General features: G+C 71.8%; 44 protein-coding genes (2 of these 44 running past the window's edge). 26 read left to right on the top strand and 18 right to left on the bottom strand.

Features of this window, described 5'->3' with window-relative positions:
- From V3T34_RS02675 to V3T34_RS02650, 6 genes are all read left to right on the top strand, one after another.
- Nucleotides 1-1842: the 3' portion of a hybrid sensor histidine kinase/response regulator gene (locus V3T34_RS02675; RefSeq protein ID WP_305079007.1), read on the top strand. 459 nt of this gene lie to the left of the window's left edge; only the last 1842 of its 2301 coding nucleotides appear in the window; its start codon lies beyond the left edge, outside the window; the stop codon is at nt 1840-1842.
- A gap of 17 nt (nt 1843-1859) precedes the next feature.
- Complete coding sequence (gene cheB / locus V3T34_RS02670; protein ID WP_305079013.1) at nt 1860-2912, top strand: chemotaxis-specific protein-glutamate methyltransferase CheB; 1053 nt, start codon at nt 1860-1862, stop codon at nt 2910-2912.
- Between the two features lie 107 nt (nt 2913-3019).
- Nucleotides 3020-4762, top strand: coding sequence for a response regulator (locus tag V3T34_RS02665; RefSeq protein ID WP_331369095.1), 1743 nt, complete (start codon nt 3020-3022; stop codon nt 4760-4762).
- Nucleotides 4759-6672, top strand: coding sequence for a response regulator (locus V3T34_RS02660; RefSeq protein WP_060849004.1), 1914 nt, complete (start codon nt 4759-4761; stop codon nt 6670-6672). The genes V3T34_RS02665 and V3T34_RS02660 overlap by 4 nt, the downstream gene beginning before the upstream one ends.
- A gap of 204 nt (nt 6673-6876) precedes the next feature.
- Nucleotides 6877-8103 (top strand): efflux RND transporter periplasmic adaptor subunit, encoded by a 1227-nt coding sequence (locus V3T34_RS02655; RefSeq protein ID WP_060849003.1) that lies wholly within the window; start codon nt 6877-6879, stop codon nt 8101-8103.
- 43 nt (nt 8104-8146) lie between these two features.
- A complete protein-coding gene (locus V3T34_RS02650) occupies nt 8147-11317 on the top strand; it encodes an efflux RND transporter permease subunit (protein ID WP_331369094.1) in 3171 nt (1056 codons plus the stop codon).
- 230 nt (nt 11318-11547) lie between these two features.
- On the opposite strand, the gene ilvC is transcribed toward V3T34_RS02650, so the two are convergent.
- Nucleotides 11548-12567, bottom strand: a complete 1020-nt coding sequence (ilvC, locus tag V3T34_RS02645) for a ketol-acid reductoisomerase (RefSeq protein WP_305079009.1) — start codon at nt 12565-12567, stop codon at nt 11548-11550.
- 214 nt (nt 12568-12781) lie between these two features.
- Here ilvC and V3T34_RS02640 point away from each other — a divergent pair, with 214 nt between their 5' ends.
- On the top strand, nt 12782-13330 hold the full coding sequence (locus V3T34_RS02640; protein WP_305079010.1) for a DUF924 family protein: 549 nt from the start codon (nt 12782-12784) through the stop codon (nt 13328-13330).
- A gap of 19 nt (nt 13331-13349) precedes the next feature.
- Here the strand turns inward: V3T34_RS02640 and V3T34_RS02635 are convergent, their stop codons facing one another.
- Together V3T34_RS02635 and V3T34_RS02630 are read right to left on the bottom strand one after the other, a co-directional pair.
- Entirely contained in the window at nt 13350-13997 is a 648-nt protein-coding gene (locus V3T34_RS02635) for a glutathione S-transferase family protein (RefSeq protein ID WP_305079011.1), read from the bottom strand.
- Nucleotides 13998-14206: 209 nt separating this feature from the next.
- Nucleotides 14207-15034, bottom strand: coding sequence for an FTR1 family iron permease (locus tag V3T34_RS02630; protein ID WP_305079012.1), 828 nt, complete (start codon nt 15032-15034; stop codon nt 14207-14209).
- Nucleotides 15035-15431: 397 nt separating this feature from the next.
- Between V3T34_RS02630 and V3T34_RS02625 the strand changes: the two genes are divergently transcribed.
- The gene (locus V3T34_RS02625; RefSeq protein ID WP_091888167.1) at nt 15432-16220 is read left to right on the top strand and encodes a transporter substrate-binding domain-containing protein; all 789 of its coding nucleotides are present in this window, start codon (nt 15432-15434) and stop codon (nt 16218-16220) included.
- 366 nt (nt 16221-16586) lie between these two features.
- Here the strand turns inward: V3T34_RS02625 and V3T34_RS02620 are convergent, their stop codons facing one another.
- The 7 genes from V3T34_RS02620 to V3T34_RS02590 all read right to left on the bottom strand — a co-directional run bounded on the left by V3T34_RS02620 (nt 16587) and on the right by V3T34_RS02590 (nt 26226).
- Nucleotides 16587-19469, bottom strand: coding sequence for an EAL domain-containing protein (locus V3T34_RS02620; RefSeq protein WP_091888165.1), 2883 nt, complete (start codon nt 19467-19469; stop codon nt 16587-16589).
- A gap of 171 nt (nt 19470-19640) precedes the next feature.
- Nucleotides 19641-20699, bottom strand: coding sequence for a UDP-3-O-acyl-N-acetylglucosamine deacetylase (locus V3T34_RS02615; protein WP_305078974.1), 1059 nt, complete (start codon nt 20697-20699; stop codon nt 19641-19643).
- 4 nt (nt 20700-20703) lie between these two features.
- A complete protein-coding gene (locus V3T34_RS02610) occupies nt 20704-21999 on the bottom strand; it encodes a M16 family metallopeptidase (RefSeq protein WP_091888161.1) in 1296 nt (431 codons plus the stop codon).
- Complete coding sequence (gene thrC / locus V3T34_RS02605) at nt 21996-23408, bottom strand: threonine synthase (protein ID WP_305078973.1); 1413 nt, start codon at nt 23406-23408, stop codon at nt 21996-21998. Before thrC ends, V3T34_RS02610 begins: the two co-directional genes overlap by 4 nt.
- Before the next feature lie 64 nt (nt 23409-23472).
- Nucleotides 23473-23889: a DUF4864 domain-containing protein gene (locus V3T34_RS02600; protein ID WP_091888157.1), complete on the bottom strand. Its 417-nt coding sequence runs from the start codon at nt 23887-23889 to the stop codon at nt 23473-23475.
- A gap of 137 nt (nt 23890-24026) precedes the next feature.
- Nucleotides 24027-25460 carry a pyruvate kinase gene (pyk, locus tag V3T34_RS02595; protein ID WP_305078972.1) on the bottom strand — a complete coding sequence of 478 codons (1434 nt, stop codon included), beginning with the start codon at nt 25458-25460 and terminating at the stop codon, nt 24027-24029.
- A gap of 40 nt (nt 25461-25500) precedes the next feature.
- Nucleotides 25501-26226 carry a hypothetical protein gene (locus V3T34_RS02590; protein ID WP_305078971.1) on the bottom strand — a complete coding sequence of 242 codons (726 nt, stop codon included), beginning with the start codon at nt 26224-26226 and terminating at the stop codon, nt 25501-25503.
- A gap of 175 nt (nt 26227-26401) precedes the next feature.
- Here V3T34_RS02590 and V3T34_RS02585 point away from each other — a divergent pair, with 175 nt between their 5' ends.
- Nucleotides 26402-26773, top strand: coding sequence for a hypothetical protein (locus V3T34_RS02585; RefSeq protein ID WP_060848992.1), 372 nt, complete (start codon nt 26402-26404; stop codon nt 26771-26773).
- A gap of 184 nt (nt 26774-26957) precedes the next feature.
- Nucleotides 26958-27455, top strand: coding sequence for a P-loop nucleotide/nucleoside kinase family protein (locus tag V3T34_RS02580; protein ID WP_091888150.1), 498 nt, complete (start codon nt 26958-26960; stop codon nt 27453-27455).
- Nucleotides 27456-27483: 28 nt separating this feature from the next.
- Here V3T34_RS02580 and V3T34_RS02575 read toward each other — a convergent pair whose 3' ends face one another.
- Genes V3T34_RS02575 through V3T34_RS02560 form a run of 4 tightly spaced genes read right to left on the bottom strand, consistent with a single transcriptional unit; the run spans nt 27484 to nt 30191 of the window.
- Complete coding sequence (locus V3T34_RS02575) at nt 27484-28374, bottom strand: VOC family protein (RefSeq protein ID WP_305078970.1); 891 nt, start codon at nt 28372-28374, stop codon at nt 27484-27486.
- Complete coding sequence (locus tag V3T34_RS02570; protein WP_305078969.1) at nt 28371-29273, bottom strand: SMP-30/gluconolactonase/LRE family protein; 903 nt, start codon at nt 29271-29273, stop codon at nt 28371-28373. Before V3T34_RS02570 ends, V3T34_RS02575 begins: the two co-directional genes overlap by 4 nt.
- 4 nt (nt 29274-29277) lie before the next feature.
- Nucleotides 29278-29724: a cupin domain-containing protein gene (locus V3T34_RS02565; RefSeq protein WP_305078968.1), complete on the bottom strand. Its 447-nt coding sequence runs from the start codon at nt 29722-29724 to the stop codon at nt 29278-29280.
- A complete protein-coding gene (locus V3T34_RS02560; RefSeq protein ID WP_060848987.1) occupies nt 29721-30191 on the bottom strand; it encodes a DoxX family protein in 471 nt (156 codons plus the stop codon). Before V3T34_RS02560 ends, V3T34_RS02565 begins: the two co-directional genes overlap by 4 nt.
- 147 nt (nt 30192-30338) lie before the next feature.
- On the opposite strand from V3T34_RS02560, the gene V3T34_RS02555 reads away from it, so the two are divergent.
- Nucleotides 30339-31910 (top strand): GMC oxidoreductase, encoded by a 1572-nt coding sequence (locus V3T34_RS02555; RefSeq protein ID WP_060848986.1) that lies wholly within the window; start codon nt 30339-30341, stop codon nt 31908-31910.
- A 140-nt stretch (nt 31911-32050) separates the two neighbouring features.
- Nucleotides 32051-33334, top strand: coding sequence for an ArgE/DapE family deacylase (locus tag V3T34_RS02550; RefSeq protein WP_305078967.1), 1284 nt, complete (start codon nt 32051-32053; stop codon nt 33332-33334).
- A 100-nt stretch (nt 33335-33434) separates the two neighbouring features.
- On the opposite strand, the gene V3T34_RS02545 is transcribed toward V3T34_RS02550, so the two are convergent.
- Nucleotides 33435-34403 carry a metal ABC transporter substrate-binding protein gene (locus V3T34_RS02545; protein WP_305078966.1) on the bottom strand — a complete coding sequence of 323 codons (969 nt, stop codon included), beginning with the start codon at nt 34401-34403 and terminating at the stop codon, nt 33435-33437.
- Nucleotides 34404-34730: 327 nt separating this feature from the next.
- Between V3T34_RS02545 and V3T34_RS02540 the strand changes: the two genes are divergently transcribed.
- On the top strand, nt 34731-35123 hold the full coding sequence (locus V3T34_RS02540; protein WP_305078965.1) for a DUF2934 domain-containing protein: 393 nt from the start codon (nt 34731-34733) through the stop codon (nt 35121-35123).
- 75 nt (nt 35124-35198) lie between these two features.
- On the opposite strand, the gene V3T34_RS02535 is transcribed toward V3T34_RS02540, so the two are convergent.
- A complete protein-coding gene (locus tag V3T34_RS02535) occupies nt 35199-36425 on the bottom strand; it encodes an MFS transporter (RefSeq protein WP_305078964.1) in 1227 nt (408 codons plus the stop codon).
- A gap of 317 nt (nt 36426-36742) precedes the next feature.
- On the opposite strand from V3T34_RS02535, the gene gyrA reads away from it, so the two are divergent.
- From gyrA to V3T34_RS02495, 8 genes are all read left to right on the top strand, one after another.
- Complete coding sequence (gyrA, locus tag V3T34_RS02530; protein ID WP_060848983.1) at nt 36743-39502, top strand: DNA gyrase subunit A; 2760 nt, start codon at nt 36743-36745, stop codon at nt 39500-39502.
- Between the two features lie 292 nt (nt 39503-39794).
- Nucleotides 39795-41054: an aromatic ring-hydroxylating oxygenase subunit alpha gene (locus V3T34_RS02525; protein WP_091888138.1), complete on the top strand. Its 1260-nt coding sequence runs from the start codon at nt 39795-39797 to the stop codon at nt 41052-41054.
- A gap of 2 nt (nt 41055-41056) precedes the next feature.
- Nucleotides 41057-42202 (top strand): FAD-binding oxidoreductase, encoded by a 1146-nt coding sequence (locus V3T34_RS02520; RefSeq protein ID WP_305078963.1) that lies wholly within the window; start codon nt 41057-41059, stop codon nt 42200-42202.
- Between the two features lie 94 nt (nt 42203-42296).
- A complete protein-coding gene (locus V3T34_RS02515) occupies nt 42297-44339 on the top strand; it encodes an NADH:flavin oxidoreductase (RefSeq protein ID WP_305078962.1) in 2043 nt (680 codons plus the stop codon).
- A 55-nt stretch (nt 44340-44394) separates the two neighbouring features.
- Nucleotides 44395-46293: a DUF3483 domain-containing protein gene (locus V3T34_RS02510; RefSeq protein ID WP_305078961.1), complete on the top strand. Its 1899-nt coding sequence runs from the start codon at nt 44395-44397 to the stop codon at nt 46291-46293.
- On the top strand, nt 46290-47540 hold the full coding sequence (locus V3T34_RS02505; protein WP_305078960.1) for an electron transfer flavoprotein subunit alpha/FixB family protein: 1251 nt from the start codon (nt 46290-46292) through the stop codon (nt 47538-47540). The genes V3T34_RS02510 and V3T34_RS02505 overlap by 4 nt, the downstream gene beginning before the upstream one ends.
- A complete protein-coding gene (locus tag V3T34_RS02500; protein WP_331369093.1) occupies nt 47537-48358 on the top strand; it encodes an adenine nucleotide alpha hydrolase family protein in 822 nt (273 codons plus the stop codon). The genes V3T34_RS02505 and V3T34_RS02500 overlap by 4 nt, the downstream gene beginning before the upstream one ends.
- A gap of 8 nt (nt 48359-48366) precedes the next feature.
- Nucleotides 48367-48888: a prolyl-tRNA synthetase associated domain-containing protein gene (locus V3T34_RS02495; protein WP_060848976.1), complete on the top strand. Its 522-nt coding sequence runs from the start codon at nt 48367-48369 to the stop codon at nt 48886-48888.
- 216 nt (nt 48889-49104) lie between these two features.
- Here the strand turns inward: V3T34_RS02495 and V3T34_RS02490 are convergent, their stop codons facing one another.
- Complete coding sequence (locus V3T34_RS02490) at nt 49105-50154, bottom strand: GlxA family transcriptional regulator (RefSeq protein WP_305078975.1); 1050 nt, start codon at nt 50152-50154, stop codon at nt 49105-49107.
- Nucleotides 50155-50351: 197 nt separating this feature from the next.
- Between V3T34_RS02490 and V3T34_RS02485 the strand changes: the two genes are divergently transcribed.
- From V3T34_RS02485 to V3T34_RS02465, 5 genes are all read left to right on the top strand, one after another.
- The gene (locus V3T34_RS02485; RefSeq protein ID WP_060848974.1) at nt 50352-51605 is read left to right on the top strand and encodes a sarcosine oxidase subunit beta family protein; all 1254 of its coding nucleotides are present in this window, start codon (nt 50352-50354) and stop codon (nt 51603-51605) included.
- 91 nt (nt 51606-51696) lie between these two features.
- Nucleotides 51697-52038 (top strand): sarcosine oxidase subunit delta, encoded by a 342-nt coding sequence (locus V3T34_RS02480; RefSeq protein ID WP_305078958.1) that lies wholly within the window; start codon nt 51697-51699, stop codon nt 52036-52038.
- Nucleotides 52038-55025 carry a sarcosine oxidase subunit alpha family protein gene (locus V3T34_RS02475; protein ID WP_305078957.1) on the top strand — a complete coding sequence of 996 codons (2988 nt, stop codon included), beginning with the start codon at nt 52038-52040 and terminating at the stop codon, nt 55023-55025. Before V3T34_RS02480 ends, V3T34_RS02475 begins: the two co-directional genes overlap by 1 nt.
- Nucleotides 55018-55608, top strand: coding sequence for a sarcosine oxidase subunit gamma (locus tag V3T34_RS02470; protein WP_305078956.1), 591 nt, complete (start codon nt 55018-55020; stop codon nt 55606-55608). The genes V3T34_RS02475 and V3T34_RS02470 overlap by 8 nt, the downstream gene beginning before the upstream one ends.
- Entirely contained in the window at nt 55605-56957 is a 1353-nt protein-coding gene (locus tag V3T34_RS02465; protein ID WP_305078955.1) for an L-serine ammonia-lyase, read from the top strand. The genes V3T34_RS02470 and V3T34_RS02465 overlap by 4 nt, the downstream gene beginning before the upstream one ends.
- Nucleotides 56958-57498: 541 nt before the next feature.
- On the opposite strand, the gene V3T34_RS02460 is transcribed toward V3T34_RS02465, so the two are convergent.
- Nucleotides 57499-57671, bottom strand: partial view of a caspase family protein gene (locus V3T34_RS02460; RefSeq protein WP_305078954.1) — the final stretch only. It continues 2302 nt past the right edge of the window; only the last 173 of its 2475 coding nucleotides appear in the window; its start codon lies off the right edge, out of view; the stop codon is at nt 57499-57501.

Raw genomic sequence — 57671 nt, 5'->3', positions numbered from 1 at the left:
GCCCAGACGACCATCCAGACATCCCCCCCGCAGGACGGGGCCGTCGCCTACCTGCGCATCGCCAGCGACCAGGTCGAGGCCCTGTCGAAGGCGGTGCACGACCTGAACGCGGCGCTCCAGGGCCAGGAGACCGTCGCGGCCGCGGTGGCGGGGCTCGAATCCGGTGCCCGGACCCTGCGCCGCAGCGTCGACACGGTGCAGGGCCGCACCGGCGAGATGGTGGCGCTCGCCCGCCGCCTGCGCGAGGCCGGCGATCCGGCAGGCGCCGCCCTCGACGGCTTCGTCGATCGGGTGCGCCGCCTCGACGGCGACCTGCGCGGCGTGATCCGCGGCATCTCGGGCCTTGCCCGGGTGCAGAGCCGCAGCACCGGCGTGGTCGACGGCGCGCTCCGGCGCCTGCGCGACGATTCCGACCGCCTGCTCCTCGTCCCGGCCGAGACGGTGTTCGGCGGCTACGGCCGGATGGTGCGGGAGATCGCCCGCGAGGCCGGCCTCGCCGTCGAGGTGCGCCTCCACGGCCTCGACCTCCAAGTCGATCGCGGCCTGCTCCAGGCCCTCAAGGACCCGGTCCTGCACGCGCTGCGCAACACCATCAGCCACGGGGCGGAGCCCGAGCCGGCGCGCCGCGCCGCCGGCAAGCCGGAGGCGCTCGGCGTCACCCTGTCGGTCGCCTCGAAGGGCAGCCAGCTCGTCGTGACGATCCGGGACGACGGCCGGGGGCCCGACCTCGCCCGCATCCTCGAGACCGGCCGGCGCCAGGGGCTGGTCCCGCCGGGGGCCGAGCCCACCCCCGACGAGATCCTCGACCTCGTCTTCGCGCCGGGCTTCTCCACCGCCCCCGCCGTCGACCGGATCGCCGGGCGCGGCATGGGCCTGTCTGTGGTGGCGGAGGCCGCCCGGGCGCTGCGCGGCCGCGCGACCTTGCGGGCGGCCGCGCCCCACGGCGCCGAGGTCGTGATCGCGGTGCCGCTCTCCGCCGCGCGCCAGCCGGTGCTGCTGGTCGAGGCGGCGCTGAGCCCCGGGGCGCCGCCGCAGACCTTCGGCCTGCCGAGCGGCGCCGTCGCGCAGCTCCTGCGGCTTTCCGGCCGCGACCTCGCGTCCGTGGCGGGAGAGCCGGCGGCGAGGATCAACCAGGGGGGGCGGGACGTTGTCGTGCCGCTCGTTCCCCTCGCGTCTCTCCTCGGTTCCGGTGTCGCTCCCCTTCCTCTCCATGACGGCGTGGTCCGCGCCGTGCTGCTGCGCTGCGGCGCCTCGCTCTGCGCCGTCGCGGTCGACCGGCTGCTCGACGTGCGGGTGCTCCTCGTCGGGCCGGCCCCGCCGCTCGGCGGCGATCCCGCGCTGATGTCCGGCACCGTGATGCTCGCCGACGAGACCCCCGCCCTGGTGCTCGACCCCGAGGGCCTGTGCGTCCGCGCCCGGGCCGGCGGCCTGGTGGCGGCGCCGGTCGCGGCGCCGGAGCGCCGCAAGGCGCGGGTCCGCACCGTGCTCGTCGTCGACGATTCGATCACCACCCGCACCCTCGAGAAGAGCATCCTGGAGGCGCATGGCTACCGGGTCTTCGTCTGCGTCGACGGGCAGGACGCCCTCGACCGCCTGCGCCGGGACGGCGGCGACGTCGACCTCGTGGTCGCCGACGTCGAGATGCCGCGCCTCGACGGGTTCGGCCTGCTCCAGGCGGTCAAGGCCGATCCGGGCTTGACGCGGCTGCCGGTGATCCTGATGACCTCCCGCGGCGATCCCGCCGACATCCGCCGGGGCCTCGATCTCGGGGCCGACGCCTACATCACCAAGCAGAAGTTCGACCAGCGCGAGCTTCTCGACACGATCGGTCAGCTGCTGTGAGCACCCCCGTCCGCGTCATGCTGGTGGAGGATTCGCTGGTGGTGCGCCAGCTCCTCGCCCACATCGTCAGCCGCGATCCCCGCCTCGCCCTCGTCGCCGCGGTCGATTCCGGCGAGGAGGCCCTGCGCGAGATCCACCGGGTCCAGCCCGACGTGATCTCGATGGACATCCGCCTGCCGGGCATCGACGGGCTGGAGACCACCCGGCGGATCATGGCCGAGCGCCCGACCCCAATCGTCGTCGTCGCCGACGCGATCGAGGATTCCTCGCTCAAGATCTCGATGAACGCCCTGCGGGCCGGCGCGCTCAGCGTGGTCGAGAAGCCGGTCGGCACCGGCCACCGCGCTTACGAGGCGATCGCCGACCAGATCTGCACCCAGCTGCGCATCATGAGCCAGGTGCCGGTGATCCGGCGCCGGCCGATCGGCGCCGAGCGCCTGGCTCGCTCCGACGCGCCCCGGGAGGAGTTCCGCGGGACGATTCCCGCCACCCAGGCCCCGAGCGTGCTGGCGGTGGCGGCCTCGACCGGCGGGCCGCCGGCCTTCGCCAAGCTGCTCGGCGCCCTCCCGGCGGATTTTGCCTTGCCGGTGCTCCTCGTCCAGCACATGGGCGCGGCCTTCATGGAGGGTTTCGCCGACTGGCTGAACGGCGTCGTGCCGCTCACCGTCGTCATCGGCCGCGAGGGCGTGCGGCCTCAAGGGGGCCACGTCTACGTGGCGCCGGGCGACCGCCACCTCACCCTCGGGCCCGGCGGGCTCCTCGCCCTGGTCGACGAGCCGCCGGTCGGCGGCCAGCGTCCCTCGGCGACCGTGCTGTTCCGCTCGGTCGCGCGGGCCGCCGGGCCGCGGGGCCTCGGCGTGCTCCTCACCGGCATGGGCGAGGACGGTGCCGCCGGCCTCCTCGACATGCACGTCGCGGGGGCCGCCACCATCGCCGAGCACGAGAGCTCGGCGGTCGTCTACGGCATGCCGGCGGCGGCGGTGCGCCTGCGGGCGGCCGGCCACGTGCTGCCCCTCGACCTGATCGCCCCGCGGATCCTGCGGGCGCTGCAGCCGGGTCTCGCGCCGTGACGGCCGCGCAGCCCGGGCCGCAGCCCGACGCGCGAGGGGTCTCTCGGCCGGAGGTTTCCCCACAAGGGGCTCCCGGGCCGGAGCGCCCCCCGGCGCCTGCGACCCGCATCCTCCTGGTCGAGGATTCCGAGACCCAGGCCCTGCAGCTGCGCCTCTTCCTGGAGCGCAACGGCTTCGCGGTGACGCGCCACGCCACCGCCGAGGCCGCCCTCGAGGCGATGAACCACGGCCTGCCCGACCTCGTCGTCGCTGATTACCACCTGCCCGGAATGAACGGCGACGAGCTGACCAGGCAGATGCGCCTCGCCATGCGCACCCGGGCGACGCCCGTGCTGATGCTGACCGAGGCGAGCGGCCGCGACATCGAGCGCCAGGGGCTCGAGAGCGGCGCCGACGCCTACGTGCCGAAATCCGCCGACCGCGACCTCCTGCTGCTGCGCATCCGCGCGCTGCTGCGCGAGCGCGCCGCGGTGCCGGCGGGCGAGCCGGCCCGGGCGGCGAATTTCCGCCGCGCCCGCATCCTGGTCGTCGATGGCAGCGCTACCTTTCGGGCGTACCTCTCCGCCCTCCTGGCGCAGGAGGGGCACGAGGTGGTGGCCGCCGACGGGCCCGACCAGGCGATGGCGGCGTTGCAGGCCCCCGGCGAGGGCTTCGACTGCGTCACGGTCGACCTCCTGGGCACCAGCTTCGACGCCATCGCGCTCTGCCGCCGGATCGACGCCCTGCGGGGCGCCGCGACGGGGGCGGGGGCGCCGGGCTTCTCCCTCGTCGGCATCGGCTCGGCGGCGGCCTCCAGCAAGGACCTCCTGGTCGAGGCGTTCTCGGCCGGGGCCGACGACGTGGTCGCCAAGGATGTCGGCGGAAGGGATCTGGCGGGCCGGGACGGAACCGGCCCGAAGGGCGCGGATGCCGACCTCCTGGCGATCCGGGTGCGCACCCTGGTGCGCCGCAAGCTCCTGGAGGAGGACGACCGGCGGGTCGCCGAGGAGGTGCGCCGCCACGCGCTCGCCGCCGAGCGCGCCAAGGCCGAGGCGGCCGCCGCCGAGGCCAAGGCGGCGCTCGCCGGCGCGCTGGCGCAGGCCAACCACGACCTCGAACAGGCCAACCACCGCCTGAAGGACACCCAGGCCAAGCTCGTCCAGGCGGCGAAGATGGCCTCGCTCGGCGAGTTGGTCGCCGGCATCGCCCACGAGATCAACAACCCGCTCGCCTTCATCCTCGCCCACCAGGGCACGGTCGAGCGGCTGATCGGCGAGGTGGCGGCGACGATGCCGGAGGGCGATCCCTCCCGCCGCCCCCTCGACAAGGCCCGCGACCGGGTCGGTGCGATGCGGCTCGGGCTCGCCCGGATCCAGGACCTCGTCGTCAACCTGCGCAAGTTCTCGCGCCTCGACGAGGGCGAGATGCAGACCGTCAACGTGCCGGACGCGATCGAGAACGTGCTGGCGCTGATCCAGCACAAGCTCGGCACACGCATCGCCGTGCACAAGCACCTCGCCGGCGCGCCCGAGATCCGGTGCTCGCCGGCCCTGCTCAACCAGGTGGTCATGAACATCCTCGGCAACGCCGCCGACGCGATCCCCGGCGACGGCGCGATCACGATCGAGACCGCGATCCGCGACGAGCACGACGTGATCCGGATCTGCGACACCGGCCCGGGCGTGCCGGAGGCGCTGCGCGAACGGATCTTCGAGCCGTTCTTCACGACGAAGCCCGTCGGTTCCGGCACCGGCCTCGGCCTCGCCATTGCATACAGCGTCGTGCAGGCGCATAGCGGACAGATCTCCGTGGAATCGGCGCCGGATGGAGGGGCCTGCTTCGTGATCAGCATTCCGAGGCGGGCCGCATGAGCGTGGGCATGACGACCAACGCGACGAAGCCGACCTTGCGCGGGACGATCCTGGCGGTCGACGACGAACCCGACATCTTGGTGGCCCTCGAGGATCTGCTCGAGGACGAGTACCGGGTGCTCACCACCAGCCGGCCGGCCGAGGCCCTGGAGATGATCGCGGCCGAGCCCGACATCGACGTCATCCTGTCCGACCAGCGCATGCCGGGCCTGACCGGCGACGCCCTGCTGGCGCAGGCGCGCGAGATCTCGGACGCGCAGGCGATCCTGCTCACGGGCTACGCCGACATCTCGGCGGTGGTCTCGGCACTCAACCGCGGCGGCATCACCGGCTACGTCACCAAGCCCTGGGATCCCTCGCTGCTGCGCAACGCCGTGCGGGCCGCCCACGAGCGCCACCGCCTCGCCCGCGAGCTCGCCACCGAGCGGGCGCTGCTGCGCGGCCTCCTCGACCATTCGGGCGACGCCATCGCCTTCAAGGACGCGCAAGGCCGCTTCCTGCGGCTCAACGCCCGCATGGCGACCCGCCTCGGCGCGCCCTCGTCCGAGGCGTGCCTCGGCCGCCGCGAGGCGGAGGTCGCCGGCCCCGGGAGCGAGGCCGCCGAGGCCGCGGTCGCTGCCGATTTGGCGGCGATCGCCTCCGGCGCGCCGACCGAGACGATGGTGGCGAGCGGTCCCGAGGCGGCCCAGACCTGGAGCCAGGTCACCCGGGTGCCGATCCGCGACGCGGCCGGCGCGGTGGTCAACCTCGCGGTGATCGAGCGCGACGTCACCGAGCAGCGCCTGCTCGAGATGCGCCTGCGCCAGGCCGACAAGATGCAGGCGCTCGGAACCCTGGCGGGCGGCGTCGCGCACGACTTCAACAACCTGCTGACCGCGATCCTCGGCAGCCTCGAGCTCGCCCTGCCGAAGGTGGCGGGGGATGCCCGGCTGTCGCGGCTGATGACCAACGCCACCCAGGCGGCGCAGCGCGGCGCGGCGCTGACCAAGCGCCTCCTCACCTTCAGCCACCGCCGCGACCTCCAGGCCCGCGTGGTCGACCTCAACGCGGTGATCCGCGGCATGGACGACCTGCTCGGGCGCAGCCTGGGGGGCTTCGTGCAGGTCGAGCGCGCCCTCGACGACGACGTGTGGCCGGCCCGCGTCGATCCCGACCAGCTCGAGCTCGCGATCCTCAACCTCTGCATCAACGGCCGCGACGCGATGCCGGAGGGTGGCGTCGTCGCGCTCTCGACCCGCAACGAAGTGGTGCGGGCGAGCGCCGATCCGAACCTGAAACCCGGCGACTACGCGGTGATCGCGATCCGCGACACCGGCACCGGCATTCCGCCCGAGATCCTCGGCCGGGTGTTCGAGCCGTTCTTCACCACCAAGGGCGTCGGTCAGGGCACGGGCCTCGGCCTCGCCATGGTGTTCGGCCTCGTGCAGCAATCCGGCGGCACGATCCGCATCGACAGCGAGGTCGGCCACGGCACCACGGTGCTGCTCTACCTGCCGCGCTCCCACGAGGCGGTCGAGCCGGTGCAGGCCGCGGGCGCCGCGCCGGCGCCGGCGCCGCGCCGGGCCCGCGTCCTGGTGGTCGACGACGACCCCCAGGTCCGCCACGTCACCGCGTCGTTCCTCAACGGCTTCGGCTACGACGAGGCCGAGGTGCCGAGCGGCGAGGCGGCCCTGGAGCGCCTCGCGGCCGAGCCGTTCGACCTCGTGGTCGCCGACCTGGCGATGCCGGGCATGAGCGGCCTCGACCTCGCCGAGGCGGTGCGGACGCACTGGCCGGCCCTGCCGTTCCTGCTCGTCACCGGCCACGCCGAGGCGGCCCGCATCCCGGCGGATTTCTCGGTGCTGGAAAAACCGTTCCCCTCCGCCGACCTGGCGGCCCGGGTCGCGGCCCTGCTCACCCAGGACGTGTGAGAGGCGCGCCGCCGGCCAATCCAGGATGGTCGATCCCGTGCGGCCGAGTGTATCGCGGGCGGCACAGCTGGCCCGGAACTGTCCGGGCGCGACTTTCATTCACGCTTGCGTCAGCGAAAGTGGCTAGATGTTGCCCGCGCGTTGCGGATCGGTCATCTCCGTCGCGCCAAAGCACTGCGCCCGCCGACGAAGAGTGTGACGCCCATGGCCCGGACGCTGAGACTGAGCACCCAAGTCGTGGTCCTGGCCGTGGCGGCCGCCGGCGCGGTCTTCGCCTACCCGTACCTGCGCCCGGCGCACCGCCAGGAGCCGATCGTGGCCTTCGCGGACGTGCCGGCGAGGCCGCAGGCCGGCAGGGCCTTCACCCTCACGGCCTCGCAGCTCGCCACGGTGTCGAGCGAGCCGGTGGTCAAGCGCCAGTTCTTCGAGGAGATCGCCACCGAGGGCAAGATCGGGGTCGACGAGTACCAGGCGACGCCGGTCTTCTCGCCCTATCCCGGCCGCGTCATCGCGATCTTCGCCCGCACCGGCGAGCAGGTGAAGCGCGGCCAGCCGCTGTTCTCGGTCCAGGCCAACGAGATGGTCCAGGCGCAGAACGACTACCTCGCCGCCCTCAACGTGCTGAACAAGAGCCGCTCGCAGCTCACCTTCGCGCAGGCCGCCGAGAAGAGGCAGCGCGACCTCTACGAGACCCGCACCACGACCCTGCGCGAGCTGCAGGTCGCCCAGAACGACCTCACGTCGGCCACCAACGACAACCGCACCGCCGAGGTCGGGCTCGAGGCGGTGCGCAACCGCCTTCGCATCCTCGGGCTTCGCGACGAGGAGATGGCGGCCCTCTCGAAGGGCTCGGCGATCAACCCCGACACCCCGATCAACGCGCCGCTCAGCGGCACCATCATCCAGCGCAAGATCGGCCCGGGCCAGTATGTCGGGTCGAGCGGCGAGCCGTCGTACATCATCGGCGATCTGTCGAAGGTCTGGCTCATCGCGCAGCTGCGCGAGGCCGACGCCGCCAAGGTCGAGATCGGCGAGAAGATCACCTTCCAGGTGCCGGCCCACCCCGACAAGACCTTCGAGGGCCGGATCAACTTCATCGGCACTTCCGTCGATCCGGCGACGCGGCGCATCACCGTGCGGGCCGAGATCGGCAACAAGGACGGCCTGCTCAAGCCGGAAATGTACGCCAGCGTCCGCATCATCAACGAGCGCGAGAACCTGTCCCACGCCGTGCCCCGCGCCGCGGTGATCCTCGAGGGCAACAAGGCCAGCGTCTGGGTGCTGCGGGCCGACAACTCGGTCGAGAACCGGCCGGTCCGGGCCGGCATCGTCGAGGGCTCCACCGTCGAGATCCTCGACGGGCTGCGGGAAGGCGAGCGGGTGATCTCCCGCGGCTCGCTCTTCATCGACCGGATGTCGACCCAGAGCTGACGCGCCCCCACCTCATCGATCCCGCATACCCGGATAAACGGCCATGACCGGCATCGTCGGCCTCGCCCTGCGCCAGCGCGCCCTCGTCGTCCTGGCCTTCGTGGCCCTGATGCTCGGCGGGCTCGCGGCGTTCCAGAGCCTCAACATCGAGGCCTATCCCGACCCGACGCCGCCGATGGTGAACGTCATCACCCAGGCGCCGGGCCTCTCGGGCGAGGAGATCGAGCGCTACATCACGGTGCCGATCGAGGTCATCACCTCGGGGCTGCCCGACCTCAAGCAGGTCCGCACCGTCTCGCTCTACGGCCTGTCCGACGTGAAACTGCAATTCGGCTTCGCCAACAGCTACCGCGAGGCCGAGCAGCAGGTGCTCAATCGCCTCGCCCAGCTCGACACCCTGCCGAACGGCGCCAAGCCGACGATCTCGCCGGTGAGCCCGATCGGCGAGATCTTCCGCTACAAGCTCGTCGCGCCGGACGGCTACAGCGTCCTCGACCTGAAGACGCTGCAGGACTGGGTGCTGCGCAAGCGCTTCCGCGCCGTGCCGGGCGTCATCGACGTGATCGGCTGGGGCGGCAAGACCAAGACCTTCGAGATCGGCGTCGACCTCGACCGGCTGATGGCCCACGGGCTCACCCTGTCGGGCGTGGTCAAGACCCTCAACGACAGCAACCTCAACGTCGGCGGCAACCGCATCACGCTCGGGAGCCAGTCGGCGGTGGTGCGCGGCGTCGGCCTGATCCGCTCGGTCGACGACATCGGCGAGACGGTGCTGTCGCAATCGGGCGGCGCGCCGGTGCTGGTGAAGGACGTCGCCACCATCACCATCGGCCACCAGCCGCGGCTCGGCATCGCCGGCATGAACGAGGACGACGACATCGTCCAGGGCATCGTGCTGATGCGCCGGGGCGAGCGCTCGACCCCGTCGATCGAGGCGGTGAAGGCCGAGGTGGCGAAGATCGAGGCCGCCGGCATCCTGCCGCCGGGCGTCAGGATCGAGCGGATCTACGACCGCGCCGACCTCATCGCCGTCACCACCCACACCGTGCTGCACAACATGATGGTCGGCATCCTGCTGATCCTGGTGGTGCAGTGGCTGTTTCTCGGCAACCTGAGGAGCGCGCTCATCGTCGTCGCGACGATTCCCTTCGCGCTGTTCTTCGCCGTCATCATCCTGGTGGTGCGGGGCGAATCCGCCAACCTGCTGTCGGTCGGCGCGCTCGATTTCGGCCTGATCGTCGACGGCACGGTCATCATGGTCGAGGCGATCTTCCGCCGCCTCTCGGGCCACGGGCCGCCGCTGGCGCCGGGGCTCGCCGGGGCCAAGGGCATGCCGCGAAAGCTCGGGCTGATCGCGCTCGCCTCTTCCGACGTCAGCCGCTCGATCGTCTTTGCCGCCATCATCATCGTCACCGGCTTCCTGCCGCTGTTCACGCTGTCGGGCGTCGAGGGCAACATCTTCGGGCCGATGGCCCAAACCTACGCCTACGCGCTCCTGGGCGGCCTGATCGCCACCTTCACGGTCACGCCGGTGCTCTCGGCCTACCTGCTGCCCGACCACATCCACGAGGTCGAGACGATCCTGGTCCGCACCCTCGACCGGCTCTACCGGCCGGTGATCCGGGCGGCCTTGGCCCACCGCACCCTGACGCTGGGGTTGGCCGGCCTCATCTTCCTCGGCGTCGCCGTGGAGGGGCGCAACCTCGGCCTCGAATTCCTGCCCAAGCTGGAAGAGGGCAACCTCTGGATCCGCGCCACCATGCCGGCGACGATCTCGCTGGAGGAGGGCAACCTCTACGTCAACCGGATCCGCCGGGTGATCGCCGAAGTGCCGGAGGTCGAGCGCGTGGTCTCGCAGCACGGCCGGCCCGACGACGGCACCGACGCCGCCGGCTTCTTCAACGGCGAGTTCTTCGCGCCTCTGAAGCCCGCCGAGCAGTGGCGCGAGGGCATGTCGAAGGACGCGATGACCGGCGCCCTGCTGGAGCGGCTGCGCACCGAGTTCCCGGGCGTCGAGTTCAACCTGTCGCAGTATCTCCAGGACAACGTCGCCGAGGCGGTCTCGGGCATCAAGGGCGAGAACTCGTTCAAGGTGTTCGGGCCCGACCTGCAGAAGCTCACCGACGTGGCGCGCGAGGTCGAGGCGGTCTTGAAGCGCGTGCCCGGCGTCACCGATCTCGGCGTCTTCACCTCGCTCGGCCAGCCGACGGTGCAGATCAACGTCGACCGCATCCGGGCCGCCCGCTACGGCCTGACGCCGGGCGACATCAACACCACGGTGCGCACCGCCATCGGCGGCGATTCGGCCGGCGAACTCTACGACACCGGCAGCGAGCGCCACTACCCGATCATCGTGCGGCTGGCCTCGCAGTACCGCCAGAGCGTGCGGGCCATCCGCGAGCTGCGCATCGCCGGCCAGACCCAGAGCGGGGCGAACGTCCAGATCCCGCTCAACGCCGTCGCCGACGTCGAGCTGGTGTCGGGGCCGGCCTACATCTACCGCGAGGGCCAGGAGCGCTACCTGCCGGTCAAGTTCAGCGTGCGCGACCGCGACCTCGGCAGCACGATCATCGAGGCGCGCGAGCGGGTGGCGCAGGAGGTTAAGCTGCCGCCGGACTACCGGCTCGAGCTCGTCGGCGAGTTCAACAACATGCAGGGGGCGCTCGCCCGCCTCTCGCTCACCGTGCCGCTGGCGATCCTGCTGATCGCGGTGCTGCTCTTCGTCAATTTCGGTTCGGTCGTCGACACGCTGCTCGCGCTCTCGGTGATCCCGATGGCGGTGGCCGGCGGCGTGGTGGCGCTCGCCGTCACCGAGACGCCGTTCTCGGTCTCGGCGGCGATCGGCTTCATCGCGCTCCTGGGCATCGCCGTGATGGACGGCATCATCGTGCTCACCCACTACAACGGACTCATCGCCCGCGGCGAGGCGCGGGCCGAGGCGATGCTGAAGACCTGCTATACCCAGATGCGCCCGGTGGTGATGACCTGCGTCGTCGCCGGCGTCGGCCTCCTGCCGGCGGCCTTCTCGCAGGGCGTCGGCTCGCAGGTCCAGAAGCCGCTCGCCCTGGTGGTCGTCGGCGGCATGAGCCTGGCGCCGGTCCTGATCCTGATCATCCTGCCGGTCCTGATCCTGCTGTTCTCCCGCCGCCGGCCGGCGCAGGCGCACCTCTCGGCCGAGTCGGGGGCCGCGACGCCTGCGGCGGCGATGCACTGACGGAGGGGGCCGGCGCGGTCCGCACCGGCCATGTCCCGAACGCGAGAAGGGCCGGTCCGACATCCGTCGAACCGGCCCTTCTCGTATCCGGACCAGGCCTCGCCCTCGACGCCCCGCGGCCCGGGAAGGGCCGCGGGGCGCGGTGCGACTTAGAGCACCTATCTAAACCGCTTCAGATCCTGCAATTTCAGTCACTTAGCGGGCGCCAGGGCGGGTTCTGTTAGAGGCTCTTAGTTCTTGGCCTTGTCGACCAGGGCCTTCTCCTTGATCCACGGCATCATGCCGCGGAGGCGCTCGCCGACCTCCTCGATCGGGTGGGCGGCGTTGCGGGCGCGGGTCGCCTTGAACGAGGTCTGGTTGACCTTGTTCTCGAGCATCCAGTTGCGGGTGAAGGTGCCGTTCTGGATGTCGGTCAGCACCCGCTTCATCTCGGCCTTGGTCTCGGGCGTGATGATGCGCGGGCCGGTCACGTACTCGCCGTACTCGGCGGTGTTCGAGATCGAGTAGTTCATGTTGGCGATGCCGCCCTCATAGATGAGGTCGACGATCAGCTTCACCTCGTGGAGGCACTCGAAATAGGCCATCTCGGGGGCGTAGCCGCCCTCGACCAGGGTCTCGAAGCCGGCCTTGATCAGCTCGACGAGGCCGCCGCAGAGCACGACCTGCTCGCCGAACAGGTCGGTCTCGCACTCTTCCTTGAAGGTGGTCTCGATGATGCCGGCGCGGCCGCCGCCATTGGCCGAGGCGTAGGACAGGCCGAGGTCGTGGGCGTTTCCGCTCGCGTCCTGGGCGATGGCGATCAGGGTCGGCACGCCGCCGCCGCGCAGGTACTCCGAGCGCACGGTGTGGCCCGGGCCCTTCGGGGCGACCATCAGCACGTCGAGGTCGGCGCGCGGCTCGATCAGGTTAAAGTGGACGTTGAGGCCGTGGGCGAACAGCAGGGCGGCGCCCTGCTTCATGTTGGCCTGGAGCGAGTCGCGGTAGATCTCGCCCTGCAGCTCGTCCGGGGTCAGCATCATGACGACGTCCGCTTCCTTGGCGGCGTCGGCCACTTCCATGACCTTGAAGCCCTCGGCCTCGGCCTTCTTGGCGCTGGCCGAGCCCTTGCGGAGCGCGATCACCACGTCCTTGACGCCGGAATCGCGCAGGTTCAGCGCGTGGGCGTGGCCCTGGCTGCCGTAGCCGACGATGACGACCTTCTTGCCCTTGATCAGATTGATGTCGGCATCACGATCGTAATAGACCCGCATGGCGGCTCCCCCTTGTGCAGATGGCGAGAATCTCGAACGCTCCGGGCGCTGGAGCGGCCGTGCGACGGGCGGCTTGTAGCGGCGTGATTCGCGTCAGGGAATAGGCGATGCGCGTCAAGCTGCACATGGCTGCCAAGTTCGGTGCGCGCGGACGGCCGGGCCGGCTGCGTCCACCGTGCGGGAAGGGCTGGTTCCGGCCGCGTTGGAGGCCGGCATGACGCAACGGGCGACGCCCGCCGAACTGGTGGAGTTCTGGCGCGGGGCCGGAATCGACCGCTGGTTCACCGCCGACCCGGCCTTCGACGACGCCTGCCGGGCCTACCGGTCGCTGCACGAGGCGGCGGCGCGCGGCGGGCTCGGGCCCTGGGAGGAGACGCCGGAGGGCGCGCTCGCCCTGGTGCTGCTCCTCGACCAGTTCCCTCGCAACCTCTTCCGCGGCACGCCCCGGGCCTGGGCGACCGACGCCGCGGCGCTGGCGGTGGCAGAGCGGGCCCTCTCCCGCGGCCACGACCGGGCGATCGAGCCGGCCTTGCGCATCTTCCTCTACATGCCGCTGACCCATGCCGAGGATCCCGGGTTGCAGGAGCGCAGCGTCGCGCTCTTTGCCGCCCTCGGCCTGCCCGTGCACCTCGCCGCGGCGATCGAGCACCGCGACCTCATCCGCCGATTCGGCCGGTTTCCCCACCGCAACGCGGTGCTCGGCCGCCCTGAGACGTCGGCGGAGCGGGACTACCTCGCGGGGGAGGGCGCGTTCCGGGGGTAGGAGACCCGGCGCGGCCTCCTCACGCCGGCAGCGGCAGCCCCTCGCGGGCGAAGGCGCGCTGCACCGCCGGGCGCGCGGCCATGCGGCGGGCGTGATCGGTCCAGTACGGGAACTGGCGGGCCATGTCGTAGCCGAGCACCCGGCCGCGGCCCCAGGTCCAGAACACCAGCAGGTAGGGATCGGCGACGCTGTAGCGCTCGCCGGCGGCCCAGCCGCCGCGGGAGAGCCCGACCTCGATCATCGTCCACAGGTCGGCGCAGGTCTCGACGCCCTTGGCCTTCACGTCCTCGATCGCCGCCTCGTCGGTGGCGTAGCGCTCGGCCCGGCGGATATGGGCGTAGGCGGGGTGGATGGTGGAGGACAGCCAGGCCAGCCATTCGGCGCACCGGGCCTCCTCGCGCAGGTCCTCCGGCCACAGGTCCGCCTGGGGATTCTTGCGCGCGATGTAGCGCAGGATCGCCGGGTTCTCGGTCAGCACCCAGTCGCCCTCTGCGAGAGCCGGCACCCGGCCCTTCTGGTTGACGGCGAGGTAGCGGCCGCCGCGCTGCTCGGCCGTGGCGAAATCGATCTTCACCGCCTCGAAGGCCGCACCGGTCTCCTCGAGGGCGATGTGGGGCGCGAGCGAGCAGGCGCCCGGCGAGTAGTAGAGCGTGAGGGTGTCGGACAAGGGGGCCTCCCGGCGCGAGCCGCCACAAGCCCCGGTCGCGAGGGGCGGTGCCTTCTTCCTTAGAGCATTGTCCGACGCAGCGGGTACCGGTTCGTCGAGAGGAAATGCGGCAAGATCAAAAGCATAGAGCAGCGCCCGGCCGCGAGGCGATCGGGCTCCGCTCTAGCACCGAGCGGCCCGCATGCGGGACCGTCTCTCGGCGCGAGGCTTCAGCGGGAGGCTTGCGGGCGAGACACCTGCGGCCGCGCCGCCATCCCGGCCTCCGGGCGGGATCGCTGCATCACCAGCCAGGCCAGCGCGCAGAGCACGATCACGCCCTGGACGGCCAGGGCCTCCCAGCTGCCGTTGAAGCCGAGCTCGGTGACGAAGTCCGGCACGCCGTCGTTGTGCACCGGCACCAGCACCTGCTCCTGCAATTCCTGGATCGCCGCGCCGACGAGGCGCAGGCCCATCACGAACAGGAAGGCCGAGGTGAGAAGGAAGACCGGGCGAAGCGGCAACCGCAGGGCCAGCCACTGCATCGCCACGAACATCGCCGCGAGCGCGAGGGCCGCCACCACGAGACCGCCGAGCAGCGAGGCGTCGAAGCCGCCGACGGTGCGGGCGAGCGCGTGAAGGAACAGAACCGTCTCGGCACCCTCGCGAAACACCGCCAGGAAGGCGATGCCGGCGAGCGACAGCACCGTGCCGGCGCTCATCGCCCGCTCGGCCATGCGGTTGATCTCGGCCTTCCAGGCCGCCGGGTCCTGGCGCAGGAAGAGCCAGCCGCTCATCGTGAACATCAGCGCGGCAGCCACCACGATGACGCCGGCCTCGATCAGGTCGTTGTGGTTGCCGTCGAAGAAGGTCTCGAACACCCAGGCGAGGCCGAAGCTCGCCAGCACGGCGAGGCCGGCCCCGGCATAGATCGGGCGGATCTTCTCGGCCGCGCCGGCCCGGCGCAGGAAGGCCGCGAGCGCCGCCACGACCAGCATCGCTTCCAGGCCTTCGCGGAACAGGATGGTGAAGGCCTGCGCGAAGGTGGATCCGTCGGCCATGGGGTACTCCTCGTTCGGCGCAGGACAATCCGGGCTCGTCCGGACGGGCGCCGTCGCGCCGCGCATCCGGCGTCCTCTTAGGCGAGGTGGTCCCGGCTTTCAAACACAATATCCTTGTTTTGCATTGTTCTAAATTGGATCGAAACAAACGGAAACTATCGGATCTGCACCTCGTGCGACGACGATCGGTTGGTCTTCTCAAGATGATCCGGCGAAGTCTATTCGTAGCGGCGGCCTCTGCCCGAGTACCGGAGTGGCCGTCGGATCGGGGCCTCGCACCGGGCGTCGGCGGCCATCCCCAGCGCTTGCCGGGGAGCCGTGCCGGCAATCTGGACGCTCCCGCTCCGCGTCCTTACGGTTCCCTCACGCGGGATGCGTTCGACGGGGAGTGGGGTTCATGGAAGCGGGTTCGGTGAGGTCGCGCCTGATGGCGGGCGCGATGCTGGTCCTGTCGGCGACGCGGGCATTCGCGGCCGACGAGCCCTCGCGCCTCGACCAGGTCGTCGAGCGCAAGGTCCTCAACGTCTGCACGACCGGCGACTACCGCCCGTTCTCGTACCGCCCAGACGGCGCCAACGACTTCGTCGGGATCGACATCGATCTCGGGCGCTCGCTCGCCAAGTCGCTCGATGCCGAGGCAGTGTTCGTCCAGACCAAGTGGTCGAACCTCATGCCCGACTTCAAGGCCAAGTGCGACATCGCGATGAGCGGCATCTCCGTGACGCTGCCGCGCCAGCGCGAGGCCTTCTTCAGCGAGATGTACCTGGTGAACGGCAAGGCGCCGATCGTGCGCTGCGACGAGGTCGCGAAGTACCAGACGACCGACGCGATCAACCAGCCCTCCACTCGCGTCGTCGTCAATCCGGGCGGCACTAACGAGAAGTTCGCTCGCGCCAACCTGGCCAAGGCCCAGATCCAGCTCTTCCCCGACAACCGCGTGATCTGGCGGGAGATCGCCGAGAACCGCGCCGACGTGATGGTCGCCGAGTCCGTCGAGGTGAAGCTCCAGGAGACGCTGCATCCGGGCCTGTGCGCGGTGAATCCCGATCGGCCGCTCCAATACGGCGAAATGGGCTTCCTGCTGCCGCGCGGCGACACGGTGTTCAAGGCCTACGTCGACCAGTGGCTGCACCTCGCCAAGGCCACGGGCGAGTTCGATCGGATCGTCGGCGCCAACATGAAGTAAAAGACGGCCGCATTCCGGTCGCGCTCCACCCGGACCGGCGACGCGATCGCGCGCCGGGCCTTCGATCCTGCGTCGTTGCCTTCCGCAAGCCTGTGCCCCCGTCGTCGGGCCCAGCTTCCACGCACCGGTGATCGCGGTTCCGGCCGCGAGACGCCTCGCACCGACGGCGTCCCGACAAAGGCGCCGGCCCGGTCGAGGGGCCCGGCAGAGCGCTGAGTGCACCTCACGAAACTCCCGCCGCAATGTCGCTGCCACAGCAAGCCGAGGCGGTGATCGGGAGTTTTGTGAGAGACGCCAAGACGGGTCCGTGTCACCCCGGCGTTCGGGGCGTCGGGGCGGCCCGTCCCGAGGCGCGAACGGACGAGGTCACGCCGCCTCGGGCGCCGCTCCCACCAGCTGCCGAGCCTGCAGCACCGACATCGGCTCGCCGAAGGCGAAGCCCTGCGCGTAGTCGCAGCCGATCTCGGCCAGCGCGAGCGCGTCGGCCTCCGACTCGGCGCCCTCGGCCACGATCTCGAGGCCGAGTTCCTGCGCCATGCGGACGATCGAGCGCAGGATGCCGGAGCGGCCGTTCGCCATCTGGCGCACGAAGGACTGGTCGATCTTGATCGTGTCGAAGGGGAAGCGCTGCATGTAGGTCAGCGCCGAGTAACCGGTACCGAAATCGTCGAGGCAGAGGCCCGCGCCGAGCTCGTGGATGCGGGCGAGCATCTGGGCGGCGTATTCCGGGTTCTCCATCACCAGGGCCTCGGTCAGCTCGAGCTTGAGCGAGCCGGGAACGACGCCGGTGCGGGCGAGCACGGTCTTCACGTCGTGCAGGAGGTCGTGGCGCAGGAGCTGGCGCGAGGACAGGTTGACCGAGGCGAAGATCGGCGGCTCGACCACCAGCGCCTGCTGCCAGGCGGCCAGCTCCGCGGCGGTGCGCTCGAGCGCGAAGACGCCGAGATTGACGATCAGGCCGGATTCTTCCGCGATCGGCAGGAAGACCTGGGGGACGACGCGGCCGAGCCGCGGGTGGTCCCAGCGCAGCACGGTCTCGAAGCCCGCCACGGTGCGGTCCTCCAGGCGCACGATCGGCTGGAACAGCACCTTGATCTCGTTGCGCTCCAGCGCCCGGCGCAGGTCGCTCTCCAGCATCATCCGCTCGCCGCGGTCGGAGCGCATCGTCGGGCGGTAGACCTCGATCCGGTCGCCGCCCTGGCGCTTGCCGTTGATCATCGCGAGCTCGGCGTTCTTCACCACGTCCTCGCGCTTCACCACCGCGCCCGCCTCGTGCAGGGCGACGCCGATCGAGGGCGTCAGGAAGATCTCGCGGTCGGCGTAGGTGATCGGCGTGGTGATCGCCCGGCGGATGCTGTCGGCGAACGCGATGATCCGGTCCGGGTCGCGCTCGGAGAGCAGGATGACGGCGAACTCGTCGCCGGCGATGCGGGCGAGCGTGTCCTGCGGCCGCAGGAGCCGGTTGAGGCGGCGCGACAGGGTCAGCAGGATCGAATCGCCCGCCGAGAGCCCGATCGCGTCGTTGACCTGCTTGAAGCGGTCGATGTCGACGACGAACAGGGTCGGCTTCAGGCGCGGGTCCTGGCTCGCCAGGGCGATCGCGGCGTCGAGCCGGTCGTTGAACAATTCGCGGTTGGGCAGGCCGGTGAGGTTGTCGTGCACCGCGTCGTGGAGCAGGCGCTCCTCGGCGATCTTCGCTTCGGTCACGTCCGCGATGGTGCCGACGATGCGCACCACCTCGCCGTCGGTGCCGATCACCGGCCGTGCCTTGAGGCGGAACCAGTAATAGGGCCCTGCGGCCGAGCGCAGGCGGAAATCCTGCGAGATCCGGCCGCGGCGCTCCTCGATCACGGTGTCGAGGGCGGCCGAGTAGCGCTCGACGTCGAAGGGATGGAGCAGGGAGAGCCAGCTCGCCTGCGGCCCCTCCAGCGCCCCGCGCTTGAGACCCAACTGCCCCTCGATCTCCGGACCGGCGAAGACCCGGTCGCCCGGCACGTCCCAGTCGAAGACGACGTCGCCGGCACCCGTGAGGGCCAGCGCGCGGCGCTCGGTGTCGGAGACGAGGCTGTTGCCGATCCCGCCGCCCGCGAAGGCGTGCTGGAGCACCGTGAAGCCGATCAGCATCACGATCAGCACGAGGCCGCCGATGAGGGCCGGCTGGACGAGGTCGTTGTGGAGCTGGCCGGTGATGGCAAAGCCCGCCGCCACCACCCAGGCGAGCAGCAGCAGCCAGGTCGGGATTAGCAGGATCGCCCGGTCGTAGCCGTTGTGGATGGCGAGATAGACGATGAGGAGCAGGCCGACGCCCGCCACGGTCGCCACCGAGATGCGCGCCACGCCCGCCGCCACCGGCGGGTCGATGACCGCCAGGCCCACGAGCCCGGCGAGGAACAGCAGCCAGATCAGCGCGACGTGGCTGTAGCGTACGTGCCAGCGGGCGAGGTTGAGATAGGCGAACAGGAACACCAGCAGCGTGGCGCCGAGCACGGCCTCCGCGGAGGCGCGGTAGATCCGCTCGGCCGCCTCGGTCGTCGGGAAGATCCTCTGGAAGAACCCGAAATCGATGCAGGCATAGGCCAGCACCGCCCAGGCGAGCGCGGCCGCCGCCGGGAAGATGATCGCGCCCTTGACCACGAACACGATGGTGAGGAACAGGGCGAGCAGCCCCGCGATGCCGATGATGATGCCCTTGTAGAGGGTGAGCCCGGTCGCCTTCTTGCGGTAGGCGTCCTGGTCCCAGAGGTAGACCTGCGGCACGTTGGGGGTGCGAAGCTCCGCCACGAAGGTGACGGTGGTGCCGGGATCGAGCGTGATGACGAACTGGTCGGCGTCCGGGCTCTCGTCGCGCTCGGGCCGGATGCCCTGGCTCGCCGTGATGGCGGCGATGCGCGAGCCGCCGAGATCGGGCCACACCACGCCCGAGCCGACGAGGCGGAAATGCGGGGCGACCAGCAGGCGGTCGATCTGCTCGTCGGTGTCGTTGGTGAGCGCGAACACCATCCAGTCCGGGCGGGCGCCCGTCTCGCGCGCCTTCACGGCGATGCGGCGCACGATGCCGTCCTTGCCCGGCGCGGTCGAGATCTGGATCAGGTCGCCGTCGGAGCGGTAGCGCTCGATCGCCGGGGTGAGGTCGATGGCCTGCGAGTCGAGGGTGACGCGCACGGCCTCGACCGCGCGGGCCTGCGGCGCGGCGAGGACCAGCCCGACGAGGGCGGCGAGGCAGGCGAGGACGAGTGAGTACGTGCGCAAGCTTCGGGGTCTTCCGGCCGGACGGAGGCGGCCACGGCCACGGGGCGGCATGAGGAGAGGCCGGACCGTACTGACGCCCAAGCTTGCGGGCAAGGCGGAGGTCCCGGATCTCCCCGGCCGTCCGCGAGCGCGGCCGTCGACGGGCTTCGATCGCTCCGCTTTGCGGCCAAATCAAGTTGAGGCGGTCGTCCCGCGGCGGGACGCGGCGGGTTCGGCCGCCGATACCACCTCCCAGCATTCCGGGTAGCGCATCAGCTCGGTCAGGAACGCGAAGGTCAGCGCGTGGGTCGGGCAGTTGGCCACGATGCGCCCGAGGATCGGCCGGCCGGCGAGGCTCAGGTCCCCGACGAGGTCGAGGGTCTTGTGCCGTACGGGCTCGTCGGGAAAGCGCGCCCCGCCGAGCACCCGTCCGCCGAGCAGGATCGCCACCCGCCCGGGGCGGGCGCCGCGCAGAAGCGGCTCGCGGTCGCGCGGGTGCATCCGCGCGTCGGTGTCCGGGCCGATCGGGCGGCTGTGCTCGGGCCGCGATCGGGTCGGCTCCGGCCCGTCGCCGCGCACCGTCTGGGCGTCGAAGGAGCGGGCCCAGAGCCGGTCCCGGGTCGCGGCCGGCAGGAGCGTGCGGGCGAGCCGGGTCTTGAGCAGCGTGCGCCAGATCAGCGAGGCGTTTCCGAAGCTGCGGCTCGGGGCGATCTCGGCCCGGAACGAGGCGGGATCGACCGGGCCGCCCCAGCGCAGGACCCCGAAGCCCGGCAGCCGGTCGGTGCTGACGTCGACGGCGAACCCCTCGGCCGGCTCGGCGCGCAGGAAGCCGTGCATCCCGTCGACCTGGAACGGCGCCCGGATGCGCAGGAACTCCCGCGGCCTGTCCTGCACCACCCGCCCGGCCGCGTCGATCAGCGCGCACCAGCGCGAGGCGGAGCCATCGAGGATCGGGATCTCGGTGCCCTCGACGGTGACCTCGGCGTTGTCGATGCCGGAGGCCGAGAGCGCCGCCATCAGGTGCTCAATCGTGCGCAGCTTGCGCCCGTCGGCGAGCGCCAGCGCGGTGCACATCCGGCTCGCGATCCAGGGCGCGGTGGTGGCCGGCACCGCGGGCCCGGCCCCCGGCACCGTGAAGCGGATGCCGTGGCCGGCCGGGGCGGGCGCGATCGTCACGCGGGCGACGCGGCCGGTATGCATCCCGGGCCCGCGCACCGACACGCTCCGGCCGAGCGTCGCCTCGCGCCGCATCGCCTCAGGCTCCCCGCAGCGCCTTGCCCACGGCGTCGAGACTCTGCAACGTCTTGATCGGCCCGATCGCCGCCAGGGTCGGGGCCCCGGCGATCAGCGCGCGGCCGGCCGCCCGCACGTCGTCGGTCGTCACGGCGTCGACCTTGGCGATCACCTCGGCGGCGGGGATCACCCGGCCCCAGGCGAGGAGCTGGCGCGCCGTGCGCTCGATGCGCCCGCCGGGGGTCTCCAGCGCCGAGAGCAGCGCGACCTTGAGCTGGGCCTTCGCCCGGGCGAGCTCGGCCTCGTCCACGGTGTCGGCGGCGTCGCGCAGGCAGGCGAGCGTCACGTCGACGAGGCCCGGCAGGTCGGCGCCCGCGGTGCCGGCACCGATGCCGAACAGGCCGCAATCGCTGAACGGCCAGTGGAAGGCGTGGATCTCGTAGGCTAGGCCCCGGGTCTCGCGCACCTCGTGCCAGAGCCGCGAGGTCAGCCCGCCGCCGAGCACCTGGGCGAACAGGTGGGTGGCGTAATACTTGTCGTCGCGGAACGACAGGCCGGGCAGGCCGAGCACCAGGTTGGCTTGTTCGAGCTTGCGCTTCATCCGGCGCTCGCCGCCGCGATACTGCCCGGGCACCGCCTCGGGCGCCTCGCTGGCCGGCATCGCGCCGAAATGCTTCTCCGCCGCCGCCACGATGGCGTCGTGCTCGACCGCGCCGGCGGCGGCCAGCACCATCCGGCCCGGCGTGTACTCGCGGGCGAGATAGGCCTCGATCGCCGCGCGGTCGAAGCTCTGGATCGTCTCGGGCCGCCCGAGGATCGGCCGGCCGATCGGCTGGTCGGGGAAGGCGGCCTCCGTGAAGGCGTCGTAGACCACGTCGTCGGGGGTGTCCTCGACGGCGGCGTATTCCTGCAGGATCACGCCCTTCTCGCGGGCGAGCTCGCCGGCCTCGAAGACCGAGCGGGTCAGGATGTCGCCGAGCACGTCGAGGGCGACCTCGGCGTCCTCGCCCAGCACCCGGGCGGTGTAGCTCGTCTGCTCGACGCTGGTGGCGGCGTTGATCTCGCCGCCGACATTCTCGATGTCCTCGGCGATCTGGCGGGCCGAGCGCGTCGCCGTGCCCTTGAACGCCATGTGCTCGATGAGGTGGCTGAGCCCGTGCTCCTCGGGCCGCTCGTTGCGCGAGCCGGCCCCGACCCAGACCCCGAGGGTCGCGGTGGCGAGCCCCGGCATCGCCTCGGTGGCGACGGTGAGCCCGTTGGCAAGCCGCGTGATCTTGAGGTCCGGCGAGGCGCCGAGCGTCGCGAAATGCTGGTTCATGCGGCACTCCTCAGGATGCGGGCGCGCTCGCGGATCGCCCGCTCCACCGCCGCCTCGTCGTTCGGCAGCACGGTGAAGCGCTCGCGCCGCGCCAGGAGATCCGACAGATGCGGCGGCAGGGCCGGGCGCACGCCGGTCGCGGCCTCGACCGCATCCGGGAACTTGGCGGCATGCGCGGTGGCGAGCGCCACCACGGGGGTCGCCGGATCCTCGGCGAGGAGCCTGCGGGCGGCGCGCACGCCGATGGCGCTGTGGGGATCGATGATCTGGCCGGTGCCCTCGTAGACGTCGCGGATCTCGGCGACGACCGCGTCCTCGGGCACTGCCGCCCCGTCGAACTCGGCTCGGATCCGCCCCAGCGTCCGCTCGTCGAGGGTGAAGGCGCCGGACTGCTTGAGACCCGCCATCAGCCGGTTCACGGACGCCGCGTCGCGGTCGAGCGCCTCGAACAGCAGCCGCTCGAAGTTCGAGGAGACCTGGATGTCCATCGACGGCGAGGTGGTGGGCGCCACGCCCCGCACCTCGTAGGAGCCGGTGGCGAGCGTGCGCGCCAGGATGTCGTTGGCGTTGGTGGCGACCATCAGCCGGCCGACCGGCAGGCCCATGCGCTTGGCGGCCCAGCCGGCCAGGATGTCGCCGAAATTGCCCGTCGGCACCGAGAACGAGACCGGGCGGTGCGGGCTCCCGAGCGCCACCGCGCTGGTAAAGTAGTAGACGGCCTGCGCGGCGACCCGGGCCCAGTTGATCGAGTTGACGCCCGAGAGCCGGACCTCGTCGGCGAAGCGCGGGTGCTGGAAGAGCGCCTTCACGATCGCCTGGCAATCGTCGAACGTGCCCTCGACCGCGAGCGCGTGGATGTTGTGCGCATCCACCGTGGTCATCTGCCGGCGCTGCACCTCCGACACCCGGCCATGCGGGTAGAGGATGAACACGTCGACGTTGTCGAGGCCGCGGAACGCCTCGACGGCGGCGCTGCCGGTATCGCCCGAGGTGGCGCCCACGATGGTGGCGCGGCTGCCCTTGGCCTTCAGCGCGTGGTCCATCAGCCGGCCCAGCAGCTGCATCGCCACGTCCTTGAACGCGAGCGTCGGACCGTGATGCAACTCGAGCAGGAAGAGGTTGTCGCCGAGCTGGGTCAGCGGGCAGACCGCCGGGTGCCGGAAGGTCGCGTAGGCCTCGTCGATCATCCGGTCGAAATCGGCCTGCGCGATCTCGCCGTCGACGAGCGGCGACAGCACGGCCTTGGCGGCCTCCGCGTAGGGGCGCCCGGCGAGACCCGCGATCGTCTCGCGGGAGATCTGCGGCCAGCTCTGCGGGATGTACAGGCCGCCGTCGCGGGCGAGGCCCGCCAGCAGCGCGTCGGTGAAGGTCAGCGGCGCGGCGGCGCCGCGGGTCGAGACATGGAGCACGGTGATCAGTCCTGAGGCTGACGCGAGGCCCTACACGAATCCGGACCGCGCGTCAGCCCGCGGGTCAGGCGCTGCTGCCGGGCGCCTTGCGCAGGCGGCAGCCGGTGATCCGCCAGGCGCCGTCCGCGTCCCGTTCCAGGGTGTAGAGCGCCTCCCAGTCGGTGCCGTCCTGGTCCTGGATCCGCACGCCCTGCGCCAGGCTCCCGTCGGGCAGTTCCTCGTCGGTGCCGAACTCGAAGCGACGGTTGCGGTAGACCGCCGCGTAGGCCTGCCGGACCATGCCGACGAACAGCTCGGGCGTGCCGAAGATCGACCGGATCGCGGGTGCGGCCTGGGCGTAGGCCGTGGCCGCGTCGTCCTGACGGAAGGCCTCCTGCTGGCGCCGGATCACCGTCCGTGCCGCCTCGCGGTCGCCGCTGCCGGCGGCGAGCGCGCCCTGGCCGACGGCCAGAAGGGTCATCAGGGCGACGAGGGTGCGCACGGGCCCTCCCGGAACACGTCGGTGGCGGATGCCGCAGCGTAGCAGGGCGATTCCGTGTGCACAACTGGAAGTCGTCATCGCGAATGACCCGGCAAATCGCCCCGATGACGTTCGACGACGAACAGTCGTGACGGCGATCAGACCCCGCTCGCCTTGCGTCCCAGCTCGACCACCCGCAGGTTGTTGGTCGTGCCCGGCTGGCCGAACGGGATGCCGGCCACCGCCACGACGAGGTCGGGCGCCTGGGCGAACCCCTCCTGCTCGGCGACCTCGGCGGCGCGCGCCACCATCGCCTCGTAGGACTCGATCTCGGGGCCGAGCACCGAATGCGCCCCCCAGTACAGGCTGAGCCGGCGCGACACCGCGGGATCGAAGGTGGCGGCGAGGATCGGCACGTTCGGGCGCTTGCGGGCGATGCGGGCCGCGGTGGTCCCGCTCGCCGTGAAGGCGACGATCGCCGCCGCCTCGATGGCGTCGGCGAGGCCGGCCGCCGCGGCCGCGACCGCGTGGGGCGGGCTGTCCTCGACCTCGGGTTCGCTCGCCCGCACCAGCGAGCGGTAGAGCCGGTGCTGCTCGGTGCGGCGGATGATGCGGTCCATCATCGCCACCGCCTCGACCGGATAGCGCCCCGCCGCCGATTCGGCCGACAGCATCACCGCGTCGGCGCCGTCATAGACCGCGGTGGCGACGTCGGACGCCTCGGCCCGGGTCGGGGCGGGCGCCGTCACCATCGTCTCGAGCATCTGGGTCGCCACGATCACCGGCTTCACCGCCCGGCGGCAGGCGCGCACCAGTTCCTTCTGGCGCCCCGGCACGTCCTCGGGCGGCAATTCCACGCCGAGGTCGCCGCGGGCCACCATCACGCCGTCGGCGATGCGGATGATGTCGTCGATGTGCTCCAGCGCCGAGGGCTTCTCGATCTTGGCGATCAGCCCGGCCCGGCCGGCGATCAGCCCGCGCGCCTCCATCACGTCGGAGGGGGTCTGGACGAAGGACAGGGCGACCCAGTCCACCCCGAGGTCGAGCCCGAAGGCGAGGTCGCGCCGGTCCTTCTCGGTCAGCGGCGAGAGGGCCAGCACCGTGCCGGGCAGGTTGACGCCCTTGCGGTTGGAGATCGGCCCGCCGACCACCACGTCGGCATCGATCGCATCGTCGTCCACCCCCGCGACCCGCACCCGCACCCGGCCGTCGTCGATCAGGAGTTCCTGGCCCGGCGCCACGGCGGCGAAGATCTCCGGATGGGGCAGGGGGATCGCGTCCGGCCCGCCCTCCCGGCCCTCGCGCACGAAGCGGATGCGGTCGCCGGTGGCGAGGTCGAGCCTGTCGCCCCGCAGGGTGCCGATGCGGATCTTCGGGCCCTGCAGGTCCTGCAGGATGCCGATCGGCCGACCGGTCTCCTGCTCGAGCGCCCGGATCGCGGCATGGACCTTGGCGTGGTCGTCGTGGGTACCGTGCGAGAAGTTGAGCCGGAAGGTGTCGACCCCGGCGAGAAAGAGGGCCTTCAGCCGCTCCGGCGTGTTGCTGGCCGGGCCGACGGTGGCGACGATCTTGGCGTGGCGGTGGCGGCGCATGGCAATCGCTCCTGGCTCGTCAGGGTTCGGGTCGTCGGGTTCAGGGCTTGGTGCGGCGGTAGACGGTCGTGAAGCTGACGTTCATGCCGCCGCAATTCATGTTGTCCTCGGCGAGGAGGAAGGGCGGCAGCAGCCTGAGACGAATCCGGCAATCGCCCGGCTCGCCGGCCGTGAAGGGCAGGGTGCCCTTGTTCCCCATCGTGAAGGCGAGGGACGCCCCGCTCGGGGCCGTCGTGCCCTCGACGGTGCCGAGATTGACCGCGCCGCGGCGGACGCGATCGGGGTCGAGGGCGCCGTAGGTCGCGTCGCCCTTGACCGAAAGCGTGCCGGCGGCCTTGCCCGGCCGGATCGCCAGGGTCTGTTCCGGGGCGCTCCAGGTGCCGGTCCAGTCCGTCGGGCCGGGCGCCGGCTCCGGGGCACGCTCCACCGCGCTCGCCGGCAGCCAGCCGGCGCGCACCGCGCCGGTCCTGCCGACATAGGTCGCGCAGACGTAGCCCGGCCTCGCGGCGCCGAGGATCACGGCGTCGCCCGCCACCACGAAGGCCTTCTCGCGGCAGGCCGGATCGGCGCCGGGGCAGCCCTTGCGGTCGGACGCGCCCCGCACGAACGGCAAGCGGGCCTCGCCGGCCTTGACCGTGCCGAGGCCCGGGCCGGCGTCGAGCGCGCCGTAATCGAAGCAATCGCCCTCCGCGGCGAGCGCGGCTCCCTGCCCGGCGAGCCAGGCCAGGACGAACAGCCCCGCGCCCCGTCGTGTCCCGCCCCGCATCCTCGCCGTCCCTCCGTTGCGCCGAAAGCTAGGGCACCTTGGACCAAAGGAGCACCCGTCGGAGACGCAATCGCATCGTCTGCCGCGGCGCCACGCTCTTGACGCCGGTTATGCTGCAACGCACCCTGTCTCCAAGAAACGTTCCGGCGACGATACGTAGGGGGGATCGACGGTCATGCTGTTTCAGCCGCCCGTGTTCGAGACGATCTTCCGCACACCCGTCGAGCATCGTCTGGTGATCCGGGGGTCGCGCAGCCGCGGCGCCCCGCTCGACGGCGTGCGCTGGTACCACGACGAGTTCGATGCCGCCGGCGCCCTGGTGGCCCGCTACGAGACCTACGACGAGACCGACGCGGCGGGCCAGGCGCGCTGCGGCTGGCGCCGCTACGATGCGGCGGGGCGCCTCGCCGCCCGCCACGAGGTGGCGATGCGCTGGTCGGCCCTCGTCGCCCTGAAGCAATCCCGGCGCAACGCCGAGATCGCGCTGCAGCGGGCCGGTATCCCGAGTTCGTCGGCGCCGCTGTCCCGCCGGGTGCTGGCGGCCTGACGCGGCCTCGCCGCTTGACCCCGGGGTCGGCACCGGCCCCGATCCCGACCATGACTTTCCCGCTTCACGTCGCCTTGCCGCTCCGAATTATCCACCCGGCCCGATAAGTCGGGCCGGGTTTGGCTGTTCGCGATCCCGTGAAGTGCTGGTGGTGCCTCCTGCCACCCGGAAGGTCTGTCTCGTCATGTTCGATACCGATGCAGTGCTGCACCTCCTGTGCGGCAAGATCTCCGCTGGAAAATCTACGCTCGCGGCCCGCCTCGCCGCCGAGCCCGCGACGATCCTGGTCCGGGAGGACCAGTGGCTCGCCGGGCTCTATCCGGGCGAACAGAACAGCCTCGCCGACTACGTCCGCAACGCCGGGCGCCTGCGCGGCGTGATGGCGCCGCACCTCGTCGCGCTGCTGCGGGCGGGGCTGTCCGTGGTGCTCGACTGTCCGGCGAACACCCCGGAGAGCCGGGCCTGGATGCGGACGATCGTCCACGAGGCGGAGGTGGCGCATCGGCTCCACTACCTCGAAGCCGACGACGCGCTGTGCAAGGCGCGCCTGCGCGCCCGCAACGCCGCCGGCACGCACGAATTCAGGGTGGACGACGCGACGTTCGACCTGTTCACCCGCTACTTCGTGCCGCCGGCCCCGGAGGAGGGGTTCGACGTGGTGCTGCACCGGCAGGAAGCGTAGGGCTCCGCTGTCGGGGCGGGCCCTCGCCTCACCCGGGCGTCAGCATCACGAAATGTCCGTCCGGGTCGCGCAGAAGGGCGCCACCGCCCGTGGCGGGCTGAGACGTCGACCCGGCCGGAACGAGTCGGCCGGCATGGGTGGCGCAGGCGGCTGCGAGAGCCTCGCCGTCGGCCATCGCGATCACCAGCCGGGTCGCCGCCACGTCGCCGACCGCGAGGTCGGAGACCGGGCGCGGATGGTCGCCGCGGTAGCACAACAGCTCGACATGCGGCGGCCGCCCGTCCGGGAAGCCCAGCCCCGTCACCTCGACGGTCGGGGCGGGGACGGCATCGAGGCGGGCCTGTTCGGGCCCGGTATTGACCGAGCGCGACACGACGGAGAGCCCGAGGGATTCGTAGAACGCCACGCTGCGGGCGGTGTCGGCGACCGAGATCGCCGAGTGGTCGAGACCGAGGCAAGGACCCGCCGCTCCCGGCCGTCGCCACGCCTCCGGGATCGCGTCCGGCGGGAAGGCCAGGAATTCGAGCGGGTGGCCCTCAGGGTCGCGGAACTTGAACGCCGTCACGCCGCCCGAGGCGGCGGGCAGCCGCACCGGGCCGTCGGTCGAGATCGGGCGCCAGCCCGGATGCGCCGACAGGCGGGCATGGGCCGCCGCCATGTCGGCGACGATGATGGCGCAATGCTGGAACAGCGGGCTGAAGCCCGGCACCTCGCCCGGATAGGGGCGGCCGTCGGGCGCCGCCACGAGGTCGAGGCGCTGGTCGCCGAGGCGCAGGGGCACGACCCGCGCCGGCCCGGCCCCGATCGCCTCTGCGTCGCGAAAGCCGAGCGCCGCGCGGTAGAATACCGCCAGCCTCTCCGGGTCGGTGGCGTTGAGCGCGATCCGGGCGAGGCGCCGGGCTCCTCCGAGGACGCTCACGGCGTCTGCACCCCGCGCCGGTCGAGGAAGATCGCATAGAGCGTGTGCGAGCCGCCGATGAACAGGCGGTTCTTGGTCGGGCCGCCGAAGGTGATGTTCGAGACCGGATGCGGCACCAGGATCTTGCCCATCAGCTTGCCCTCCGGGCTGATGCAATGCACCCCGTCGGCCGCGCTCGACCAGACGTTGCCGTCCTCGTCGACCCGCATCCCGTCGCAATAGCCGGGATCGATCTTGTGGAAGATGTCGCCGCCCGACAAGGCGCCGTCGGGCGAGACGTCGAAGACGCGGATGTACTGGCGCGGATCCGGCTTCGACTGGTCGCCGGTCTCGGCGACGTAGAGCCGGCGCTCGTCGGGCGAGAAGGCGAGGCCGTTCGGCCCGTCGAAGTCGCCGGCCATCACCTGGATCTCGCCCGTCCGCGGGTCGAGGCGGTAGAGGGCGGGCGGCTGCTCGGAACGCTGCCGCCCGCCCTCGTAGTCGTTCGCGATGCCGTAGACCGGATCGCTGAACCAGATCGTCCCGTCGGACTTCACCACCACGTCGTTCGGCGAATTCAGGCGCTTGCCGGCATGGCGCTCGACCAGCGTCGTGACCGTGCCGTCGTACTCGGTGCGGGTGAGGCAGCGGCCGCGATGCGAGCAGGCGATCAGCCGGCCCTCGCGGTCCCGGGTCTGGCCGTTGGCGTAGTTCGAGGGCGCGCGGTAGACCGAGAAGCCCGCTCCCTCGATCCACCGCATCGTGCGGTTGCGCGGCAGGTCCTGGAACAGCAGGCAGTCGGCGTCGCCCATCCAGACCGGGCCCTCGATCCAGCGGAAGCCGGAACCCAGCTCCTCCAGCGGCGCGTTCGCCAGGACGTAGTGCTTGAAGCACTCGTCGTGGATCTCGAACCCGTCCATGCGATCACCGGAACCGGCAGGCCGCGCCGGTGGTCGGCGCCGAATCGTACTGGATGATCATCAGGACCGCCGGCTCTTCCCCGACCGTGCCGGAGCGGTGGCCCGTCTTGCCGTCGCGCTCGCGGACGTTCTGGTCCTCGCCGAACGAGATCTCGCCCGGACCCATCTCGACCCGGGTGCCATCCATCGATTCGACGAACCAGCGGCCCGACAGCGGGACGATCCATTGAGGTTTCGGGTTCGGGTGCCAGTCGCCGGTCCAGCCGACGGGCTGCACGGTCACGAACACCGTGGCGCCGTCATGGGTCTTCTGCCCCTGCCATTGCGGCGGGGCCGGCGGCGACATTGACTTCTTCTCGAACTCGGTGAAGGCGCACCGCGTCTGGTGGCTGATCCCGTCCGCGTCGGCCCAGAGGTGCCAGTAGGGGACGGTGGGGCTCGCATCGCTCATCGGGCGGTCTCGCTGACGCTGTAGGGCTTCGACGAGGCGAAGGGGTGCGAGAAGAACGTCTCGACCGTCGCCGCCCCGGTGCCGAAGGTGACGAGCAGAAACCCGCCGGCGAGCGCGAGGTTCTTCCAGAAATCCCAGAAAAGCTCGCGCCCCTTGCCGCCGGACCAGAAATCGCCGGGCTTCCAGAACTGCTTCCACAGGAGCGCCGTGACGCCGCAATAGCCGGCGAGCACGAAGGCGGCGAAGCGGTCGGCGATGCCGGTGAGGACGCCGAGCGACATCACGATCTCGACGAACAGGCCGGCGAGGATCAGCGCCGTGGCGGGGGCGGTGGCATGCACCGCCTGTTTCGCCTGCCCTACCGCCCCGCGAAAATTCAGGATCTTGTCGAGGGCACTGAACGGCAGGAACAGCAACACCAAAAGGAGCCGGACCCCGAAGGCGACCGCGATGCTGAGAGATGCCATCCGTGTCCGACCCCGCCGCCCTGTTTCGCGTGTGCGAAAAGCTAAGTGGGGCGGGTCGACGTTGGCGCCAGCCCCGCCATATCCGCTTCGCACGGGCGAGCGGCCCTGCGTCATCCTGCGGCTTTCCGCAGCGGAGGGGACCCGCCGATGAGCGAGAACCGGCACTACGACGTCGTCATCGTCGGCTCGGGGCCGGGCGGCGGCACCATGGCGTGGCGGCTGGCCCAGACCGGCAAGCGCATCCTGCTGCTCGAGCGCGGCGACTACCTGCCGCGCGAGCGGGAGAACTGGGACAGCCAGGCCGTCTTCGTCGATGCCCGATACCAGGCGCCCGAGACCTGGTACGGCGCCGACGGGTCGAGCTTCCATCCCGGCCTGCACTACTTCGTCGGCGGCAACAGCAAGGTCTACGGCTCGGTCCTGCTCCGCCTGCGCGAGAAGGATTTCGGTCAGATCCGCCACCCGGACGGGATCTCGCCGGAATGGCCGGTGAAGTACGACGTGTTCGAGCCCTACTACCAGGCGGCGGAGGAACTCTACTACGTCCATGGCCAGCGCGGCGAGGATCCGACCGAGCCGCCATCCTCGAAACCCTACGCCTACCCGCCGATCACCCACGAACCCCGGATCCAGGAGCTGTTCGACGGGCTGAAGCGCGAGGGCCATCACCCGTTCCACCTGCCGGTCGGGGTGCGGCTCGACGAGCGGGACGGCAAGCCCCTGCCGCACTCGGCCTGCATCCGCTGCGACGCCTTCGACGGCTATCCCTGCATCACCAACGGCAAGGCGGATTCGCAGGTCACCTGCGTCGATCCCGCGCTCGCGGCGCACGACAACCTCACGCTGATGACGAACGCCTATGTCGACCGGCTTCTCACCGATCCGGCCGGCCGGACGGTCACCGGCGTCGAGGTCAAGCGCGCCGACACGACCGAGGTGTTCACCGGCGACATCGTGGTGGTGGCCTGCGGCGCGCTCTCCTCGGCGCTCCTGATGCTGCGCTCCGCCAGCGACGCCCACCCGCACGGGCTCGCCAACCGGTCGGGCCAGGTCGGCCGCAACTACATGCGGCACAACAACTCGACGGTGCTGGCGATCTCCCGCACCCCGAACCCGACCCGGTTCCAGAAGACGCTCGGCCTCAACGACTTCTACTTCGGCGCCGACGACTGGGATTACCCCCTCGGCCACATCCAGATGGTCGGCAAGTCGGACGGGGTGCAGATCCGCGGCGAGGGCCTGCCGGGCTTCCTGCAATGGTTCCCGGAAAAGCCGTTCGACTGGATCGCCGCGCATTCCCTCGATTTCTGGCTCACCACCGAGGACCTGCCGATCCCGCAGAACCGCATCTTCTACGACAACGGCAAGGTGCGGCTCGATCTGACGCAGACCAACGAGGAGGCGTTGCACCGGCTCAAGGCCAAGCTGCGCGACCTCTGCTCCAGGCTCGAGATCCACCCCCACCTGTTCGACCGCTCGCTCTATCTCGGCAAGGACGTGCCGATCGGCGGCACCGCCCACCAGGCCGGGACCCTGCGCTTCGGCACCGACCCGGCGACCTCGGTCCTCGACCTCGACTGCAAGGCGCACGAGCTCGACAACCTCTACGTCACCGATGCGAGCTTCTTCCCGTCGATCGGCGCGGTGAACCCGACCCTGACAATCATCGCCAACTCGCTGCGGGTGGCCGACCACATCATCGGGCGGCTGGGGGCGTAGCGCCGCCCTTCTCCGGATCCTCGTCCGCACCTCACGCCCGGGGCGGGGGGAGCGGATCGCGCAAGGCGGCGCGCACCGCGCGCATAGGTGGCGCGCCGCGTCCCGGGCTATGACGGGGGCGCCCTCAGAGGAGCCCCCGCATGCCCCTGGACCCCGCCCTGCGCGACCGCATCATCACGGCCGTGGCCGACGGCTTTTCCGAGCAGATCGCCCACACACAGGCGCTGATGCGCTTTCCCTCGATCCGGGGCGACGAGCAGGCGATCCAGGATTTCGTCTTTCGCAGCTTTCGCGACCGCGGCTACGCCATGGACCGCTTCGCCATGGACCGGGCGCAGATCGAGGCGCATCCCGGCGGCGCCCGGTTCAGCCCCGAGCATTCCGAGGCGCCGATCGTCGTCGGCATTCACCGGCCGCGGGCGGAGATCGGGCGCTCGCTGATCCTCCAGGCCCATGTCGACGTGGTGCCGCCGGGCCCCGCCGACCTCTGGACCCACCCGGCCTTCGAGCCGGTGGTCGAGGGCGACTGGCTCTACGGCCGCGGCGGCGCCGACATGAAGGCGGGGCACGCCGCCAACCTGTTCGTCCTCGACGCGCTGCGGCGCATCGGCCTCCAGCCCGCCGCGACCGTCACGCTGCAATCGGTGGTGGAGGAGGAATCGACCGGCAACGGCGCCTTGATGACCCATCTGCGCGGCTACCGCGCCGACGCGGTGCTGATCCCCGAGCCGGAGGAGGAGATGCTGGTGCGCGCCAATACGGGCGTGTTGTGGTTCCGGGTCGAGGTCCGGGGCCGGCCGGTCCATGTCCGCGAGATGGGCACCGGCGCCAACGCCATCGACGCCGCCTACCGGGTGATCGGCGCGCTGCGGGCGCTGGAGGAACGCTGGAACGCCGACAAGGCCGGGCGCCCGCACTTCGAGGGCGAGGCGCACCCGATCAACCTCAATATCGGCCGGATCGAGGGCGGCGACTGGGCCTCCTCGGTGCCGGCCTGGTGCCGGATCGATTGCCGCATCGCGCTCTATCCGGGGGTGAGCGCCGCGGAGGCCGCCCGCGAGATCGAGGCGGCGGTGGCGGCGTTCTCCCGCGACGACGCCTTCCTGTCGAACAGCCCGCCGAGCGTCAGCTTCCACGGCTTCTTCGCCGAGGGCTACGTGCTGGAGGAGGGCTCGGAGGCGGAAGCCGTGCTCGGCCGGGCGCACGAGGCGGCGACGGGGGCGGCGCTGAAGAGCTTCATGACCGCCGGCTACCTCGATACCCGGGTCCACGCCCTCTACGACCGGGTGCCGGCGCTCTGCTACGGTCCGAAGAGCGAGAACATCCACGGCTTCGACGAGCGGGTCAGCCTCGCCTCGCTCCGGCGCATCACCACCGCGATGGCGCTGTTCGTCGCCGAATGGTGCGGGACGGAAGCCGCCTGAGCGGGGCTTGCGCGACGCAGCCGGCGTTCCTTCGGCGCCACGCGGATGCGCCGTGCAGGCCGGTGATACGAAGTCCGGAAGGGATCTTCCGGACTTCGTATCACTTCTTCAGCGCCGCCACGAATTCCCGCACGTTGTGGCGCATCATGTCGAGATAGGTCGTGGCCGGGCCGCCGGGCTCGGACAGGGCGTCGGAGAAGACCCGGCCGCCCGCCTTGGCGCCGCTCTCGCGGGCGACCTGCTGCATCAGTCGCGGGTCGGAGACGTTCTCGAGGAAGACCGCCGGGATCCTGTCGCGGCGCACCTGCCTGACGATGGCGGCGACGTCGCGGGCGGTGGCCTCGCTCTGGCTCGATACCCCCTGCGGGGCGAGGAAGCGCAGGCCGTAGGCCTTGGCGAAATAGCCGAAGGCGTCGTGGGTGGTGACGATGCGCCGGCGCGCCTCGGGGATCGCCGTCAGCGCGGTGCGGATCTCGGCGTCGAGGGCGTCGAGCTGCGCCAGATAGGCCGTGGCGTTGGCCGCGTAGACCGCCTTGCCGGCCGGATCGGCCGCCGAGAGGCCGTCGCGGATCGCCGCGACGTAGCGCTTGGCGTTGGCGACGTTCTGCCAGGCATGGGGATCGACGGCGTGGTCGTGCGCGTGGGAATGGTCCTGCGCGCCCTCGTCCTCCTCGATCGGGACCACCCCCCTGGCGGCGACCACGACCGTGGCCTTCGTGCCCGACGCCTTGATCAGGCGGTCGATCCAGCCTTCGAAGCCGAGGCCGTTGACCACGACGAGGCGGGCGGCCGCCACCGCCTGGGCGTCGGCCGGGGCCGGCACGAAGCTGTGGGCGTCGCCGTTCGGCCCGACCAGGGTGGTGACCGCGACCCGCTCGCCGCCGACCTGGCGTACGAGGTCGCCGAGGATCGAGAAGGTCGCCACGACCCGGGTCGGCTCCGCTTTTCCGGGCTCCGCCTTCGCGGGTTCGCCCGCCGCCGGGGCGGCGCCGGCGGTCTGTGCCCCGGCGGGCGCTCCCCACCCCAGGACCAGCGCCAGCAGCAGCATCGCGAACCTCACCCCACGCATCGCATCGTTCCCTCGCTCGATCCCGCGCACCCCCTAGGCCGGCGGGTCCGAAATTGCAACATTGTTACATTCGTGGAGCGCGCCGGAGACGGGCCCGCCCTTGACCTAAAGCGAGGACGGGCCGGCCCGGTGCGTCCAGGGTGCGCGGGTCACGCCGTTCCTGCCCGCTCCCGCTCGGACGGTGTCACCGGCGGGCCGGGGCGTTGCGCGGGAGCGGGACGAGCCGGCCCGCCGCCCTCCCGCCGGAGCCTCGCGGAGACCGGCGGTTAGGTCTTCCTTAACCATGACTGGCGATGGTCCGCTCAACTGAACCATGAGGAGGTCGGGATGGATCACATCGAGACCAGAATCCGCGAGCGCGCCTACGCCCTGTGGGAGCGCGACGGCCGCCTTGACGGCCGCGACGCACATTACTGGACCCTGGCCGAGCAGGAGCTGCGCGGCGCGAGCGCGGCGCCCGCCGCCGTGCCGGAGAGCGTCGCCCTGCAAGTCCCTGCTGAGCAGGTCCCCGCCGCGGAGGCGCCCGTGACCGAGGCCGCCGCCAAGCCGGTCCGCAAGCCGGCGGCCCGCAAGCCCGCCGCCCGGAAGGCCGCGGCCGAGACCCCCGCCGCCAAGGCGGTGGTGAAGGCGGTGGCCGACATGGCCGACTTGGCCGAGGCGGTGGCGAAGCCCGCCCCGCGCCGGCGCCGTCCCGCCGCGGAAGCCGTCACAACCCACTGAGGGGAACGCTCGATCGGTTTCGCGGGACGCGAGGCCGGCGGCGCACGGCGCGTCCGGCTCTCCTTCCTTCGCGTCTCAGCCCCTTCCGCCCTGCGGGAGGGGCTTTTCGTCGTGGACCGGCCGGGCCGGTGCCGCGCCGCGCCGGAGCAGGCGCCACAGCGCCGCGACCAGGGCGACGTCGAGCAGGGCCAGGACCGCCAGGACCGCCAGCGTCGCGTCGGCCCCGCGATGGGCGATCAGCCAGGCGGCGCCCGAGGGTGCGAGCGCCTGCGCGGCGAGGCTCGGCTTCGCGATCCGGCCGAGGAGCGCGGCGTAGCGCTCGGGCCCGAACAGGACGAGGGGCAGGGTGCCGCGGGCGATCGAGTAGAGTCCGTTGCCGGCACCGTAGACCACCAGCACCAGGCCGGGCGCGAGCACGCCGCCCCACAGCAGGATGAGGCCGAGTGCCATCAAGCCGACCGCCGCGGTCAGCGTCCAGATCGGGTGGTGGCGGCTGCGGTTGGCGACCTCGAGGAGCCGCGCGCCCACCTGCGACGGGCCGATCAGGGTGCCGAGGGAGACGGCCGCCGCCAGGGTCAGGCCCCGGTCCTGGAGCAGCGTCAGCAGGTGGACCGACATCACCGAGGCGACGACGCTGGTGCAGGTCGCCACCGCGGCGAGCACCAGGAAGGTCGACCGCTCCCCGGGCGCGAGGGCGACGTCGGCCCGGGTGCCGGGAGCCGGGGGCGGCCGCGGCGTCGCCCGCGGGACCAGGGCGAGGATCAGCGGCACCGACAGGGCGACCTGCAGGGCGGCATAGGTCAGGCAGGTGCCGCGCCAGCCGAGATGCGCCAGCAGGAAGGCCGAGAGCGGCCAGCACACCGTGCTGGCGAAGCCGCCCCACAGGGTCAGTGCCGTGATCGACGGCCGGGCATCGGCCCCGTAGAGCCGCCCGAGGGTGGCGAAGGCCGCGTCGTAGAGCCCCGACCCCATGCCGAGCCCGATCACCAGCCAGGCGAGGCCGAAGACCGGCAGGTTCGGCGCCGCCGCCAGGAGCGTCAGCCCGGCGGCGAAGAGGCCGGACGACACCGCCAGCACCGGCCGGCCGCCGTGGCGCCCGATCAGCCGTCCGGCGAGCGGCGCGACGGCGCCCGCCGCCAGCATGCCGGCGGTGAGGCTGCCGAAGATCCACGGCAGCGGCCAGCCGGTCTCCGCCGCGATCGACGGGCCGAGCACCGTCAGCAGGTAGTAGCTGCAGCCCCAGGCGAAGATCTGCGTCACGCCCAGAGCCGAGATGACCGGCCAGCGTCGTGGCGCGCTCACGGCGTCCGTCCCCCGTCCGGGCCCGGCATGCATTCGGTGACGGGGTCCATGGCGGCGGCCTCCCGGCGCGGGCGGGCCCTCGCGTCCGGCCTCCTCGTCCCGCATCCTTTGCCAATCTCTAACGACTTCGCGGGACACTCGTCCACAGGGTCGTGCGGGCTTGTGGAACATCCCCGGAACGCCCATCTAAGATGCTGATTTGCTTCGTCTTCCGCGTTCGTCGGCCCCGCCCTTCAGGCTGGTGCTCGAAGGCGAAATCGGCTAAGCCTGCCGGCAACGAGATGTGAGCCCGCGCGGGCCGCGACGAGAGACAGACCTTGGCAGAGAACGACCCGACCGGCGCTCCCCCGCCCGCGACCGACATCAAGCCCGTCTCGATCACCGACGAGATGCGCCAGTCCTACCTGGCCTACGCGATGAGCGTCATCGTCAGCCGGGCGCTGCCGGACGCGCGCGACGGCCTGAAGCCGGTGCATCGCCGCATCCTGTACTCCATGTACGAGAACGGCTATCTGCCGGACCGCAAGTACGTGAAGTCGGCGCGCATCGTCGGCGACGTGATGGGTCAGTACCACCCGCACGGCGACCAATCGATCTACGACGCCCTCGTCCGCATGGCGCAGGACTTCGCCATGCGGCTGATGCTGGTCGACGGCCAGGGCAATTTCGGCTCGGTCGACGGCGACCCGCCGGCGGCGATGCGCTACACCGAATCGCGCCTGGCCAAGCCCGCGATGTCGCTCCTCGAGGACATCGACAAGAACACCGTCGACTTCAACCCGAACTACGACGAGTCGAAGGACGAGCCGGCGGTCCTGCCCGCCCGCTTCCCCAACCTCCTCGTCAACGGCGCCGGCGGCATCGCGGTCGGCATGGCGACCAACATCCCGCCGCACAACCTCGGCGAGGTGATCGACGGCTGCATCGCGCTCATCGACGACCCGGCGCTGACGATCGAGGGCCTGAACGACATCATCCCGGGCCCGGATTTCCCGACCGGCGGCGCGATCCTCGGGCGCTCGGGCACCCGCTCGGCCTACATGACCGGCCGCGGCTCGGTGATCATGCGGGCGAAGTCCCACATCGAGGAGCTGCGCAAGGAGCGCGAGGCGCTGATCTTCACCGAGATCCCGTATCAGGTGAACAAGGCCTCGCTGGTCGAGAAGATCGCCGACCTCGTGCGCGAGAAGCGCGTCGAGGGCATCGCGGATCTTCGCGACGAATCCGACCGCGACGGCATGCGCATCGTCGTCGAGCTGAAGCGCGACGCCGTCGCCGACGTGGTCCTGAACCAGCTCTACCGCTACACCCCGCTGCAGACGAGCTTCGGCTGCAACATGGTGGCGCTGAACGGCGGCCGGCCCGAGCTCCTCAACATCAAGGACCTGATCCAGGCCTTCATCGACTTCCGCGAGGAGGTCGTGTCGCGCCGCACCAAGTTCCTGTTGAACAAGGCGCGCGAGCGGGCCCACGTCTTGTGCGGTCTCGCCATCGCGGTCGCCAACATCGACGAGGTGATCCGGCTGATCCGCACCTCGCCGGATCCGAACTCGGCCCGCGAGGCCCTGATGTCCCGCGACTGGCCGGCCGAGGACATCGCGCCGCTGATCGCGCTCGTCGACGACCCGCGCCACCGCCTGCGCGAGGACGGCACCTACCGCCTGTCCGAGACCCAGGCCCGCGCCATCCTCGACCTGCGCCTGCAGCGCCTGACCGCGCTCGGCCGCGACGAGATCGGCGACGAGCTGAAGCGCCTCGCCGACGAGATCGCCGACTACCTCGACATCCTGCGCTCGCGCGCCCGCATCATGGGCATCGTCAAGCACGAGCTGGCCGAGGTCCGGGCCGAGTACGCGACCCCGCGCAGGACCGAGATCCTCGACTGGGATTCGAGCGTCGAGGACGAGGACCTGATCCAGCGCGAGGACATGGTCGTGACCGTGTCGCACGCCGGCTACATCAAGCGCGTCCCGCTCTCGACCTACCGGGCCCAGCGCCGCGGCGGCAAGGGCCGGGCCGGCATGTCGATGCGCGACGAGGATTTCGTCACCCGCCTCTTCGTCGCCAACACCCACACGCCGGTGCTGTTCTTCTCCTCGCAGGGCCAGGCCTACAAGGAGAAGGTGTGGCGGCTGCCGCTCGCGGCGCCGAACGCGCGCGGCAAGGCGCTCGTCAACATCCTGCCCCTCGACCAGGGCAAGGAGCGCATCACCACCATCATGCCGCTGCCCGAGGACGAGGCGTCCTGGGAAACCCTCGACGTGATGTTCGCCACGGCATCCGGCAGCGTGCGGCGCAACAAGCTGTCCGACTTCGTGCAGGTGAACCGCAACGGCAAGATCGCGATGAAGCTCGACGAGGGCGACCACATCGTCCACGTCGAGATCTGCACCGAGGCCGACGACGTGCTGCTGACCACCGGCGCGGGCCAGTGCATCCGCTTCCCGGTCACCGACGTGCGGGTGTTCAAGGGCCGCGACTCGACCGGCGTGCGCGGCATCAACCTCGCCAAGGGCGATCGCATCATCTCGATGACGATCCTGCGCCACTTCGAGGCCTCGCCCGAGGAGCGCCAGGCCTACCTCAAGCGCGCCAACGCCGACCGGCGCGCCACCGGCGAGGCGATCGAGCTGCCCGCCGCGCCCGAGCCGGAGGCCGAGGAGAACGCCGCCGCGATCGACCTCGACCAGGACCGCTACATCGCCATGGGGGCGGCGGAGCAGTTCGTCCTCACCCTGTCGGAGCGCGGCTTCGGCAAGCGCACCTCGTCCTTCGAGTACCGGATCTCGGGCCGGGGCGGTAAGGGCATCAAGGCGATGGAGGTCAATGCCCGCAACGGCACCCTCGTCGCCTCGTTCCCGGTCGAGACCAGCGACCAGATCATGCTGGTGACGGATGCCGGCAAGCTGATCCGCGTGCCCGTCGACGACATCCGGGTCGTCGGCCGCGCCTCGCAGGGCGTCACGGTGTTCAACACCGACAAGACCGAGAAGGTGGTGTCGGTCGAGCACATCGAGGGTGAAGGCGAGGCGGAGGCCGACGTCGAGGGCGAGGCCGGGGAGGGCGAGGAGGCCTGATCGGGGCTTCCATCGCGCAGGATGAGGCGACGCCGCGTCCGCCAGGGTCGTCCCTGCGGGCGCGGCGTTCTTCGTTCCGCAGGGGTTCCGCAGGCTTCGTTCCCCACGCTTCGGTCCCGCGCCCCGCACGTGATCCCGCACCCCGGCCCGCCCGGGGACGGGGGCCGCAGGCCGCCCCGGGGCATCGCGGGCGGGCGTCGCGGCGAGCCAAGCGAGTGTCGCTGGCGTGGCAGCGGGGCGGGGGGACGGCGGCGATAGTCGGGGCACCAGGATTGGCTTTCGGAGGCCACCGATGCTCGACGTGACGCCGACCCCCTTGCAGCGCCTCCTGCGGGAGCGCCGTCGCGGCTACAGCCTGCCGGCCGCGTTCTACGTCAGCCCGGAGGTCTTCCAGGCCGACATGGACGTCATCTTCGGCCGGCACTGGATCTATGTCGGCGTCGCCCCCGACGTGCCGGAGGCCGGCGACGTCATGGTGGTCGATATCGGCACCACCTCGGTGGCGATCGTGCGCGACGACGACAACGAGATCCGCGCCTTCCACAACGTCTGCCGCCACCGCGGCGCGCGTCTCGTCCACGAGGAGAAGTCGACGGTCGGCAACCTCGTCTGCCGCTACCATTCCTGGACCTACGACCTGACCGGCGACCTCGTCCACGCCGACCACATGGGGCCCGACTTCAAGAAGGGCTGCCACGGCCTCAAGCCGGTCCACATCCGCTCGCTCGCCGGCCTGCTGTTCATCTGCCTCGCCGACGAGCCGCCGGCGGATTTCGACGAGATGTCGGCCCGGCTCACCCCCTACATCGCGCCCCACGCGATCGAGAACACCAAGGTCGCGTTCCAGAAGGACATCATCGAGCCCGGCAACTGGAAGCTCACGATGGAGAACAACCGCGAGTGCTACCATTGCGGCGGCAACCATCCCGAGCTGACCGTGCCGCTCTTCGCCTACGGCTTCGGCTTCGCCCCCGAGGAGATGAGCGAGCATGACCGTGCCGAGGCCGAGCGCTACGGCTGCCTGCTCAAGACCCGTCACGCCGAGTGGGAGGCCGACGGCCTGCCCTCGCGCGAGATCGACGAGCTCGACACGATGATCTCGGGCTTCCGCACCGAGCGGCTGCCGCTCGACGGCGAGGGCGAGTCCCACACCCTCGACACCAAGGCGGCCTGCAGGAAGCTGCTCGGGACGCTCACCAACGCCAAGCTCGGCGGCCTGTCGGTCTGGACCCAGCCGAATTCCTGGCACCACTTCCTCGGCGACCACATCGTCACCTTCTCGGTGCTGCCGCTCGACGCCGAGCGCTCGCTCCTGCGCACCAAGTGGCTGGTCCACAAGGACGCGGTCGAGGGCGTCGATTACGACCTCGCCAACCTGACCGGCGTCTGGGAGGCCACCAACGACCAGGACAGCGAGCTCGTCGGCATCTGCCAGCAGGGCGTGAAGAGCCCGGCCTACGAGCCCGGGCCCTACTCGCCCAACACCGAGATGCTCGTCGAGAAGTTCTGCAACTGGTACGTCGGCCGCATGGCCGCGCATCTCGAGCGCTGACGATGGCGTCCGCCCCCGCCTCGCGCGAACCGGCCGCCGCGCGCCTCGCCGCCAGCACCCCCTGGGACGCGGAGGCCGACGACACCCTGGTCTGCCTCGCCGTGCGCCGGGAGACGCACGACGTGAAGACCTTCGTGCTCGCCGCGCCGGAGCCCCGGCGCTACGCCTACGCGCCGGGCCAGTTCCTGACCTTCGCCTTCGAGATCGGCGGCGAGACGGTGCATCGCTGCTACACCCTGTCCTCGGCGCCGACCCGGCCGCACGCCGTGTCGATCACCGTGAAGCGCGTGCCGGGCGGGCCGGTCTCGAACTGGCTGCACGACACCCTGAAGCCCGGCGACACCGTGCGGGCGCTCGGGCCGATGGGCGAGTTCACCTGCTTTGCCCATCCGGCGCCGAAATACCTGCTGCTCTCGGGCGGCAGCGGCGTCACCCCGATGATGGCGATGGCGCGCACCTTCCACGATCTCGGCGAGAGCCGCGACGTCGCCTTCGTCCACTCCGCCCGCACGCCCGCCGACATCGTCTTCCGCGGCGAACTGGAGACGATGGCCCGCCTCGACCCGGCCTTCCGCGTCCACGCGATCTGCGAGGCCGACGCGCCGGACGAAGCGTGGGCCGGACCGAAGGGGCGGCTGTCGCCGGCGATCCTGCGCGAGGCGGTGCCGGACTTCCTCGAGCGCGAGGTCTTCGTCTGCGGTCCCGCCCCCTACATGGCGGCGGTCCGCGCGATGCTGGCGGAGGCCGGCTTCGACATGGCCCGCCACCACGAGGAGAGCTTCGACTTCGGCGCCCTGCCCGAGGCCGACCGCGCGGCGGCGGCGCAGGCCGAGCAGGCCCTCGACGCCGAGGGCCAGGACCGGCCGCTTGCCGCGCCGGTCGTCCGGACCTTCCGGGTCGAGTTCGCCAAGACCCGCCGGGTGCTCGACTGCCCGGAGGATTCGACGGTGCTCGACGCCGCCCGCAGGGCCGGGATCCGGCTGCCCTCGTCCTGCGCCAAGGGCCTGTGCGGCACCTGCAAGTCCAAGGTCACCTCGGGCACGGTCGCGATGGCCCATGCGGGCGGCATCCGCCAGCGCGAGATCGACGCCGGCATGGCGCTGCTGTGCTGCTCCAAGCCCACGAGCGACCTCGTCGTCGAGCGCTGAGGGCGGGCGCCGGCCCGCGCCGCGCCCGGTTCCCTGCCGCGAGCCCACATTCCTCGCCCAAAAACTCCTCGCTAGAGCCTTCGGGAGTCGTCCCGTGATCGCCAATGCCGACGCGCTTCTGAAGCCCCTCACCATCAAGGGCCTCACCATCCGCAACCGGGTGATGTCCACCAGCCACGCGCCGGGCTACGGCCGGGACGGCAAGCCGCAGGAGCGCTACCAGCTCTACCACGCCGAGAAGGCGAAGGGCGGCATCGGGCTCACCATGTTCGGCGGCTCGTCCTCGGTCGCGCCCGACAGCCCGGCCGCGCCCTGGAACCAGATCTCGGTCGCCGACGATTCGGTGATCCCGTATTTCCGCCAGTTCGCCGACCGGGTGCACGAGCACGGCGGCAAGCTGATGATCCAGCTCACCCATATGGGCCGGCGCACCAAGTGGGATACCGAGCACTGGCTCCCCACGGTCTCGCCCTCGCCCCGGCGCGAGCCGGCCTCCCGCACCGTCCCGAAGGAGATGGAGGAGGAGGACATCGCCCGGGTGGTCAAGAGCTTCGCGCAGGCCGCGCGCCGCTGCCGCGAGGGCGGGCTCGACGGTTGCGAGGTCTCGGCGGCCCACGGCCACCTGATCGACCAGTTCTGGTCGCCCAGCGTCAACCAGCGCACCGACAAGTACGGCGGCAGCCTGGAGAACCGGATGCGCTTCGGCATCGAGGTGCTGGAGGCGATGCGGGCCGAGGCCGGCGACGACTACGTCATCGGCATCCGCATGTCCGGCGACGAGATGATCGCCGACGGCCTCAGCCAGGAGGATTGCCTGGCGATCGCCACCGAGTACGCCAGGCGCGGCCTCGTCGACTTCCTCAACGTGCTCGGCGGCCAGGCGCGCGACCACATCGCCCACGCGATCTCGCTGCCCAACATGTCGTTCCCGGTGGCGCCGTTCCTGTTCCTGCCGAGCGCGATCAAGCGCGAGGTCGACGTGCCGGTGTTCCATGCCCAGCGCGTCACCGATCTGGCCACCGCGGCCCGCGCCGTCGCCGACGGCCATGTCGACATGGTGGCGATGACCCGCGCCCACATCGCCGACCCGCATCTGGTGAAGAAGCTCTCCGAGGGGCGGGCCGACGACATCCGCCAATGCGTGGGTGCGGGCTACTGCATCGACCGGATCTATGTCGGCGGCGACGCGCTCTGCATCCAGAACGCCGCCACCGGCCGCGAGGCGACGATGCCGCACGAGATTCGCAAGGCGGATGTGCGCCGGCGCGTCGTGGTGGTCGGTGCCGGGCCCGGCGGGCTCGAGGCGGCCCGGGTCTGCGCCGAGCGCGGCCATGCCGTGGTGCTGTTCGAGAAGAGCGGCCAGGCCGGCGGCCAGATCGGGCTCGCGGCCAAGGCCGGCTGGCGCGAGGCGATGTCGGGCATTCCGCGCTGGCTCGTCGCGCAGGTCACGAAGCTCGGGGTGGACCTGCGGCTCAACACCGAGGCGACCGAGGCGGCGGTGCTCGCCGAGAAACCCGACGTCGTCATCGTGGCGACCGGCGGCACCCCGTTCCGCGGCCACGCCAAGGGGGCCGAGCAGCACGCCGTCACCACCGCCGAGGTGCTGTCGGGCGCGGTCGAGCCGACCGGCTCGGTCCTGCTCTACGACGAGATGGGCCAGCACAACGCCTCGTCGGTGGCCGAGCTTCTCGCCAAGCGCGGCTGCCTCGTCGAGGTCGCCACCCACGACCGGATGGTGGCCGAGGAGGTCGGCACCACCAACCAGCCGATTCACCTGCGCGAGCTCTACAAGCTCGGCGTCGTGATGACGCCGAACATGGAGCTGATCGAGATCTACCCCGAGGGCAACCGCTTCGTCGCGGCACTCCGCAACACCATGACGGATGCCGAGGAGGAGCGCCTCGTCGACCGGATCGTGGTCGATCACGGCACGCTGCCGGTGGAGGGGCTCTACCGGGCGCTGAAGGCCTCGTCCGTCAATCGCGGCCAGACCGACCAGGACGCGATGCTGCGCGGCGAGCCCCAGCCCTACGACCTCTCCCGGGGCTACGCCCTGTACCGGATCGGCGACGCGGTGGCCGGCCGCAACATCCATGCGGCGATCTACGACGCCTTGAGGCTGTGCAAGGACCTCTGACGCCGCTCGGCTCCCGCTCACCCCGATCCCGCCGCCCGCTCCCGGACGACATGGCATGACCGGCCCCGTCTCGTTGACCACGGTGTTTCCCGGCCTCGTCTGGGCGATGGCGGCGCTCGCCCTCGTCCAGGTCCTGCGCCGCGCCGCCCTCTGGCGGGCCGGGGCCGCCGCCTCCGTGCCGTGGCTCTCCGGCCTCGCCAGCCTGCCGCGGCGCTACCTCGTCGACGTCCACCACGTCGTCGCGCGGGACGGCTACGCCTCGCGGATGCACGCGGTGGTGGCCGGCGGGATGCTGGCGGCCTCGCTCCTGACGGCGCTCGCGATCCTGCCGCCCCTCGGCGGCTTCCGGCCCTACTGGGGCGTCGTCGCGGCGGCCTTCGGAGTCATGGCGGCGGGTTCCCTGATGGTCGGGGCGCGGCGCTACCCGGTGAAGAAGCCCCGCCTCTCCGCTGGGCGGTTCCAGATCCTGCCGTTCCTGCTCCTCGCCTACGCCCTCGGCGGCACGCTCACCGCCCTGCTGCTGGCCCTCGGCGCCGGCGGGATCGCGCTCCCCTTCACCCTGGCGCTGGCGGCCGCCGGCGGGCTCGGCCTGGCCTTCGAGGTGCGGCACGGGCCGATGCGCCACGCCGCGGCCGGCGCGCTGCACCTCGTCGCCCATCCGCGGCCCGGCCGCTTCGCGGGCCGCCCCGACACCGCGCTCCAGCCCCTCGATCTCGACGCGCCCCGCCTCGGCGCCGAGATGCCGGCGGACTTCACCTGGAACCGGCTCCTGTCCTACGACGCCTGCGTCAGCTGCGGGCGTTGCGAGACCGCTTGCCCGGCCTTCGCGGCGGGCCAGCCCCTGAACCCGAAGAAGCTGATCCAGGACCTCGTCGCCGGGCTCTCGCCGGCGGAACCCGCCTATGCCGGCGCGCCCTATCCGGGCGGCCGGGACGCGATGGGCGGGCGCGGGGCGCTGATCGAACTCGTCGGGCCCGAGGCCCGGATCCACCCCGACACGCTGTGGTCCTGCACCACCTGCCGGGCCTGCGTCGAGGAATGCCCGATGATGATCGAGCATGTCGACGCCGTGGTATCGTTGCGCCGCAGCCAGACTCTCGAGCTCGGGGCCCTGCCCGAGAAGGCGGTCGGACCGGTGACCGAGCTGCGCCAGGCCGGCGAGGCCGGCGGGCGCCCGCTCGCCGCCCGCACCGACTTCGCCGCCGGCCTCGACCTGCCGGTACTGGCGCCCCGCGGGCGGACGGACGTGCTGCTGTGGCTCGGCGAGGGCGCCTACGACCTGCGCTACGGCCGCACTTTGCGGGCCCTGGTGCGGCTCCTGCGGCAGGCCGGCGTCGATTTCGCGGTGCTCGGGCCCGAGGAGCGCGACACCGGCGACCTCGCCCGGCGCCTCGGCGACGAGGCGACCTTCCAGGCCCTCGCCAAGGCCAACATCGCGACCCTGGCCGCCCGCGATTTCGGCCGCATCGTCACCGCCGATCCGCACGCGCTCCACGCCCTGCGCAACGAGTACCCGGCCTTCGGCGGCCGCTACGCGGTGATGCACCACACCGCCTTCCTGCTCGAGCTGATCCGCGCCGGGCGCCTCGCCCCGGGCCGCCTCTCCGACGTCTCGGTGACCTACCACGACCCCTGCTACCTCGCCCGCTACAACGGAGAGACCGAGGCGCCCCGCGCCGTCCTCGACGCGATCGGCGTCTCGCGGGTCGAGATGGCCCGCTCGGGCCGCCGGGCGATGTGCTGCGGCGGCGGCGGCGGCGCGCCGGTGAGCGACGTGCCGGGCGAGCGCCGGATCCCGGACCTGCGCATGGCGCAGGCGGCGGAGACCGGGGCCGGCATCGTCGCGGTCGCCTGTCCGTCCTGCACGGCGATGCTGGAGGGCGTGCCCGACCGCAAGGCCGAGATCCGCGACATCGCCGAGCTGCTGCTCCAGGCGGTGGAGGCGGGACGATGACCCGCCCGCGCCGCGACCCCCGTGCCGAGCGCGCCGCGCTCCTCGTCGCCACCGGGGAGGGGACCCGCCCCCGCCTCGACCGGACCGTCCGCCGGGACGGCGGGCGGCCGCGCCGCGACCCCCGGCGCGAGCGCGACGGCCAGCGCGTGCCGGGGGGGCTGCGCCCGCGCTACGACCTGAGCCAGGTCGCGCGGCCCGAGGCGGGACCCGTCCACGAGGCGCCGCGCGCGGTGCAGGCCCCGGTGCCGACGGTCGTCGTCCTCGACGCGCCGGCCTTCCTGGTCCTGGTCGTGCCCGACGCGGCGGGCGGCCGGCTCTCGCCCCACGACCGCCAGGTCCTCGGGGCCGCCCGCGTGCTCGCCGGCCGCGACGGCGGCGTGGCGCTCCTGGCACCCGGGACCTGCGAGGGGAGCGGGCCGGCCGGCGCCGACCGCCTGGTCCGGCTCGACGACAAGGGCGGCGACGCTCTCGGGGACTGCGATCCTGGGGGCTACGATCCCGCCGGCCGGGCGGCCCGGGTCGCGGAGGCGATCGTGGAACTCAGGCCCCGCCACGTCCTGTTTCCCGAATCTCCCGACGGCGGCGACCTCGCCCGGCGCGTCGCGGTGCGGCTGCGCCAACCGCTCTTCTCCGACGTCGAGGCCGTCGCCGCCGGTTCCATTGCCCGTCCGGCGCACGGGCGCCGCGTCGAGCAGCGGACGGCGCCGGGTTTGCTCGTCACGCTCGCGGCCGACGCGGTGGCCGAGTATGCCGGGCCGCCGCGCGAGGCGCGGGAGATTCCGGTCCGTATCGAGACGCTCGCCCGCGCCGCGCCCGCGATCCTGTCGGCGACGACGATTCCCGCCGATCCCGCCACGGTGCCCCTCGGTCTGGCGAGCTTCGTCGCCGCCGCCGGCAGCGGCGTCACCGACCTCGCGACCTTCCGGGAGGTCGTCGCGGCGCTGCACGCGACGCCGGGCGCGAGCCGGGTCCTGTGCGATGCCGGGCTGATGCCGCGATCGAGCCAGGTCGGCGCGTCGGGCACCGTGCTCGCCGCGACCTGCTACGTCGCGCTCGGCATCTCGGGCGCCCCCCAGCACCTGCAGGGCGTCGCGGGCTGCGAGCATGTCGTGGCGGTCAACACCGACCTGCACGCGGCGATGATCGAGCGCGCCGGCCTCGCCATCGTGCAGGACGCGCAAGCCGTCATGCCGGCCCTGCTGCGGCTCATGGCGCAGGACGCGGGCCCGACGCGAGACGCCCCATGAGAATCGCGGTCCTTCTCTCTGCCGGCCGTCATCCGGTCTCCGGCGCCCCCGTCCTGCCCCGGCTGGAGGCGCAGGCCATCCGCCTCGCCGTCGGGCTCGGCGAGGCGCACGAGGTCGTCGGCCTCCATGCCGGCCCCGACGCCGCCGCGGTGGCCGAAGGCCTGGGCCAGGGGCTCGCCCGGATCGAGCACCTGACCGTCGCCGCCGAGGCCGATCCGGTGCCGGCGCTCGCCGCACGCCTGGCGGTGCTCGCGCCCGACCTGATCCTCGCCGGACGGCGCGGGCAGGGCGGGCCCGAGACCGGGCTCGTGCCCTACGGGCTGGCCGAGGCCCTCGGCCTTCCGCTGATCCCCGACGTCATCGGCCTCGCCCCCGAGGCGGCGGGCCGGCTGAGCCTCGACCAGAGCCTCGGCCGCGGCGCCCGGCGGCGGGTGATCCTCGGCGGTCCCGTCCTGGCGACGGTGCATCCCGACGCACCGGCGCCGCTCGCCTACGCGTATGGCCGGGCGCGCCGCGGTGCGCTCGAGCCCGTCGCGGTCGCGACGGTCGATGTGTCGCCGGGGCTCGCCGCGGAGGCGGGCGCCCTCCCGGCGATCGAGGAACGGCCCTATCGCCGCCGGCCGAAGCTGGTGAAGGGCGCGCCCGCCGGCGGCTCGGCGGCCGAGCGCCTGAAGGCGGCGACCGGGGAGGCGGGGGCCTCGGCCGGCGGCCGCCTCCTGGTGCAGCCCGATCCCGACGAGGCGGCACGTGAGATTCTCGCTTATCTGCGTCAGGTCGGCGTGCTCGCCGCACCCCGTCCCACCGACGATCCACGATGAGACCGACCATGCCCCTGACCTCGGACGACCTCCTGGCGCGCCTGCGCGAGCGCGCCATCCCCTACACGCTCTACGAGCATCCGCCGGTCCTGACCGTCGAGGCGATGATGGCGGCCTGCGGCGACATCGCGGGCGCGCACACCAAGAACCTCTTCCTGCGCGACGGGAAGAAGACCTACTTCCTGGTCACGCTGCACCACGACGCGCAGGTCGACCTCAAGGGCTTCCGGTCGGTTCTCGGCGCCCGCGGCGGCCTGTCCTTCGCCAGCGCGGACGCCCTGCGCGAGCAGCTCGGCGTCGAGAGCGGCGCCGTCTCGCCGCTCGCCGCCCTCAACGCCGCGCCGGGCGCCGTGAAGGTGTTTATCCAGGACGCGCTGCTCGCCGAGGAGCGGATCAACGTCCACCCGCTGGTGAACGACCGCACCCTCTCGCTGACCCCCGCCGACCTTCTGGCCGCCCTGCGGGCCGAGGGGCACGCGCCGGAGCCGTTCGGGCTGCCGGGCGGGACGGGGGACGAGGCGGCGGCCTGAGGCGGAGACCCCCGCTCCGTCGCGGGGTGGGCCCCGATCGACCTCGCGCTCCGCGCGGTCTGGCGTGACTGAGCCGGAGCGTGTGACGCGCATCGCCCGCTGGCGCTGCCACGGCAAGTTTTTCGGTCCCGAGACCATGGCCCGATCAAGGCCGGCGGCCGGGACCGCTCCGTCGCGAGGGGGAGCAGACGCGCACCGCCGGCGACCAAGGCACCCTCAGACCGGCTCCCGGCGCCCCGGCGCCTCGCTGCCGCGAACGGACCCGCCGCGCGGCGCGCGGGGCGCGGGCGTCGAGGACTTGCGCTCGGCGCTCGGCGGGCGGCCGAAATGGTCGACATAGGCCTTGGAAAAATGCGACGCCGACGAGAAGCCGCATTCGAGCGCGACGGTGAGGAGCGGCATCGCCGTCTGGCGGATCAGGTGGCGGGCGTGGTCGAGGCGCACGTGCAGGTAGTGCTTGGCCGGCGAGCAGCCGAGATACTTGAGGAACAGCCGTTCGAGCTGGCGCTTCGACAGCCGCACGGTGTCGGCCAGCGCCTGGCTGCCGAGCGGCTCGGCGAAGGTCTCCTCCATCAGGGCCACCACCTGCAGGAGCTTGGGGTGGGCCACGCCGAGCCGCATGCGCAGGTCCATCCGCTGGCGCTCGTCGGCCTCGCGGATGCGGTGGTGGATCAGCTGGTCGGCGACCTCGGAGGCGAGGCCCGGCCCGTGCTCCCGGGCGATGAGCGACAGCATCATGTCGGCCGCCGCGGTCCCGCCGGCGCAGGTGTAGCGGGTGCGGTCGATCTCGAACAGGTCGGAGCCGATCTCCAGCGATTCGTGCTCGGAGGCGAGGCTCGCGAGGTTCTCCCAGTGGATCGTCGCCCGGTAACCGTTGAGAAGCCCGGCCTTGGCCAGCACGTAGGTGCCGGTGCAGACCGCCCCGATCGCCGCACCGCGGGACGCGCTGCGGCGCAGGGTGCCCTGGAGCGCGAGGTGGTCGTGGCGGTGGATGTCGAGCCCGCCGCAGACGATGAGCATGTCGAGCCCCTGCGCCTCCTCGAACCGGCCCGTCACCTTGACCTCGACGCCGTTCGAGGCCTCGCAGGTCGTCCCGTCCGCCGACCACAGACCATAGCGGTAGAGCTCGCGCCCTGCCGCACGGTTCGCGAGCCGCAGCGGCTCGATCGCCGAGGTAAAGGCGATCATCGAGAACTGCGCCACCAGCATGAAGCCGACCGAGGTCGTCTTCACCACCTCAGCGGTCCCGTGTCCGGCCTGTTCCATCGCCCGCGCTCCGGTCCTCTGCATCACTTCCGCTCCGGCGAAGCGAGACTCGTTCCAGGTTACCCGATCCCGCGGGGAATCGCAGCCGGGCGGCGCGGCCCTGCACCGGCGTCGCAAATCTCAAACTCGCGGTCGCCGTCGAGAAAGCCCGGCCGGGGCGTGCGGCCGATGATCCCTCAACACAGCGAGGCTGACCGATGCGCCGCTTTTCCCTCACGTCGCTGCTCTCCGAATCCCTGAAGGGACACCAGGGCTGGGGCCGCCAGTGGCGGGATCCGCAGCCCAAGGCGGAGTACGACGTCGTCATCGTCGGCGGCGGCGGGCACGGCCTCGCCACGGCCTACTACCTCGCCACCGTGCACGGCATCACCAACGTGGCGGTGCTGGAGAAGGGCTGGATCGGCGGCGGCAACACCGGCCGCAACACCACGATCATCCGCTCCAACTACCTCTACGACGAGAGCGCCGCGCTCTACGAGCACGCCCTCAAGCTGTGGGAGGGCCTGTCGCAGGAGCTGAACTACAACGTGATGTTCTCGCAGCGCGGCGTCCTGATGCTCGCGCACAACATCCACGACGTCCAGAGCTTCAAGCGCCACGTCTACGCCAACCGCCTCAACGGCATCGACAACGAGTGGCTGTCGAAGGAGGAGTGCAAGGCGTTCTGTCCGCCGATCGAGATCTCGGACAAGCTCCGTTACCCCGTCCTCGGCGGCGCGCTGCAGCGCCGGGCCGGCACCGCCCGCCACGACGCGGTGGCCTGGGGCTACGCCCGCGGCGCCGATGCCCGCGGCGTCGACATCATCCAGAACTGCGAGGTCAAGGGCATCCGCCGCGACGCCTCCGGGGCGGCGATCGGTGTCGAGACGACCCGCGGCTTCATCAAGGCCGGGCGCATCGGCGTGGTGGCGGCCGGCCACACTTCGACCGTGATGGCGATGGCCGACGTGCGCATGCCGCTCGAGAGCTACCCGCTCCAGGCCCTGGTCTCGGAGCCGGTCAAGCCCGTCTTCCCCTGCGTGGTGATGTCGAACGCGGTCCACGCCTACATCTCGCAGTCGGACAAGGGCGAGCTGGTCATCGGCGCCGGCACCGACCAGTACACGTCCTACAGCCAGCAGGGCGGTCTCCACATCACCACCCACACGCTCGACGCGATCTGCGAGCTGTTTCCGCAATTCACCCGGATGCGGATGCTGCGCTCCTGGGGCGGCATCGTCGACGTGACGCCGGACCGTTCGCCGATCATCGGCAAGACCCCGGTCCGGAACCTGTTCGTCAATTGCGGCTGGGGCACCGGCGGCTTCAAGGCGACCCCGGGCTCGGGCCACGTCTTCGCCCACACGCTCGCCACCGGCACGCCGCACGCGATCAACGCGCCCTTTACCCTGGAGCGCTTCCGCACCGGGCGCCTGATCGACGAGGCCGCGGCCGCCGCCGTCGCGCATTGACGCGGGCCCGGACGGCGACGCCCGGCGCACCCCCACACACTCGAGACGCGACGCCCCTCTCCCTCCTTCTTCCGCCGCCACGAGGCGCCCGATGCTGCTGATCGCCTGCCCCCATTGCGGCAACCGACCCGAGACCGAGTTCCGGTGCGGCGGCCAAGCCCACATTGCCCGCCCCGTCGATCCGGCCGCCCTCGACGACCAGTCCTGGAGCGAGCACCTCTTCGTCCGGTCGAACCCCCGCGGCGTGCACGCCGAGCGGTGGTGCCACAGCCACGGCTGCGGGCGCTGGTTCAATGCGCTGCGCGACACCGTGAGCGACCGCTTCCTCGAGACCTACCCGGCGGGGGCGCAGCCGACCTGGTCGTCCGAGATCACCTCCCCGGAGGTCCCCGCAACCGTGACCCAGTCCACCGTGACGCAAGCGAGGGCGTGATGGCGCAGCCGTTCAGAACCTCCCGGGGCGGCCGCATCGACCGCGCACGCCCGATCCGCTTCTCGTTCAACGGCCGCACCGTCGAGGGCTACCACGGCGATACCGTCGCCTCGGCGCTCCTGGCCAACGGCATCCACCTCGTCGGGCGCTCGTTCAAGTACCACCGGCCGCGGGGCATCCTGAGCCACGGGCCCGACGAGCCGAGCGCGCTGCTCTCGGTCGATCGCGGCCCGGGCCGGGTCGATCCGAACAACCGCGCCTCGGTGGTCGAGGCGCGCGACGGGCTCAAGACCCTGTCGCAGAACCACTGGCCCTCGCTCGAGGTCGATGTCGGCGAGGTCAACGACCTCCTGTCGCCGATCTTCGTCGCCGGCTTCTACTACAAGACCTTCATGTGGCCCCGGAAGTTCTGGGACAAGGTCTACGAGCCGGTGATCCGCGCGGCCGCCGGCCTCGGCAAGGCGCCGGTGGCGGCCGATCCCGATCGCTACGCCAACCGCCACGCCCATTGCGACGTGCTGGTGGTCGGCGCCGGCCCCGCGGGCCTCGCGGCGGCTCTGGCGGCGGCGCGCACCGGCAAGCGGGTGATCCTCGCCGACGAGGGCCCCGAGCCCGGCGGCTCGCTCCTGCACGACCTGACCTCGCAGATCGACGGGCGGCCCGCCGCTGTCTGGCTCGCCGAGACCCTGGCCGATCTCGACGCGCGCGAGAACGTCATCCTGCTGCCGCGCACCACCGCGTTCGGCTACTACAACCACAACCACGTCGCGCTCGCGGAGCGCGTCACCGACCACCTGCCGGCGGGCGGCGGGCAGGCCCCGCGCGAGCGGCTCTGGCAGGTGCGGGCCGGCGAGGTGGTGCTGGCCGGCGGCGCGCACGAGCGGCCCCTGGTCTTTTCCGACAACGACCGGCCGGGCGTGATGCTGGCCGAGAGCGTGCGGGTCTTCGCCAACCGCTACGGCGTGCTGCCGGGCCGGCGCATCGTGTTCGCGACGACCGGCGCCTCGGCCTACCGGACCGCGCTCGACGCCAAGGCGGCCGGCGCCGAGGTCACCCTCGTCGACCTGCGGCTCGAGGCCGATTGCGGGGCGGAGCCGGCGGAGCTGCGCGCGGCTGGGATCGAGGTCCTGACCGGCCACACCGTGCTCGGCGCCAAGGGCCGCAAGCGCGTGACCGGGCTCGTCGTCGCGCCGATCGGCCCGGAGGGGCGCATCGGCGCCTCCCGCCTCCTCTCCTGCGACTGCGTCGGCATGTCGGGCGGCTGGACGCCGGCCGTGCACCTGTTCTCGCAATCCCGCGGCAAGCTCGTCTACGAGCCCGGCCTCGATGCCTTCGTGCCCGGCACCTCGGCGCAGGCCGAGCGCTCGGCGGGTGCGGCGAAGGGCACCTACGACCTCGCCGCCTGCCTGGCCGAGGGCGACGCGGCGGGGGCCGAGGCGGCGGGCTCGCAGGAGCGGCGCGCCCTCGCGGCGACGCCGACCGCCACCGGCTTCCAGCCGGCGCGGGTGATGCCGACGAATGCCGACCCGACCAAGGTCCGGGCCTTCGTCGACTTCCAGAACGACGTCACAGCCAAGGACATCAAGCTCGCGGTGCGCGAGGGCTTCCACTCGATCGAGCACGTCAAGCGGTACACCACGACCGGCATGGCGACCGACCAGGGCAAGACCTCGAACATGAACGCGCTCGGCATCGTCGCCGGGCAGCTCGACAAGACGCTGCCGGGGGTCGGCACCACGACGTTCCGGCCGCCCTACACCCCCGTGACCTTCGGCACCCTGGTCGGCCCGGCGCGCCACGCCCTGTTCGACCCGATCCGCACCACGCCGATCCACGGCTGGGCCGAGGCCCACGGCGCCCTGTTCGAGAACGTCGCCCTGTGGCGGCGCGCCTGGTACTTCCCCAAGGCGGGCGAGGACCTGCACGCGGCGGTGGCCCGCGAGTGCAAGGCGGTGCGCGAGGGCGTCGGCATCTTCGACGCCTCGACGCTCGGCAAGATCGAGATCGTCGGCCCGGACGCGGCCGAGTTCATGAACCGGATGTACATCAACCCCTGGGCCAAGCTCGAACCCGGCCGCTGCCGCTACGGGCTGATGCTCAAGGAGGACGGCTACATCCTCGACGACGGCGTCGTCGCCCGGGTCTCGCCCGAGTGCTTCCACGTCACCACCACGACCGGCGGCGCCGCCCGGGTGCTCGCGCACATGGAGGACTACCTCCAGACCGAGTGGCCCGACCTCGACGTCTTCCTGACCTCGACCACCGAGCAATGGGCGGTGATCGCCCTCCAGGGTCCGAAGGCCCGCGCGGTGATCGAGCCCCTGGTGGACGGCATCGACCTGTCGCCGCAGGCCTTCCCCCACATGGCGATGCGCTCGGGCACGATCTGCGGCGTGCCGACCCGGCTGTTTCGGGTCTCGTTCACCGGCGAGCTCGGCTTCGAGATCAACGTGCCCTCCGACCAGGCGCTCGCCGTCTGGGAGGCGATCATGGAGGCCGGCCGGCCGCACGGGATCACCCCGTACGGCACCGAGACGATGCACGTCCTGCGCGCCGAGAAGGGCTACATCATCGTCGGCCAGGAGACCGACGGCACGGTGACGCCGGACGACGTGGGCTTGGCCGGCATGATCGCCAAGGCGAAGAAGGACTTCGTCGGCAAGCGCTCCCTCTCGCGGCCCGACGTGGTCGCGAAGGGCCGCAAGCAGCTGATCGGCCTCGTCACCGACGACCCGAAGGTCGTCCTCGACGAGGGCGCCCAGATCGTCGCCGATCCGGGCCAGCCGATCCCGATGCGGATGCTCGGCCACGTCACGTCGAGCTACTGGAGCGCCAATTGCAACCGCTCCATCGCCCTCGCCCTCGTGGCGGACGGCCGCGACCTCATGGGGCGGACGCTCCACGTCACGACCCCGGACGGCTTCACCACCGCCACGGTGGCCGAGCCGGTATTCCTCGATCCCAAGGGGGAGCGCATCAATGCTTGAGGTCCGCTACCGCACCGCCCGCACCCTGCCGCTCGGGCGCCCGGTGGCGCCCGCCCTGCCCCGCGGCGGCATCCTGATCCAGCCGGCCGAGGCCGAGGCGCGGTTCTCCCTGCGCCTGCGCGGACCCCTCTCGCCCGGCGGCTTCCCCCTCGACCGGCCGATCAACACGGTGACGGGCGACGACCGGCGCTGGGTGGCGCGGCTCGGGCCCGACGAGTGGCTGATCGGGATGCCCGAGGGCGAGGCCGACCTCCTCGCGGAGGCCGCGGCCGCCGACCTCCGGGGCCGCGCCCACTCGCTCGTCGACATCTCGCACCGCAACGTCGGCATCGACGTCACCGGCGCGCTGGCGGCGGATGTCCTCAACGCCGGCTGCCCGCTCGATCTCGGCGACGCCGCCTTTCCGCCGGGCAGCGCGACCCGCACCCTGCTCGGCAAGGCCGAGATCGTGCTCATCCGCCATGCCGGCGCGGTGCCGTCCTACCGGGTCGAGTGCTGGCGCTCGTTCGCGACCTACGTGCACGGCTTCCTTGAGGAGGCCGCCATCGCGGCCCAGCCGGTGGAGCGGGTCCCCGCCCGATGATCAGCGCCTTCGATCTGTTCAAGATCGGCATCGGCCCGTCGAGCTCGCACACGATCGGCCCGATGGTCGCCGCGCGCCGCTTCCGCGAGCGCGTGGCGACCCTGCCCGGCGCGGCGCGGGTCACCGCGGAGATCTTCGGGTCGCTGGCCTGGACCGGGCGCGGCCACGCCACCGACGTGGCGATCTTCCTGGGGCTTCTCGGGCACGAGCCCGCAACCGTCGATCCCGACCGGGTGGCGGAGTACATCGGAATCCTGGCGGAGACCGGCGAGATCGGACTGCCGGGGCTCGTCTTCGAGCCCGCCCGCGACCTCGCGCTCAACTTCACCGAGGTCCTGCCGCGCCACACCAACGGGATGCGGTTCCGCGCCTTCGACGCGGCGGGCGCCCTCCTCGACGAGGTGGTGTGCTACTCGGTCGGCGGCGGCTTCGTCGAGGAGGAGGGCGATGCGGGACCGGCGGGGATCGAAGCCGCTCCGGTTCCCTACCCGTTCGACAGCGGGGCCGACCTCCTGCGGATCTGCGCCGAGACCGGCCTGTCGATCCCGCAGGTCCAGATGGCCAACGAGCGCGCCCTGCGCGGCCAGGGAGAGATCGAGGACGGCCTCGACGCGATCCGCGACGCGATGCTCGCCTGCATCGCCCGCGGCCTGCGGATGGACGGGGAGCTGCCCGGCGGCCTCAAGGTGCGCCGGCGCGCCCGGCGCCTGCACGAGACGCTGGAGGCCAAGAAGCTCGCCAACAGCCGGCCGGCCCACGAGATCATGGACTGGATCGGCCTGTTCGCGCTCGCGGTGAACGAGGAGAACGCCTCGGGCGGGCGCGTGGTCACGGCCCCGACCAACGGGGCGGCCGGAATCGTGCCGGCGGTCCTGCGCTACATCGTCGATTTCTGCCCGGACTGGAGCGAGGCCCGCGGCCGCGACTACCTGCTCGCGGCGGCCGCGATCGGCGGGCTGATCAAGCGCCGCGCCTCGATCTCGGGCGCCGAGGTCGGCTGCCAGGGCGAGGTCGGCTCGGCCGCCGCGATGGCGGCGGCGGGGCTCGCCGCAGTGCTGGGCGGCTGCCCGCGCCAGGTGGCGAACGCGGCCGAGATCGCGATGGAGCACCATCTCGGCATGACCTGCGACCCGATCGGCGGCCTCGTCCAGATTCCCTGCATCGAGCGCAACGCCTTCGGGGCCAACAAGGCGGTGGCGGCGGCCTCCCTGGCGCTGCACGGCGACGGGGTGCACTTCGTCAGCCTCGATCAGGTCATCGAGACCATGCGCCAGACCGGCCACGACATGCAGGACAAGTACAAGGAGACGTCGCTGGGCGGGCTGGCCGTCAACGTGTCGGCGTGCTGATAGGGAGGCTGCTCGACCCATTCGAGAAATGAATTTTTATTCGGGGTTCAGTATTAAATATTACATCCAAAATCGGTCTACCAAGCCTTTTGTATCTCCCGTAGTCGATGTCGTAATATAATGATTAAATTAAATAGATATGATTTATAGCCTAAATGCCTACTTCGAGTCCGGTCGATATTATATCGAGTGTGATCGTCGATCCAAACATTTCACAATAAAATTGCGTATTGGGGTAAGATTGTCCGTTGATCTATTGAGTATGTTGAAGGTGCTCTGACGAGCGTGCACCCACGATCCTGTCGGCGCCGCGTGCGCGCAGGGTCGCACCCTGCCGCGAGCGGCACGCGGCGGGGCAGGAGGCGCCACGGCGCTGGGGCGTTCCCGGCACGGCCTGGGGCAGGGACGGCACCCGGGCGTCCTCGTGCATCCGGTGGCGGCGGAGGCACGAGGGCGAGGCGGTGCCGGGCATGCCAGATAGCCCGGGTCCGGGCCCTTGGCCCCATCCCGGAGGCTCCGGACTGGAACCGCCCGCTCGTCGCTACCGGCAGGGCGGCCCGCCCGGGTGGCCGCAGCCGTGGCCCGGCCCCGGGCCGTGCGGCGTCGGCCGGGGCATCTGCGGCATCGGCCGGGGGGCCATCGGCTGGGGGCGTGGCGCGGCCATCTGCGGCTGGCGCATCGCCTGGGCCTGCTGGCGTCGCATCGCATCCTGCA

The organism is Methylobacterium ajmalii, from assembly GCF_036448855.1.
GTDB lineage: Bacteria > Pseudomonadota > Alphaproteobacteria > Rhizobiales > Beijerinckiaceae > Methylobacterium > Methylobacterium ajmalii.
The sequence above is the reverse complement of the archived record's forward strand: the minus strand, read 5'-3'. Positions and strand labels throughout refer to the sequence as shown.

Excerpts from the sequence above, each read along its gene's own strand:
- V3T34_RS02550 (WP_305078967.1), top strand. The coding sequence starts at position 32,051 with ATGCCCCTGGACCCCGCCCTGCGCGACCGCATCATCACGGCCGTGGCC.
- V3T34_RS02500 (WP_331369093.1), top strand. The coding sequence starts at position 47,537 with ATGAGAATCGCGGTCCTTCTCTCTGCCGGCCGTCATCCGGTCTCCGGC.
- V3T34_RS02580 (WP_091888150.1), top strand. The coding sequence starts at position 26,958 with ATGTTCGATACCGATGCAGTGCTGCACCTCCTGTGCGGCAAGATCTCC.
- V3T34_RS02560 (WP_060848987.1), bottom strand. The coding sequence starts at position 30,191 with ATGGCATCTCTCAGCATCGCGGTCGCCTTCGGGGTCCGGCTCCTTTTG.
- V3T34_RS02540 (WP_305078965.1), top strand. The coding sequence starts at position 34,731 with ATGGATCACATCGAGACCAGAATCCGCGAGCGCGCCTACGCCCTGTGG.
- V3T34_RS02630 (WP_305079012.1), bottom strand. The coding sequence starts at position 15,034 with ATGGCCGACGGATCCACCTTCGCGCAGGCCTTCACCATCCTGTTCCGC.
- cheB (WP_305079013.1), top strand. The coding sequence starts at position 1,860 with ATGCTGGTGGAGGATTCGCTGGTGGTGCGCCAGCTCCTCGCCCACATC.
- V3T34_RS02465 (WP_305078955.1), top strand. The coding sequence starts at position 55,605 with ATGATCAGCGCCTTCGATCTGTTCAAGATCGGCATCGGCCCGTCGAGC.
- V3T34_RS02545 (WP_305078966.1), bottom strand. The coding sequence starts at position 34,403 with ATGCGTGGGGTGAGGTTCGCGATGCTGCTGCTGGCGCTGGTCCTGGGG.
- V3T34_RS02485 (WP_060848974.1), top strand. The coding sequence starts at position 50,352 with ATGCGCCGCTTTTCCCTCACGTCGCTGCTCTCCGAATCCCTGAAGGGA.
- V3T34_RS02525 (WP_091888138.1), top strand. The coding sequence starts at position 39,795 with ATGCTCGACGTGACGCCGACCCCCTTGCAGCGCCTCCTGCGGGAGCGC.
- V3T34_RS02590 (WP_305078971.1), bottom strand. The coding sequence starts at position 26,226 with ATGCGGGGCGGGACACGACGGGGCGCGGGGCTGTTCGTCCTGGCCTGG.
- V3T34_RS02570 (WP_305078969.1), bottom strand. The coding sequence starts at position 29,273 with ATGGACGGGTTCGAGATCCACGACGAGTGCTTCAAGCACTACGTCCTG.
- V3T34_RS02585 (WP_060848992.1), top strand. The coding sequence starts at position 26,402 with ATGCTGTTTCAGCCGCCCGTGTTCGAGACGATCTTCCGCACACCCGTC.
- pyk (WP_305078972.1), bottom strand. The coding sequence starts at position 25,460 with ATGCGCCGCCACCGCCACGCCAAGATCGTCGCCACCGTCGGCCCGGCC.
- V3T34_RS02555 (WP_060848986.1), top strand. The coding sequence starts at position 30,339 with ATGAGCGAGAACCGGCACTACGACGTCGTCATCGTCGGCTCGGGGCCG.
- V3T34_RS02615 (WP_305078974.1), bottom strand. The coding sequence starts at position 20,699 with ATGCGGCGCGAGGCGACGCTCGGCCGGAGCGTGTCGGTGCGCGGGCCC.
- V3T34_RS02480 (WP_305078958.1), top strand. The coding sequence starts at position 51,697 with ATGCTGCTGATCGCCTGCCCCCATTGCGGCAACCGACCCGAGACCGAG.
- V3T34_RS02490 (WP_305078975.1), bottom strand. The coding sequence starts at position 50,154 with ATGGAACAGGCCGGACACGGGACCGCTGAGGTGGTGAAGACGACCTCG.
- V3T34_RS02640 (WP_305079010.1), top strand. The coding sequence starts at position 12,782 with ATGACGCAACGGGCGACGCCCGCCGAACTGGTGGAGTTCTGGCGCGGG.
- V3T34_RS02650 (WP_331369094.1), top strand. The coding sequence starts at position 8,147 with ATGACCGGCATCGTCGGCCTCGCCCTGCGCCAGCGCGCCCTCGTCGTC.
- V3T34_RS02510 (WP_305078961.1), top strand. The coding sequence starts at position 44,395 with ATGACCGGCCCCGTCTCGTTGACCACGGTGTTTCCCGGCCTCGTCTGG.
- V3T34_RS02475 (WP_305078957.1), top strand. The coding sequence starts at position 52,038 with ATGGCGCAGCCGTTCAGAACCTCCCGGGGCGGCCGCATCGACCGCGCA.
- V3T34_RS02625 (WP_091888167.1), top strand. The coding sequence starts at position 15,432 with ATGGAAGCGGGTTCGGTGAGGTCGCGCCTGATGGCGGGCGCGATGCTG.
- V3T34_RS02495 (WP_060848976.1), top strand. The coding sequence starts at position 48,367 with ATGCCCCTGACCTCGGACGACCTCCTGGCGCGCCTGCGCGAGCGCGCC.
- V3T34_RS02520 (WP_305078963.1), top strand. The coding sequence starts at position 41,057 with ATGGCGTCCGCCCCCGCCTCGCGCGAACCGGCCGCCGCGCGCCTCGCC.
- V3T34_RS02655 (WP_060849003.1), top strand. The coding sequence starts at position 6,877 with ATGGCCCGGACGCTGAGACTGAGCACCCAAGTCGTGGTCCTGGCCGTG.
- ilvC (WP_305079009.1), bottom strand. The coding sequence starts at position 12,567 with ATGCGGGTCTATTACGATCGTGATGCCGACATCAATCTGATCAAGGGC.
- V3T34_RS02505 (WP_305078960.1), top strand. The coding sequence starts at position 46,290 with ATGACCCGCCCGCGCCGCGACCCCCGTGCCGAGCGCGCCGCGCTCCTC.
- V3T34_RS02565 (WP_305078968.1), bottom strand. The coding sequence starts at position 29,724 with ATGAGCGATGCGAGCCCCACCGTCCCCTACTGGCACCTCTGGGCCGAC.
- V3T34_RS02470 (WP_305078956.1), top strand. The coding sequence starts at position 55,018 with ATGCTTGAGGTCCGCTACCGCACCGCCCGCACCCTGCCGCTCGGGCGC.
- V3T34_RS02610 (WP_091888161.1), bottom strand. The coding sequence starts at position 21,999 with ATGAACCAGCATTTCGCGACGCTCGGCGCCTCGCCGGACCTCAAGATC.
- V3T34_RS02660 (WP_060849004.1), top strand. The coding sequence starts at position 4,759 with ATGAGCGTGGGCATGACGACCAACGCGACGAAGCCGACCTTGCGCGGG.